Source organism: Candidatus Binataceae bacterium (genome assembly GCA_035308025.1).
GTDB lineage: Bacteria > Desulfobacterota > Binatia > Binatales > Binataceae > JAJPHI01.
In genome coordinates, this window is record DATGHL010000009.1 from 1 (window position 1) to 44,003 (window position 44,003).

37 protein-coding genes are annotated in these 44,003 nt (G+C 61.3%); 16 read left to right on the top strand and 21 right to left on the bottom strand.

Annotated features, from left to right (window positions below):
- The first annotated feature begins 272 nt into the window (after nucleotides 1-272).
- Complete coding sequence (locus VKS22_02350; protein HLW69441.1) at nucleotides 273-992, top strand: hypothetical protein; 720 nt, start codon at nucleotides 273-275, stop codon at nucleotides 990-992.
- Here the strand turns inward: VKS22_02350 and VKS22_02355 are convergent, their stop codons facing one another.
- Nucleotides 993-1,271, bottom strand: a complete 279-nt coding sequence (locus VKS22_02355; GenBank protein HLW69442.1) for a cytochrome P450 — start codon at nucleotides 1,269-1,271, stop codon at nucleotides 993-995.
- A 157-nt stretch (nucleotides 1,272-1,428) separates the two neighbouring features.
- On the opposite strand from VKS22_02355, the gene VKS22_02360 reads away from it, so the two are divergent.
- Entirely contained in the window at nucleotides 1,429-2,370 is a 942-nt protein-coding gene (locus VKS22_02360; protein ID HLW69443.1) for a UDP-glucuronic acid decarboxylase family protein, read from the top strand.
- 128 nt (nucleotides 2,371-2,498) lie between these two features.
- On the top strand, nucleotides 2,499-3,275 hold the full coding sequence (locus VKS22_02365; protein HLW69444.1) for an SDR family oxidoreductase: 777 nt from the start codon (nucleotides 2,499-2,501) through the stop codon (nucleotides 3,273-3,275).
- 41 nt (nucleotides 3,276-3,316) lie between these two features.
- On the opposite strand, the gene VKS22_02370 is transcribed toward VKS22_02365, so the two are convergent.
- Complete coding sequence (locus VKS22_02370; protein HLW69445.1) at nucleotides 3,317-4,456, bottom strand: acyl-CoA dehydrogenase family protein; 1,140 nt, start codon at nucleotides 4,454-4,456, stop codon at nucleotides 3,317-3,319.
- A 158-nt stretch (nucleotides 4,457-4,614) separates the two neighbouring features.
- On the opposite strand from VKS22_02370, the gene VKS22_02375 reads away from it, so the two are divergent.
- The 4 genes from VKS22_02375 to VKS22_02390 all read left to right on the top strand — a co-directional run bounded on the left by VKS22_02375 (nucleotide 4,615) and on the right by VKS22_02390 (nucleotide 6,900).
- Nucleotides 4,615-4,914: a putative quinol monooxygenase gene (locus VKS22_02375; GenBank protein ID HLW69446.1), complete on the top strand. Its 300-nt coding sequence runs from the start codon at nucleotides 4,615-4,617 to the stop codon at nucleotides 4,912-4,914.
- 83 nt (nucleotides 4,915-4,997) lie between these two features.
- Nucleotides 4,998-5,999: an arginine deiminase-related protein gene (locus VKS22_02380; protein HLW69447.1), complete on the top strand. Its 1,002-nt coding sequence runs from the start codon at nucleotides 4,998-5,000 to the stop codon at nucleotides 5,997-5,999.
- Between the two features lie 275 nt (nucleotides 6,000-6,274).
- Nucleotides 6,275-6,583, top strand: a complete 309-nt coding sequence (locus VKS22_02385) for a hypothetical protein (protein HLW69448.1) — start codon at nucleotides 6,275-6,277, stop codon at nucleotides 6,581-6,583.
- 59 nt (nucleotides 6,584-6,642) lie between these two features.
- Nucleotides 6,643-6,900, top strand: a complete 258-nt coding sequence (locus tag VKS22_02390) for a hypothetical protein (GenBank protein HLW69449.1) — start codon at nucleotides 6,643-6,645, stop codon at nucleotides 6,898-6,900.
- A 10-nt stretch (nucleotides 6,901-6,910) separates the two neighbouring features.
- On the opposite strand, the gene VKS22_02395 is transcribed toward VKS22_02390, so the two are convergent.
- A complete protein-coding gene (locus VKS22_02395; GenBank protein HLW69450.1) occupies nucleotides 6,911-7,417 on the bottom strand; it encodes a GNAT family N-acetyltransferase in 507 nt (168 codons plus the stop codon).
- A gap of 14 nt (nucleotides 7,418-7,431) precedes the next feature.
- Nucleotides 7,432-7,662 carry a ferredoxin gene (locus tag VKS22_02400; GenBank protein ID HLW69451.1) on the bottom strand — a complete coding sequence of 77 codons (231 nt, stop codon included), beginning with the start codon at nucleotides 7,660-7,662 and terminating at the stop codon, nucleotides 7,432-7,434.
- A gap of 150 nt (nucleotides 7,663-7,812) precedes the next feature.
- Between VKS22_02400 and VKS22_02405 the strand changes: the two genes are divergently transcribed.
- The 3 genes from VKS22_02405 (at nucleotide 7,813) to VKS22_02415 (ending at nucleotide 9,694) form a co-directional block, all read left to right on the top strand.
- Entirely contained in the window at nucleotides 7,813-8,376 is a 564-nt protein-coding gene (locus VKS22_02405) for a pyridoxamine 5'-phosphate oxidase family protein (GenBank protein ID HLW69452.1), read from the top strand.
- A gap of 144 nt (nucleotides 8,377-8,520) precedes the next feature.
- On the top strand, nucleotides 8,521-8,910 hold the full coding sequence (acpS, locus tag VKS22_02410) for a holo-ACP synthase (GenBank protein HLW69453.1): 390 nt from the start codon (nucleotides 8,521-8,523) through the stop codon (nucleotides 8,908-8,910).
- A gap of 16 nt (nucleotides 8,911-8,926) precedes the next feature.
- On the top strand, nucleotides 8,927-9,694 hold the full coding sequence (locus tag VKS22_02415; protein ID HLW69454.1) for an SDR family NAD(P)-dependent oxidoreductase: 768 nt from the start codon (nucleotides 8,927-8,929) through the stop codon (nucleotides 9,692-9,694).
- Nucleotides 9,695-9,734: 40 nt separating this feature from the next.
- Here VKS22_02415 and VKS22_02420 read toward each other — a convergent pair whose 3' ends face one another.
- The 4 genes from VKS22_02420 to polA form a co-directional block, all read right to left on the bottom strand.
- Complete coding sequence (locus VKS22_02420; protein HLW69455.1) at nucleotides 9,735-10,319, bottom strand: hypothetical protein; 585 nt, start codon at nucleotides 10,317-10,319, stop codon at nucleotides 9,735-9,737.
- Nucleotides 10,320-10,322: 3 nt separating this feature from the next.
- Entirely contained in the window at nucleotides 10,323-11,012 is a 690-nt protein-coding gene (locus VKS22_02425; GenBank protein ID HLW69456.1) for a zf-HC2 domain-containing protein, read from the bottom strand.
- A 4-nt stretch (nucleotides 11,013-11,016) separates the two neighbouring features.
- A complete protein-coding gene (locus VKS22_02430) occupies nucleotides 11,017-11,595 on the bottom strand; it encodes a sigma-70 family RNA polymerase sigma factor (GenBank protein HLW69457.1) in 579 nt (192 codons plus the stop codon).
- 112 nt (nucleotides 11,596-11,707) lie between these two features.
- Complete coding sequence (polA, locus tag VKS22_02435) at nucleotides 11,708-14,365, bottom strand: DNA polymerase I (GenBank protein HLW69458.1); 2,658 nt, start codon at nucleotides 14,363-14,365, stop codon at nucleotides 11,708-11,710.
- Nucleotides 14,366-14,660: 295 nt separating this feature from the next.
- Here polA and VKS22_02440 point away from each other — a divergent pair, with 295 nt between their 5' ends.
- The 4 genes from VKS22_02440 to VKS22_02455 are packed head-to-tail and all read left to right on the top strand — an operon-like array spanning nucleotide 14,661 to nucleotide 19,304.
- A complete protein-coding gene (locus tag VKS22_02440; protein ID HLW69459.1) occupies nucleotides 14,661-15,434 on the top strand; it encodes an ATP-binding cassette domain-containing protein in 774 nt (257 codons plus the stop codon).
- 13 nt (nucleotides 15,435-15,447) lie between these two features.
- Nucleotides 15,448-16,221, top strand: a complete 774-nt coding sequence (locus VKS22_02445) for an ABC transporter permease subunit (protein ID HLW69460.1) — start codon at nucleotides 15,448-15,450, stop codon at nucleotides 16,219-16,221.
- A gap of 42 nt (nucleotides 16,222-16,263) precedes the next feature.
- The gene (locus VKS22_02450) at nucleotides 16,264-17,835 is read left to right on the top strand and encodes a DUF4350 domain-containing protein (GenBank protein ID HLW69461.1); all 1,572 of its coding nucleotides are present in this window, start codon (nucleotides 16,264-16,266) and stop codon (nucleotides 17,833-17,835) included.
- Nucleotides 17,836-17,861: 26 nt separating this feature from the next.
- Nucleotides 17,862-19,304 (top strand): DUF4340 domain-containing protein, encoded by a 1,443-nt coding sequence (locus VKS22_02455; protein HLW69462.1) that lies wholly within the window; start codon nucleotides 17,862-17,864, stop codon nucleotides 19,302-19,304.
- Between the two features lie 230 nt (nucleotides 19,305-19,534).
- Here VKS22_02455 and VKS22_02460 read toward each other — a convergent pair whose 3' ends face one another.
- Together VKS22_02460 and VKS22_02465 are read right to left on the bottom strand one after the other, a co-directional pair.
- Entirely contained in the window at nucleotides 19,535-20,329 is a 795-nt protein-coding gene (locus tag VKS22_02460; GenBank protein ID HLW69463.1) for an alpha/beta fold hydrolase, read from the bottom strand.
- An 89-nt stretch (nucleotides 20,330-20,418) separates the two neighbouring features.
- Nucleotides 20,419-21,582: an LLM class flavin-dependent oxidoreductase gene (locus VKS22_02465; GenBank protein HLW69464.1), complete on the bottom strand. Its 1,164-nt coding sequence runs from the start codon at nucleotides 21,580-21,582 to the stop codon at nucleotides 20,419-20,421.
- Between the two features lie 162 nt (nucleotides 21,583-21,744).
- Here VKS22_02465 and mscL point away from each other — a divergent pair, with 162 nt between their 5' ends.
- A complete protein-coding gene (gene mscL / locus VKS22_02470) occupies nucleotides 21,745-22,173 on the top strand; it encodes a large conductance mechanosensitive channel protein MscL (protein ID HLW69465.1) in 429 nt (142 codons plus the stop codon).
- A gap of 176 nt (nucleotides 22,174-22,349) precedes the next feature.
- Here the strand turns inward: mscL and VKS22_02475 are convergent, their stop codons facing one another.
- The 11 genes from VKS22_02475 to rfbB all read right to left on the bottom strand — a co-directional run bounded on the left by VKS22_02475 (nucleotide 22,350) and on the right by rfbB (nucleotide 42,823).
- Nucleotides 22,350-22,565, bottom strand: coding sequence for a hypothetical protein (locus VKS22_02475; protein HLW69466.1), 216 nt, complete (start codon nucleotides 22,563-22,565; stop codon nucleotides 22,350-22,352).
- Nucleotides 22,566-23,043: 478 nt separating this feature from the next.
- The gene (locus tag VKS22_02480; protein ID HLW69467.1) at nucleotides 23,044-23,292 is read right to left on the bottom strand and encodes a hypothetical protein; all 249 of its coding nucleotides are present in this window, start codon (nucleotides 23,290-23,292) and stop codon (nucleotides 23,044-23,046) included.
- A gap of 70 nt (nucleotides 23,293-23,362) precedes the next feature.
- Nucleotides 23,363-26,290: a hypothetical protein gene (locus VKS22_02485; GenBank protein HLW69468.1), complete on the bottom strand. Its 2,928-nt coding sequence runs from the start codon at nucleotides 26,288-26,290 to the stop codon at nucleotides 23,363-23,365.
- Between the two features lie 356 nt (nucleotides 26,291-26,646).
- Nucleotides 26,647-27,393 carry a 4'-phosphopantetheinyl transferase superfamily protein gene (locus VKS22_02490; GenBank protein ID HLW69469.1) on the bottom strand — a complete coding sequence of 249 codons (747 nt, stop codon included), beginning with the start codon at nucleotides 27,391-27,393 and terminating at the stop codon, nucleotides 26,647-26,649.
- Nucleotides 27,383-35,407, bottom strand: coding sequence for an amino acid adenylation domain-containing protein (locus tag VKS22_02495; GenBank protein HLW69470.1), 8,025 nt, complete (start codon nucleotides 35,405-35,407; stop codon nucleotides 27,383-27,385). Before VKS22_02495 ends, VKS22_02490 begins: the two co-directional genes overlap by 11 nt.
- Nucleotides 35,408-35,431: 24 nt before the next feature.
- Nucleotides 35,432-37,285 (bottom strand): non-ribosomal peptide synthetase, encoded by a 1,854-nt coding sequence (locus tag VKS22_02500; protein ID HLW69471.1) that lies wholly within the window; start codon nucleotides 37,283-37,285, stop codon nucleotides 35,432-35,434.
- Nucleotides 37,286-37,425: 140 nt separating this feature from the next.
- Nucleotides 37,426-38,439 carry a sugar transferase gene (locus VKS22_02505; GenBank protein HLW69472.1) on the bottom strand — a complete coding sequence of 338 codons (1,014 nt, stop codon included), beginning with the start codon at nucleotides 38,437-38,439 and terminating at the stop codon, nucleotides 37,426-37,428.
- A 924-nt stretch (nucleotides 38,440-39,363) separates the two neighbouring features.
- Nucleotides 39,364-40,203, bottom strand: coding sequence for a dTDP-4-dehydrorhamnose reductase (gene rfbD, locus VKS22_02510; protein HLW69473.1), 840 nt, complete (start codon nucleotides 40,201-40,203; stop codon nucleotides 39,364-39,366).
- On the bottom strand, nucleotides 40,200-40,763 hold the full coding sequence (gene rfbC / locus VKS22_02515) for a dTDP-4-dehydrorhamnose 3,5-epimerase (protein ID HLW69474.1): 564 nt from the start codon (nucleotides 40,761-40,763) through the stop codon (nucleotides 40,200-40,202). Before rfbC ends, rfbD begins: the two co-directional genes overlap by 4 nt.
- Nucleotides 40,760-41,692: a glucose-1-phosphate thymidylyltransferase RfbA gene (gene rfbA / locus VKS22_02520; GenBank protein HLW69475.1), complete on the bottom strand. Its 933-nt coding sequence runs from the start codon at nucleotides 41,690-41,692 to the stop codon at nucleotides 40,760-40,762. The genes rfbC and rfbA overlap by 4 nt, the downstream gene beginning before the upstream one ends.
- 33 nt (nucleotides 41,693-41,725) lie before the next feature.
- Nucleotides 41,726-42,823, bottom strand: coding sequence for a dTDP-glucose 4,6-dehydratase (gene rfbB / locus VKS22_02525; protein ID HLW69476.1), 1,098 nt, complete (start codon nucleotides 42,821-42,823; stop codon nucleotides 41,726-41,728).
- Nucleotides 42,824-43,349: 526 nt separating this feature from the next.
- Here rfbB and VKS22_02530 point away from each other — a divergent pair.
- Nucleotides 43,350-44,003 (top strand): hypothetical protein (locus VKS22_02530; GenBank protein ID HLW69477.1); only part of this gene is annotated, 654 nt, incomplete at its 3' end.

Sequence of the window (44,003 nt, forward strand, 5' to 3'; positions counted from 1 at the left end):
GCTTTCCCTGCTCCTCCATCCCTGCTATCGCTTTCCATGGCGTCATCCTCCGGCACCCGCCGCCTAGCGGGTGTGAGTTGTGGCTCAACTCGCCGGATCTTGACGCCTTTTCACTTTTCCACCAACTTCCCGACACTACCGTAGTAGCACTGAGCGGAATGTTCAGCTTTTGTGTGAGTCATGCAATCGGTCAAAGGGAGCGACGATATGAGCGGGTTAGCCGAGGCGCTCGTCGAGACTCGCAAGCAGACGGGAGCCCGTAGAATCTACCGATGAAGCTCTCTAATCACATTGTTTTTCGGCGCTCTGAGGAAAACAAGTCCTCGCCCCTAATGGATGATTTCAAAAAGTGGACAGAGTGGCTCGCATCCATCGAACTCGCGGTAACAGAGTTATGCGTAGGTCGAGACGTCTACAAAGAGACACTAGAAATGTACCGACGAAATCCGGAGATTCAGAAGCCAAGCTTATTTTATTCATGGATGCGAGGACTTTTTATCACCTGGTCCGTCACTCTTATCGGCCGTCTAGTCGATAACAGCAAGAATACTCGCTCTTTTGTGAGGCTTCTAAGGAGCATCCGGAAAAGCTCGCATCGTCCCTCAAGGGAGCACCAGGTTGCTCTTTATATTTCCGCGATGGTGAATTTCCCTGATGGCGAACCAGCGCGAATCGCCAATCGTGAGTTCGACCACCTGGTGGGAAGCACGGAAGACTTTCTTCCCAACAAACAAATCGAAGCGGACATAACAACGCTTCTTGAGGCTACAAAGCCGATTATAAATTTTCGGCACGAACGCGTTGCACATCTCGATGCCAATCCTTCAGAGCAATTACCTACCTATGAACATCTTGACGCGGCAATTGATGCTTTAGTCACAGTGCTCAAAAAATACTCGCTGCTCATTAAAGGCTTGTCAGCGGACCCATTTCCGACCATTCAATATGACTGGTTGGCGATATTTCGTGTTCCCTGGATAAAACAAGGCTAGTCAGCAGTAGCCGTTGGCTTCACGCACATCGTGTTTGGCGACCGGCGCGCCGGCGACGGATTTGTCGAAGCGCTTCTCATCGCAGAGCTTGGCGACCAACTGATGGCCGGAAACCACGATCAAGCGCAAGCCGCGCAGGACGAGCTGGTAGATCGGCCCGTACTTCTGCGGCAACCTCGCGAAACCCTGCACCGGTCCTTCGCGATCGATGTCGAGCAGGTTGCCGAGGTGTGGTTTGGCAGGCGGCTGCGCAATCTCGCTCAAAGTCTCATGCGCCATGGTATCGTGCGCTACCCTCGCGTGGGATTTGGCCGCATCAGACTTTCATAATCGCGTCAGCGCAGGCAAAGCGGAAACCAGAGATGCGCAGCCGTTACCAAGAAAACTTCCGCGAGTTAGCGCAATCCAATAGAGTTGCCTGCGAGGTAGCGCGGAAGTGCGAACACTGGTGACCGGTGGCGCCGGGTTTCTCGGCTCCCATCTTTGCGAGCGTCTGTTGCGCGACGGGCACGAGGTGATCTGCCTCGACAATTTCTATAGCGGCAAGCGCGCCAATATCGCGCAGTTGTCGGCCAACCCGCGTTTCGAGCTGATTCGTCACGATATCGTCGAACCGATTCTGCTCGAAGTGGACCGCGTCTTTCACCTAGCCTGCCCGGCCTCGCCGGTGCATTACCAGTACAATCCGGTGAAGACGATTAAGACCAGCGTGATGGGTACGATCAACATGCTGGGGCTGGCCAAGCGGGTTAAGGCGCGCATCCTGTTGACCTCGACCAGCGAGGTTTACGGCGACCCGGAGCAGCATCCGCAAACCGAAAGTTACTGGGGCCACGTCAACCCGATCGGGATTCGCTCCTGTTACGACGAGGGCAAACGCGTCGCCGAATGCCTGATGATGGACTACCATCGCCAGAATCACGTCGATATCCGCATCGTGCGGATCTTCAACACCTACGGCCCGCGGATGGCGATCAGCGACGGCCGCGTGGTCTCGAACTTTTGCGTCGCCGCGCTCAAGGGCGAGGAGATTCCAATCTACGGCGACGGCCTCCAGACGCGCTCGTTCGCCTACGTTGACGACACGATTGACGGGCTCGTGCGCATGATGGAGGCGCGCGACTTTATCGGCCCGGTTAATATCGGCAACCCGGATGAATTCACGATTCGTGAACTCGCGTCGCTGACGCTGGAGCTCTCACATAGCGCCTCGCGGCTGGCGTTTCATCCCGCGCCGCCCGACGATCCAGTGCGTCGTCGGCCGGACATCAGCCTGGCCCGCGAGCGGCTCGGATGGGAGCCGAAAACCGCGTTGCGCCAGGGCCTCGCCACGACGATCGAGCATTTTCGCCATGAGCTTGGCCTCGCGGGTGGGTAGCCAGCCTATTTTCGTCCGAATCGAGACAAGGCTCGCGATCTTTGTTCTAGATGCAGCCTATCGACAACTTGGGCGGGATTGAATTAGCCTCGTCGGCGGATTCGCGATCCCCTTGCGGAGTAGCTGAAATGCCGACGGCGCTAATCACCGGAGCTTCCAGCGGATTGGGCGAGCAGTTCGCCTATGCCTTGGCGCGCCAGAAGCACGATCTGGTGCTGGTCGCGCGCCGCGCCGATCGGCTCGAGATGGTTTCTGCGCGCTCGAAGGAACTTGGCGCCGGTCGCGTCGAGATAATGGCGATGGACCTCGGGCAGCGCGCGACGCCTCAGACGATCTGCGATCGGCTCAAGCGGGACCAGATTGAGATTCATTATCTGGTCAACAACGCCGGCTTCGGCACCGCCGGACGTTTCAGCCAACTGGCGCTGGCGCGCGAACTCGAGCAGATCGATCTCAACATTACGGCGCTGGTCAGCCTCACACACCTGCTCCTGCCCGCGATGATCGAGCGTCACAGCGGCACCATCATCAATGTGGCTTCCACCGCGGCCTTTCAGTCCGTGCCCTACATGACGACGTATGCTGCGACCAAGGCCTTCGTTCTGAGCTTTACCGAGGGGCTCGCGGGCGAGCTCGCGGGCAGCGGGATCCGCGTGATGGCGCTCTGTCCGGGCCCGGTCAGGACCGAGTTTCAGGCGGTGGCGCAGAACGAACGGGCGGTGTTGCCGTCGTTCGTCTGGGTGCCGGCGGAGAAGGTGGTCGCCGACGGGATCGCGGCCGCCGCCAGCGGCCGTATGACCTATATTGCGGGCGCGCTCAACTTCTTCACGGTGCAGTCGACACGATTTGTGCCGCGCGCGATGATTAATTTTATCGCGCGCCGGGTCTATAAGCCGGTCGAGTAGTTTGCGCTTAGTTCGCGATCGGTCTGCGATTTCAGCCGGCCTTACTTAAGCAGATCGCGCGCTATCACGACGTGCTGAATCTGCGAAGTCCCCTCGTAGATCTGCAGCAGCTTCGCGTCGCGCATCAGCTTTTCGACCGGATACTCTTTCATATAACCGTAGCCGCCGAAGATCTGTACGGCGTCCGTCGTGATCTTCATGCAAGCGTCGGCGCTGAAAAGTTTGGCATAGCTCGAAATCGCGTTCGGGGTCTCGGCGCGATCGATCATCCAGGCGGCTTTGTAGGTCAGCAGGCGCATCGCCTCGACGTTGACCGCCATGTCGGCGAGCATGAACTGAATCGCCTGAAAGTTCGCGATCGGCTGGCCGAAGGCCTTACGCTCGCGCGCGTACTTGAGTGACTCGTCGAGCGCCCGCTGCGAGACTCCGATCGCGATCGCCGCGATGCCCGGGCGGCTGCGATCAAAGGTGCCCATCGCATACTTGAAGCCCTCGCCTTCGGCGCCGACCAGAGCGTCGAGCGGAATCCGCAGCTCGTCATATACGATCTCCCCGGTATCGGCAGCGCGCTGTCCGAGCTTCCCATGCATCCGCGTGCGCGTTATTCCGGACATATTCGAGGGAAAGACGAAGCACGAAATCCCGCGATGTTTGAGCCGCTTGTCAGAAGTGGCGAAGGTCACGATCCAATCTGCCATCGAGCCATTCGAGATGAAATGCTTGGCGCCGTTGAGGACGAACTCATCGCCCTCGCGCCGATAGGTGGTGCTGAGTCCGGCCACGTCCGAACCCGCGCCCGGCTCGGTCAGGGCGAAGGCGCTGAAGCTCAGTTGCGCGGTGAGCATCCCGAGGTATTTGCGTTGCTGCGTTTCACTGCCCGCGATCACTAAGGGCAGCGATGCGAGATCGTTGGCGGCAATCGAGTTGGAAATCCCGGAGCAGCCGTAGTTCAGCTCCTCACCGATCAGGCAGCCGTCGAGCGTCCCGAGGCCGGGACCGTCGAATTCCTTCGGCACGGCGAAATTGATCAGCCCGGCGGCGAACGCCTTCGCGCAGATGTCGCGCGGGAAGGTCTCCTTTTCGTCATACTCGCGCGCCCGCGGAATTATCTCCTGCGCGCTGAACTTCCGCGCCAGCGTCTTGAGTTCAAGCTGCTCGTCGGTGAGATCGAATCCGATCATTGGGCTCTCCGTCCGCTGTACGCTAGCAACCGGTCCGGGGCGGGGGAATCCTCCGCAGGCGCCGCTTGTAAAGATTCGCCGGGCCTACTATGACGACTATACACGCTGGCGAAGAAGCTCCGCTCAAACTCGCGGGCGTCCCAGGAGATCAGACGGCAATGTCAGTAAGTTTAATCGCGAAGATCAAAGCCAAGCCCGGTAGCGAGGGTCAACTCGAAGAAGCCTTCAAAGACATGATCAAGCAGGTGCGCGCAGCCGAGCCCGGATGCGAAGCCTACGTCTTGCACAAGTCCGCCAAAGATCCCACGCAGTTCATCTGGTTCGAGAAGTATGCGGATCAAGCCGCCTTCGAGAACCATCGAAAGACAGACCATATGAAGGCGATGGGCGGGCGGATCAAGGATCTGCTGGCCGGCGCGCCGGAACTCGAGATGATGACCGAGCTCGATCGCAAGTAGAAACGCTTTGCTGCGGGTGGCAAGTCCTCGCGGGCGCTTGCCACCCGCACGTCCTCCGCCGTTGCGCCAGCTATACTGACAGGATGCCGCGCACGATCCTGATGGGCGACCCGGCCTACTTTTCGGTGCTGGGCGGCGCCAATCCGCATACCCGCAACGCCCTCGGCCTGCGCAAAAAAGTCGACCCGACGCGCGCTCGCGTGCAGTGGCACGCGCTCGCGCGAGCGCTCGTCCACCACGGCGTCGAGGTCTGCGTCATCGAGGCCCATCCGCGACTCAGCGGGCTGGTCTATCCGGCCAACGCCGGGTTTCGATTTCCACTCGAAGCGCGTGGCGACGCGGCGGCAAACAAGTTTTTCCTCTCGAACCTGATCCCGACGCGACAGGGCGAGCGCGAGATCTACCGGCCGTTTCTCCGTGCGATGGGCTACGAAACTATCGACGTCGCCGCGCGCTTCGAGGGCGAGGCCGATTTCTTTCCTGCCGCCGATTCGATGATCTTCACCCACGGCCGCGTCGAGCGTCAGCGTTTCGTCCCGCGCCTCGGCTTGCCGCCGTGGAAACGGCGCTACGGCTTTCGATCTGAGATAGGTGCGCTCGGCGAGCTGCGGGCGATCGTGGCGCCGCAACGCGTTTTGAGTATCGAGCTCGCCCTCGAAGCGCACTATCACGGCGACACCGTGCTCTGCTCGTTCGGACCCCACCGCGAATATCTGCTCGTCTACATGGAGGGGCTGTCGCCGGCGTCGCGCGATTTGATCCGCGCCCAATTCGGTAACGATCTGATCGGGCTGACGCAAAGCGACGCAGAATTCTACGCCGCCAACTCCTTCCAGACCGATCACGACGGCCGGCTCTATCTGTTCATGCCGGAAGGCGTCAGCGCAGGGCTGCAGCGCGAGATTCAGGCCCGCGGCGTCGAACCGGTGCTGGTCAACGTCAGCGAATTTCTCGCCAAGGGGGGAGGCTCGATCAAGTGCATGATTCTTGACCTTGGGCCGTCGGCAGAACAGCCTGCCGATCCGGCGGCGGTTGCATTCCGCGCCGAGCGTTGCTACCTGCGGCTCTTTGGCAGCTCGGTTTAGCGATTTTAGAAATCGAAGAACGCGGGGGAACCGAGGACGATATTGTTCGGCGTCCCCTGCTATTATAATTGCGTCGATGCCGCCGATCGCGGCTGCTCAGGAGCATCCTGGTTGAAAAACGCTTCGCGCCTTCCTCATGTCACCACGCTTCTCTCGCTCCTGATTGCGATAAGCGCCGGGGGTTGCCTCTATGCGCAAAACGGCAAGACTCAAAACATCGCCTTCCAATCCGCTCCGCCCGGCGCACGGGTAATCTGAACGGGGTTCAATCCGGCGTGACACCCACCACTGTCACACTGTCACGATGCCCCGATTACAATGTTTCAATCCGAAAAGATGGTTACGAACCAGCCAGTGTATTGCTGTCGCGGACGCTCTCCGGAACTGACACTCTGATCTTCCTGGCTGACAGTCTGTTATTGGTTCCGGGAATTGTCGATGCTTACAACTGTTCACCAATCAGTCTGATGCCCAATCCGGTGGCCGTCCAACTGTTTGAAGAGAAAGCCGCAGCGCAGCCAGTGGCTCCGGCGCTGGGATCGGCTGCTCTGCAAGCAAGTCCTGCTTCCACCGCTGCGCAATGACAACGTCGCGGCAAAATCGAGCTGCCTCAGGTTGCCGTTAGAGTTACTCCGCGTTTGCGATGACCGAAACGCACACTCGCCTGCTCGCGGAGATTTTCGCCTGCATCTTCTTCGGCTACTCGATCGTGAACTCGTTGATTTTTTTTCAGCGCGGCCGGCGCCCGGAGAACTACTCGAGCAAAAAGATCGGAGATTTCGTGCGCTCGCCGCGCTATGGGCAAACCGTCTGGCTCAGCGGAGTTGTCGGCGTGATCGGTTTTGCGGTCGCGTCATGGATGCTCGTAGCGACGGTCTTGCAGATGCTTCACGGCGGCTGAGAATATTCCGCTAGCGCTCGATAATTCCGTCGCGCGAGAGGTCGAGCATCGCCGCGACATAACCTGGCCGCGACCTGGGCAGGTGGCCGCCCGCGAAGGCCGCGGCAATCACGGCCGATGCCTCCTCCATATTTGCCGGAAGGAAATCGCAACGCGCAAGATAGCGGCTCTCATCGAGCGGCATGAAGGCATATAAGGTGCGCGCGCCGCGGGTATGCGCCGCAGCCCGCGCCGCGGCGACCAGCGCCGCGCCGATTCCGCGACCACGCCGCGGTGCGGCGACCAGTAAACAACTCATCACCGCACAATCGATCGCGGTTTCAACGGCCGCGACGCCGATCGCATCGGCGCCATCGTAGGCGAGCAATGTGCAGACGCCCGCGCGGTCGAAGCCGTCGGCCGCACAACCCGCCGCCTCGAGCAACGCGGCGGCGCGACGGAAATCGCGGCTCTGCTCGACCACGATCGCACCGGCTTCGCGCCGGCGGCGGATTTTCTTTACGCGGGTGCGGATCAAACGAGGCGCGGCGACTATTTTTTCGGCGCGGGATAGAGCTGCGTCCCAGTCTCGTCGACCACCACGATCGCCTTCGCCGGACAGCTTCGCGCCGCAGCCAGAATCACGTTGTCGGCCGCGCCGGCCGGATTATAAACTTCGGATTTGCCCGCCGCGTCGAGCTGAAAAACGCCCGGCGCCGCTTCGATACAATCTTCACTGGCGATACACTTCGCCTGATTCACCGTGACCGTAAGTTTCGCCATCCTGACCTCCATACCGAGCCGAACTAACGCCTCCCTCCGACAATAGGATTGCCGCGCCGTAGTCGGCAAGACCGCCACGAATGATGCCGCCCTTCTGCGACTGCGCCGCGGCTGCTAGGCTTTGCGCACGCGCGCAGGAGGGCCACGTCGATGTCCAAGTGGTACAAAGAGATTACACCGGAAATCAAGAAATTCATCGCCGGACAGATGATGTTCTTCGTTGCGACCGCGCCGACCGCCGGGCGGATCAATCTCTCGCCCAAGGGGATGGACACGTTTCGCGTGCTGAGCGACAAGCGCGTGATCTATCTCGACATCACCGGCAGTGGGAACGAAACCGCTTCGCACCTTCTCGAAAACGGCCGCATCACGATCATGTTCTGTTCCTTCGGCGCGAGCCCGAACATCGTGCGGCTTTATGGACACGGCCGCGCCATTCATCCGCGCGACGCGCAATGGAGCGACTACCTCGCGATGTTTCCCGAGACTCCGGGATTGCGCCAGATAATGGAGATTGACATCGACTCTGCGATGACCTCGTGCGGGTACGCGGTGCCCAAGCTCGAGCACTTGGCCGAGCGCGACACGCTGCGACGGTACTGGGAAGCGCGCAGCGACGTCGATCTCGACAAGTACCATCGCGAGAAGAACGAACGCAGCATCGACGGTCTGCCGAGCGGGATGTTCGCCGACGGCGCGCCCGGCACAAAGTAAGTACACGCTCCAAAATCGAAGCATTCCAAAAAATCAATCCGTTCACGTGAAACAATTTGCTGAGCGATCGGGCAAACGCCGCGACAACGGAGCGGGATGCTGCCCGGACGGTGAAAAACGCTGCTTATCCTGACGCTGAAATAAATGCCGATCATCGGAACCGGAATCGATACTATTGAGGTCGCGCGGGTGGAACGCGCACTCATGCGGCCGCTGACCGGCGAACGGTTCCGCACACGCGTCTTCACCGCGCGGGAAGCTACCTACTGCGAGTCGCGCGGCCGCGGACGTTTCCAGAGTTACGCGGCGCGCTTTGCCGCGAAAGAAGCCACGATGAAAGCGCTGGGCACGGGATGGAATCGCAACGTCGGCTGGAGCGAAATCGAGATTGTGCGCGAACGCGGGCAGGCGCCGACGATCAAGTTGAGCGGTAAGGCCGCGGCCTTCGCGGCGCGGCGCAAGATCGCGCGCTTCCACCTGAGTCTGACGCACACCGCCTCCAGTGCGATCGCGCATGTAATCGCAGAACACTAAGGAACTCGAGGACAAGATGCAGCTTAAGAATATGGTGGCGCTGATCACGGGCGGAGGTTCGGGGCTGGGCGGCGCGACGGCGCAGGAATTCGCCGCCGCCGGCGCTAAAGTCGTGATCCTCGATCTGCCGGGCTCACCCGGCCCTAAACTTGCCGAAACGTTTGGCGGCAACGGACTGTTTGTCGCCGCCAACGTCGCGGACGCCGCCGCAACCGAGCAGGCGATCAACGCCGCGGTCGCGCGCTTCAACGCCCTGCACTGCGCCGTCAACTGCGCCGGGATCGGCCGCGCTCATCGCACGATCGGCAAAGAGGGTCCGCATCCGCTCGAACTGTTCAATCAAGTCGTGCAGGTCAACCTGGTCGGGACCTTCAACGTGATCCGGCTCGCCGCCGCGCAGATGGCCAAAAACGCGCCTGGCCCCGACGGCGAGCGCGGCGTAATCATCAACACCGCCTCGATCGCGGCCTACGACGGGCAGATCGGCCAAGCCGCCTACTCCGCGTCGAAAGGCGGTGTGGTCGGTATGACCCTGCCGATCGCGCGCGACCTCGCGTCGTCGGGTATCCGCGTCTGCACGATCGCGCCCGGCACCTTCGATACTCCCATGCTGGCCACCTTGCCTGAAGCCGCGCGCAAGGCGCTCGGCGCGCAGGTTCCGTTTCCCTCGCGCCTCGGCCAGCCCGAGGAATTCGCGGCGCTGGCCCGGCATATCGTCGAAAATGCGATGCTCAATGGCGAGACGATTCGGCTCGACGGCGCGTTGCGGATGGCGCCGCGCTGAGCACAGCTTTACTGCTTTGGGTTTCAGGACGCCGGAGCGTCTATTGCGAGGGGACGAGAGCGGGAAAGGGCGGCGCTGGAGCGTCCGGAGCGACGGCTGCGGCTGCACGATGCCGATGATGAAGCAGCGCGCTATCGACTGAGATCGCCGCGATATAAAGCTGGCCCTGAAAGCGCTGGTTGACAAGGAACAGCATGCCGCCCCTTTCCATGCGAAACGGCATCTCCATGATCAGATGCGGACCTTCAAACATCATTACGCTGATCGCCAGATCATCGCCCGCCGCCTCGAACGGCTGGACGTGCAGGATGTGACCGCCCGGCAGAGTGAAGGCAACCGGATCGCCGCAATGAGTGCTCTGCTGCTGATTCCTGATCAGGCGATAGTTGGTGAAATCGAAGATCGAGCGAAGGCGCTGCCCGACGCCTTCATCCGTCAGTCGCTTATCCATGTGAAACGCCGGTGTCCGTTGCCTCATCGCGGTGCCGGGCGGATAACTCGCGAGGATCGATTGGACACGAATCGCGACGAGTGGCGAGTTGCCCTGCGCCGCCGTATGAACGGATAACCCGGTCAGGCATAGCGCCGCAATCCAGATCGGTAGGCAGACCCGCTTTCGCAACATAGGTCAGGGTTGCTGATCCGGTACCCAAACCACTGTCGTGCCACTGCGCGGCTCGTCCCAAACCGCCACCGAAGGACCGTTGCCGGCGCCCAGCTCCGAGACCAATTCTTCTGAGTCGCGCGCCGCGATCGCCGAGGCCTGGTCCCATACGCCCGACGGGTCTGTGGTCGCCGCACTCGCGGTCATGAGTGGCGACGCCGGGCTCGGTCCAGACGTCTGCGCTATCGGGCCTTGCGGAGTCTGGTTCAGCGCGATCTGGTTGCGCTTCGGTTGAGTTTGCAGTGTCTGAGTTCGCTGCGCGATCGCCAGCGGCGCGGTCGCCACCGGATGAAAGCTCTCACTAAGGCGTGGCGCCAGCAGCACGAAGGTCACCACCGCTGAAGCGGTCGCAACCCCGGCTATCTGGATCACTGACCCGAAGCTTCCGAGCGATTCCCAGAACTCGCGGATACGCGAACCCAAGGGCGGACGCTCGCGCGCGATCCGCGCCATCACCGCCTGGGTGAAGCCGTCTAAGCGCGGGGCTGTCGAAACCTCACGCAAGGCAGCCCCCAGCGAGCGATAGCTCTCGAGCGCCGCGCGGCAGGCGTCGCAGCCGACCACGTGGAAGGCCACAGCTTCCATCTCGCGGGGGCGCAACTCGCCGTCCTCGAACGCTCCCAGCAAAAGTTCTATTTCACCGCAAGCAGCCATTCCTTCAGCTCTTATCGACATCTTTGAGGATTCCCCGCAGATGACCACGCGCGTAGTGCAAACGGCTCATGACAGTTCCCCGCGGGCAGTCCAGAACTTCGCTGATTTCGTCATAGGACAGCCCATCAACTTCCCGCAAAAGTATCACTGCGCGATGCTCAGGCGTCAACTCTTTCAGTGCGGCGCTCAGCCGTTGACCCAGTTCGCCGCGCGCTGCTTCGGTAAACGAGTCGCCAGTGCCGCTCGGAATCCGTCCGAGCTCGTTCTCCCCCTCCTCGCCCCGCAGCACAACCTGACGCCCTTCGCGGCGACGGAAGTCGATCGCGAGATTCGCCGTGATCCGGTACAGCCAAGTCGAGAAACTCGACCGTTCCTCGAATTTGCCGAGACTTTGATAGGCGCGGACAAAGGCTTCCTGCGCGATTTCAAGGGCGTCGTCTTGATTATGCACCACGGCCATCGCGACTCCCGCAACCCGCCGTTGATAGCGCTCGACCAGGGTGCTGAAGGCCCGTCCGTCGCCCTTGCGCGACCGCCGGATCAGCTCCCCTTCTTCGGCCTCTGGGCGCGTTGCGTTACTCAAGAGGTTAGACGCTTGTTTGCCCGAGAAATTCAGGTGAAGGAGGCCGGATCGAGTCCCGAACGAGGCTGTCACACACTCGCGATAGTCCCGTCCCCGGATAGCGGGCGCGGCCTCACAGACGTTCAAGCTCCGCCCAGTTCGGTCCACACTTCAACTCGACCTTGAGCGGCACGGCGAGCGATGCGGCCTGCTCCATCGCCTGCCTGACCGCCTCGACGCAGGCGCTGAGCGCCTCGCTGCGGACCTCGAGCAGCAATTCATCGTGAACCTGCAGGATCATCCGCGCCGCGAGCTTGCGCTCGCGCACCGCCGCGTCCATCCGCACCATCGCGAGCTTGATCAGATCGGCGGCGCTGCCCTGAATCGGCGTGTTGGTCGCGATTCGTTCCGCCTGCGCCCGCGCTCCGCCGTCCGGTCCGTTGAGTTCAGGCAGATAGCGCCGCCGTCCGTACATCGTTGCGACGTATCCGCGCTCGCGCGCAGCGCGTAAGGTTTCGTCAAGGTAGCGTTTGACGCCCGGCAAGCGTTCAAAGTACCGCTTGATATAGTCGGATGCCGCGGCAAACGGAATCCCCAGCTCGCCGGCGAGCCGCTGCGGCCCCATCCCATAGATGATGCCGAAATTGATCACCTTGGCCTGCCGCCGCGCCTCGCGATCATCCTTGTCCGCCCCGAGGACCTCGGCCGCGGTCCGTGCGTGGATGTCTTCGTCGCTCGAGAAGGCCTCGACCAGCGTCGCGTCGCCCGACAAATGGGCGAGAATGCGCAGCTCGATCTGCGAGTAGTCCGCCGACAGCAGCACGTGGCCCGCGGCCGGCACAAAGGCCCGCCGGATACGCCGTCCCTCCACGCTGCGCGTTGGAATATTCTGCAGATTCGGCTCGGTCGAGCTGAGCCGCCCGGTCGCCGTAAGCGCCTGATGGAACGAGGTATGGATGCGCCCGCTCGTCCCGTCGATCAGCTCCGGCAGCGCATCGCTGTAGGTGGATTTGAGTTTGGCGAGCGCCCGATACTCGAGCAGCCTGCGTGGCAGCGGGTGCGCGGAGGCCAGCTTCTCGAGCGTATCTGCGTCAGTCGAAAAGCCGCTCTTGGTTTTCTTCAGCCCCTTGGTCGGCAGCTTCAATTCGTTGAACAGAAGCTCACGCAGTTGAATCGGCGAGTTGAGATTGAACTCGCGCCCGAGCAGCGCGTAACACTCGCGTTCGAGCCCGTCGAGCTGTGCGCCGAACTCCGCCGAAATTCCGCGCATTGCTGCTGCGTCGATCCCGATCCCGGCCTCTTCCATCGCGGCGAGCACCTTAGCGACCGGCAGCTCGATTTCGTTGTACAAGGGCATCAGGCCGGCTTCTTCGAGCCGCGCGCGCAAAGGTTCGCGCAGGGCCTCGAGTGCCGCGGGTTCCGAGGGCTCGCTCGCGCCGCTGCCGAGCGAGGTCAGATATTCGCGATAAAGTTCCGCCAGCGGCGGCTCCGGCTTGCCCGGATTGATCAGGAAGCCGGCGATCATCGTGTCGAGTTCGACCCCGCCGAGTTCCACACCGTAACGGCGCAGCAGCCCGAGATGCCGCTTCAAATCGTGACAGACCTTGCCCTGCGCCGGATCACTCAGGAGCGCGCCGAGCGCGGAAATCTGATCGCGCCCGAACACGTAGACCATCGGCTGTTCGGCTGCTTTGATCTTCAGTATTACGGCGCCGCTAGCGTCGCCGCCCAGATGGAACGCCAGCCGCGACGCCTTGCGCAACTCGGCTGCGATCGCCGAAAAATTCGCCGCACTGACGTGGTTTTCCGTGCTGTCGGCGGCGGGCGCCGGCCGCGCTTCGCCAGGTGTCAGCTCGTTGAGTAGCGATCCGAATTCGAGCTCCCGCAGCAGCCCTGCCACGGTTTCGTGATCGATCCCTGGCCACCCCAGCTCCTGCGGCGCGAATTCCAGCGGGGTCGTCGTATTGATTCGCACCAGCTTGCGTGAGAGCTCCGCGTCCGCGCGATGCTCCATCAGCACCGACGCCATTTTCTTCGGAATCCGCGCCTTGACCTCGCCGATCCGATCGAGCCCGGCGTACAGCCCCTCGAGTGAGCCGAAATGCTGAATCAGCGCGCTGGCGGTCTTCTCGCCCACTCCCGGCACGCCCTTGACGTTGTCGATCGCGTCGCCCATCAGCGCCATGATCTCGATCAGCGCGCGCGGCTCGACCCCAAAGCGCTCCCGCACCTCCTGCGGCCCGGTCCGTTTGCCGAACATCGTGTCCCACAACGTGATCTTCGGACCGACGAGCTGCATGAAATCCTTATCGCCGGTAACGATCACCACCTCGAACTTGTCACCGACGGCTTGCGTCGCCAGCGTCCCGATCACGTCGTCGGCCTCGTAACCGTCAACCACCAGCCGCCGGATTCGGAACGCATCGACGGCGCGATAGATATATGGAATCTGCTTGATTAGATCGCTCGGCGTCTCCGCGCGATTCGCCTTGTATTCCTGGAACAGATCGTCGCGGAAAGTCTTCTTGCTCGAATCGAAGACCACCGCGATATGACTCGGCCGCGCCTCCTTGAGCAGCTTCACCAGCATGCGGATGAAGCCGTAGGTCGCGTTGGTCGGTAGTCCGCGCGAGTTGTTGAGTTGCGGCAACCCGAAAAACGCCCGGAAGATGTAACCCGAACCGTCAACCAGATAGAGATTACGCTGATGCTCCGCCACAGGTCCGTTAACAGTAACGTAACCGGATTCCCTCGCAAAACCACGCCGCAGTGTAAACTCTGATATTGACACTGCGCTGAACCGCCGGTTAACTATCTGCGCTGGGCGCGCCTGCTGAATAATCACAGCGTTGAAGCGTCTTACAAAATGGCAACACCAGGGAAGCTTTGCTCAACCGGGCTCCAGACGGATACAGAGATTCTTGTATCCGCGCTCGCGGACTCCCTTAGAACGAAATTGCTACTTTTAGTAAAGCCAAGCAACTTTTGTCATTCTGAGCGAAGCGAAGAATCCCGGATTTCCCCCTCAGCTGATAGGAGTGATTAACCAAGGTGATCAGGGATAATCGCCATCGGGCGGCGCGGCGATGATCGACGTCAAGGACCTGAGCAAGGCCTACGGCAATTTCCTCGCCGTCAAAGGGGTCTCCTTTCGCGCCGAAAGCGGCCAGATTCTGGGCTTTCTCGGACCCAACGGCGCCGGCAAAACCACCACGATGCGCATCATCACCGGCTTTATGCCGGCGACTTCCGGCACCGTGCTCATCGACGGCCTCGACATCTTCACCAATTCGCTCGAAGCCCGCCGCCTGATCGGCTACCTGCCGGAAAACCCGCCGCTCTATACCGATATGCGCGTCGAGGGCTATCTGAAATTCGTCGCCAAGCTGCGCGGCGTCCGCCGCGCCGAGGTCGAGGACGCCACCGCTCACGTGATCGACGTCTGCGGCCTCACCGAGATGGCTCATCGCATCTGCGGGCAGCTCTCCAAGGGCTATCGCCAGCGCGTCGGGCTCGCCCAGGCCCTGATTCATAATCCGCCCGTACTCGTGCTCGACGAGCCGACCATCGGCCTCGACCCGCGGCAGATTCACGAAATTCGCGAGCTCATCCGCGGCCTCTCGAGCAAGCGCACGATCGTCCTTTCGACCCACATTCTCCCCGAGGTTTCGCAAATCTGCGATCGCGTCGTGATCATTAACGACGGTCAGGTGGCGCTCGAAGAAGACCTCGCGCAATTGCCCGCCGGCACCTCGCTCGAAGAGGTCTTCCTCAACGCCATCTCGCGCGAAGGCCATCTCGCCGGCGCCAGCGCCGAAGAAACTCTCGAGGAGGTCGGCGCCGGCCACTCCGAGGCCTAATCACGATTCGCTTATGAAGAACACGCTCACCATCGCCGGCAAGGAACTCCAAAGCTTTTTCACCCAGCCCGTCGCCTATGTCGTCCTCACGGTTTTCCTGCTGCTCGGCGGATGGTTCTTCTTCTCGATGCTGCGGCAGTTCGACGAGATGATCCAGCTCGTCCAGATGATGGGGCAGACCGCGAACCTCGATCAGATGAATCTCAATTCGCGCGTGATCGATCCGCTGCTGCATGACCTTTCGATCGTTCTGGTAATCGTGATGCCCGCGTTGACCATGCGCGTCTTCGCCGAAGAAAAACGCACCGGCACTTACGAACTCTTGCTCACTGCGCCGATTCGCACTGGCGAAATAGTCGCCGGTAAATTCATCGCCGCCGCAGCTTTCACCCTGATCATGGTGGCGCTGGCCTGGATCTTCCCGGCCATCCTGATGGTTTTCGGCAATCCCGAAGTCGGCGTGATGTTCGCCGGCTATCTCGCCCTCGCGCTGCTGGCGCTGAGTTTCGTTGCCGTCGGGATCTTCACCAGCTCGCTGACGAGCAATCAGATCATCGCCGCGATCAGCTCCTTCGGCATCCTGATTCTGCTCTACGTCATTTCGTGGCCCGCCGAGGCCGGTGTCGGCGTGCTCTGGGCGGTCCTCAAGTACCTGTCGCTGCCCGATCATTTTTCGACGATGGTGCGCGGGGTCATCGATACCAGTGACCTCGTCTTCTTTCTCAGTACGATTCTGCTCGCGCTATTCCTGACCCAGCGTTCGGTCGAATCCGCCCGCTGGCGCTAAGCACAACTTCCAAACCATTTTCGAGAGGCAGGGAATCATCGGATGAGGCGGACATCGGCGCTGGCGGGCCTGCTCGGCATCGTCCTGCTTTCGTTTGGGATTATCGGCTACGCCTTGACCAGCGGCGGCTTCGCCCGCCTGTTCATTTTCGTCAATCTGGTCGCCGGCGCCTTTGCCCTGATCGGTTGGATCGTTTCGAGCCGCGGCGATCTCGGCACGATGGCCGGCCGCCGCACGACGCGCTATGGCGCGAATGCCGCCATCTACTCGATCGCTTTTATATTGCTGCTGGTCGCGGTCAACTATCTGGCTTCAACCCATCATCACCAGTTCGACCTGACCTCGCAAAAGGTCTTCAGTCTGGCCCCCCAGTCGGTCGCCGCGGTCAAGGATCTTAAGCAGCCGCTTAAGCTTTATGGTTTTGTCGCCGGCGGACGCAGCCCGCAGGCCGAATCGCTCTATCAGGAATACAGCTACGCCTCGCCGAAGGTCTCGTACGAACTGGTCGATCCGAACAAACATCCCGAGCTGGCTGAGCGTTTCAAGGTCGCCACCATGAACACCACTCGCGTGCAGCTCGGCGGCGACAACGGTGAGGGCGTCAACGTCACCGAGCTCGGCGAAAGCGGCATTACCAACGCCATTCTCAAGCTAAAGAATTCCACGACCAAAACCGCCTGCTTCATTACCGGCGAGGGCGAGGGCGATCTCGCCGAAGCGCAACAGCAATCCGGCCTGAACGATTTTCAGAAGGCGCTCGAAGGCGAGAACTACTCGGTCAAGACCATCAATCTCGTCACCGAGGCCGCCGTGCCAAAGGATTGCACAGTGCTCATCGTCGCCGGACCGACGCGACCGCTTCTGCCGCACGAGCTCGACATTATCAGCGGCTACCTCGACGACGGCGGCCGCGCGCTCGTGATGCTGCGTCCGATTCGCCCAGACCACTCCGTCGATGAAACCGCACTGGTCAAGTTGCTCGCCGATTGGGGCGTCACGGTCGGTAACAACGTCGTGGTCGATCAGGTTGTGCGCCTCTTCGCTGGCCCAGCCCTGGGCATCAGTCCAACCGTAAACACCTACGGGCCGCACGAAATCACCACCGGTTTCGACAAGCAGACGGTTTTCCCGATGGTGCGCACGGTCGATCCGGCCGGGACGCCAAAAGAGGGACTCGAGGTCGTGTCGCTGGCCAAGACCTCGGAGACTTCGTGGGCCGAAACTGATCTGGCCGCGCTCTTCCTCAAGCAAACCGCCTCCTTCGACAAGGGCGTCGACACCAAAGGCCCGGTCAGCGTGGCCGTCGCCGTTGACGCCAATCTAGATCTGCTCAAACGCGGCAAGGGCAACGCCCGCCTCGTCGTCTTCGGCGATACCGACTTCGCCGACAATCAGTACCTCGACAATTTCTTCAATCGCGACTTCCTGATGAACAGCGTCGATTGGCTCGTCGGCCAGGGCAACTCCATCACGATCCGGCCCCGCGAGCTCCGCGCCTCACGCTTCAACCTGACGATCGCGGAATTCGACGTTGTCTTCGTCCTCTCCGTACTGCTGATTCCCGAATTGCTGTTGCTCGTCGGGATCGCGGTCTGGTGGGAACGCCGTAACTAGGCGCCAACTGGGACAAGCGCTTCGCGATGCCTCTGCGCAACACGATCATCGTCATCGTCCTGCTGCTTCTCATCGGCGGCTACGCGCTCTACCAGCGTCATCAGCCGCCGCCCGAAAAGAATCCCAAGGTCTACGCTCTCGACGCCAAAGATATCCGGAAGATCGAACTGCGCTCGCCCGGACGCGACCTCGTCCTCGAACGCGGCGGTCCCGATCAGTGGAAAATTTTAAAACCCGTCCAGGCCGAGGCTGATCATTTCACCGTCGATGCGATCGCCAATCAGGTGGCCAGTCTCGAGATCACCGATACCGCCGACGCTGCGCCCTCGGACCTCGCGCCCTTCGGACTCAAAGTCCCGGCCGTAGTCCTCACCGTCACGACCAAAGACGGCAAAACGCTGCCCGCGATCCTCGTCGGCGAAAAAGCCCCCATCGGCAATGCCAGCTTCATCAAGGTCGCCGACAAACCCGCCGTCCTGCTGGTTAATCCGGCCTTCGCCGCGATGGTCAACAAACATCTCGACGACGTGCGCTCGCGCAGCTTCTTCACCTTCAAGCCCGACGACGCGCACAAGATTGTCATCGCGAAGGGGACGCAGACCCTCGAATTGAAGCGCGACCTCGGCGACCGCTGGACCATCGTCAAGCCGCGCGACTATCCCGCCGACGACACCGCCGTGACCTCATTCCTCAAGGCGCTCGGCGCCGCGCAAATCGCCCGCTTCATCGACGACCACCCGTCTGATCCATCCAAATACGGACTCGCTAACCCGTCGCTGGCGATCACCCTCGCGAGCGCCGCCAGAGGATCCGCCGAAACGATGCGCTTCGGCTTCAGCCAGCCCGAAGCCGGCGCCAATGCGATCTACGCCCGCACCGGCAACAGTTCGGACAGCCCGGTCTACACAGTTCCCATCAGCGTCTTCAATCTGGCCAACAAAAGTTTCGACGATCTGCGCGACAAGACCGTGATGAACTTCGATCCCAAGAGCGTCGCCAGCGTCCATTTCGTCGGCGGTCCAGTGGATGAAACGCTCGCGCATACCGCGGATAAGAAATGGACGATCTCCTCGCAGGACAAGACCGCGCCCGCCGAACTCCCCGTGGCCGAGAGCTTGCTCGATCAGCTTCATAACCTCAGAGCGACGAAAATCCCCCAGGACCCGATGACAGATCCCAAGCACTTCGGGATGGTCACCCCGACCCTGACAATCACGCTCACCGGCAAAGACGGCAAAGAGCTTGGCGTCTTGCACGCCTCTACGCTCGAAATCACTCAGACCGCCGAAAACTCCGACCAGAAACCCGTGCGCACAACCACCGCCTACGTCACAACCAGTCTCGATCCGGCGGTCTTCGAGGTCAACGCGCAGGCGGTTCGCGATCTCGAAGAGACCGGGAACCGCCTGCGCTCCGACGTCCTGCCGACGCCGACCCCATCGCCCTCCGCGAGCTCGACCCCGCACTAAGAACGTTCAGCACAGAACTGATTGTCATCCTGAGCCGGACGCTAGGCGGAGTGAGCTTGGCGAACGAAGCCGAGCAGGCGAGTCTGCGAGCTGCGTCAAGAATGAAACCAGCGCGAACCGTGTCGAAAGCCTGCCCTGAGCGTAGTCGAAAGGGGACCTGCGCGAAGGGCTCCTCCAACAGTGCAGTGTGCGAGGTTAGCTGGAAGTCCGCTTTCTATGCGCGACCTCGCCTACCCCAATCCCGTAACGAACTCCTTCAGCGTCGCATTGAACTCCAGCGGCTTCTCGAGCTGATGGAAATGCCCGACGTCCTTCACCGTGAGTAGCTTCGCCCCCGGAATGTTATCGGCGAGATACTTGTTGGCCTCAACCGGCGTCGCCTGATCCTCTTCGCCTGCGACCACCAGCGTCGGAGCCTTGATACTCGCGAGCCGGCTCTTGATATTCCAGTTGAATACGCCGTTGGGATCCGCCAGCGACGAGTCAAAAACATGCTTCGGAAAATTCGACTGCACCGCGAAATGCGCACGCATCACGTCGAGAATCTCGGGCCGCTCGCGCTTGCTCTTCGCTGAGACCGCTCCTTCCATCAGCGCTCCGAAAGTCCCCAGATAATCGCTCTGAAAAGCCGCCGCCGTCTCTTTCGGCATATTCTCGCCGAGCGCCGTCCCCGAGCTGAGAATCAGCAGCCCTTTCACCCGATCGGGATAACTCAACGCGAACTGCATCGCCATCATCCCGCCGATCGAGTTGCCGACGATGATCGCCTTCTGCGCCCCAGCCGCGTCCATCACTGCGCGGACGTCGCTGGCGTGTTCCTGGATCGAGTAGCCTCCCGCGGGCTTGTCCGAGCGCCCGTGCCCGCGATGGTCGATCACAATCACCTGGTTCGTGCGTGCAAAGGAAAAGACCTGGTAGTACCAGATGTACCCATTGGTCGACCATGGATGCAGAAACACGATCGGCGTGCCCTGCCCGTAAGTGTCGTAGAAAACCTTGACTGCACCGTTCTGTGCGATTGGCATCGCTATTCCTCCCGATAAAAGCTTTGTCTCAGGCTTGAGCCGATACCACGAACTGCGCGAATCGCGCAAACTATCGTTCGCCCAACCTCTTAGCCCGCATCGGCGACGCGCGGCAACACCTTGGTCCAGAACAGTTCGAGCGTCTTCAACACTCGGTCATGTGGCATCAGTCCATTGTAGATCCACGCGAAAATCCAGCGGATCGGCAGCCGCTTGACCAGCCGCTCCAGTTGCCGCGTCACCGTATCGACCGACCCGACCAGCGCCAGGCTGTTGTCCCATAAATCGGGCGTCTCGCCGGTCTTCGGATCTTCCATCCCTTTGGAAAAGCCGAACGGCTCGAACCATTCGCGTCCGCAAAAATAGCCGCTGTCGCGCCACAGCGCCTTGGCCTCCTCGTCGGTATCCGCAATCACGATATCGCGCAGGACGCCCATCCCAGCGCCCAGCGGGGTGCCGGAGGCCTCCGCGTAAATCTCGCACAACTGCCGCTCATATTCCGGAAACAGCGGCGGCAGTACCGCCGTTACATTCTCTGCCGCGCACCAGCGAATGCTGCGCTCCGACGACGCGAACGGCTGAAACACCGGCGGATGAGGTTTTTGCACCGGCTTCGGCACCACGCTTACGGCCTTGACGATCCCGTTCTCGACGCCGCGTCCCCATTTATCCGTCGCCGCGATCGCCCACGGCGTCTCGCCCGGCGGCACCCGCCAGTACTTGCCCTGATAGCTCAGGGTATCCTCGGTCCAAGCCCGCTTGATAATCCGGAAGCATTCTTCGAACGCCGCTCGATTCGCGTCATCGATCGCGTCGTGCTGATGCGGCTGGGCGCCGTGAATGCCGTGGGTCTGTTGCGCCATGATATCCACCCAGCGCCGCTGGTAGCCGCGCGCAAAGCCGGCGTTCGCCCGCCCACCGGTCATATGATCGAGCATCGCAATATCTTCGGCCACCCGGATCGGATTACTCGCGGGCAACACCACTCCAAGCTGCCCCACGCGGATGCGTTTGGTCTGCATCCCGATATAGAGGTCCAGCATCACCGGATTGTTCGACAACTCGAATCCCTCGGCGTGAAAGTGATGTTCCGTAAAGGAGATCGAATCGTAACCCAGCGCGTCGGCGAGCTGCGCTTGAGCGCTTACCTCGGCGAGCATCTGGTCGTACAGCTCGCCGCGCAGCCCTACCATGCCCTGCTCGATTTGCGCCCGATTCCCAACCGTCGGCAGATAAAACAGCGATACTTTCATCTCCACTCCATCCGAAAAATTCGGCTGAGTGGATCATATACGCCCGAAACCGGCGCGACTATCGCCGGGTTGCGGCCCCGCGCCACCAGCCGATACTCTGCCGATTCGAGAGTCGCAAAACCCCGAAGAGCCTACGCTCATCGAATTGGGAGGAGAGATCGAATGCTGAAGGAATTCAAGGAATTCGCCATGAAGGGCAACGTGCTGGATATGGCCGTTGGCATCATCCTCGGTGTTGCCTTTGGCAAAATCATTACTTCGCTGGTGGGTGATATTATTATGCCGCCGATCGGCTTGATGCTCGGCCGCGTCGATTTTAATTCGCTCTTCGTCAGTCTCGACGGCAAATCCTACGCCACCTTGGCGCTGGCCAAGGCAGCCGGCGCACCGACCATTAACTACGGCGCCTTCGTTAACACGATTCTCGACTTCCTGATCGTCGCCTTCGTGATGTTCCTGCTGGTCCGCCAAGCCAACCGGCTGATGCCCGCGCCCCCCGAGCCAACCACCAAAGATTGCCCGTTTTGCCTTTCGCCGATTTCGCTCAAAGCCACCCGCTGCCCGCATTGTACGTCGCCCATCGCGGCCTGACCCGTTGCGTCAACCGCGCTGCAATCAGAGACACTGGTGCAGTTTGCTTCTAAAGATCCTTGGAGAGGCAACAAGATGTTATGGGGAACGGCGCGCGTGCCTAGCACAAAAAAGAGGGACCGGCTTTTCTGCCGATCCCTTCTTCGGAAATATTCAATTAAAAGTTGGTCCAGCCTTTATCCTGTGTTACGCACGCCCTGTAGTCCTTGGCCAAATTCGAGGATTTGGTTCAGGCGGGCGGCCTCCTCTGAGGACACCAAATATGTTTGAGTTTTGCCTTCGAACGTCACGATCAATCTCCTACGATTTCCCCGTCGTTTCAAAATAAAAACAACAAGGGCGGAGATAACTGAGGTGACCGCTCCTGCGGCCACAAGTATGAGTGCTGCCATACTTTTAATCCTCCGCTAGAGCTACACATAACAGACTTGCGAAAAATGTCACTAAGAAAATGATCCCCGAACCTTCGACCACGCGAGCAACAATGTGGGCCGGATCGGTCTGTATTTGCTCATACCACCAAGCTGATCCAGTCGCCGCTACGATGCAACCCCCGCCAGCCAAGATCTTAAAAAACCTAATGACCCTTACGTCCGGCTGAACCAATCACTCCGCCCGCAGCATCCGCTCCGATAGCGGTCACTATCAGCAATAGTTCTCCTCGCGGCCATAGCAAGCTTCCATCCCGCCATATGCTGAGAGGATTAGCGATTTTACCATCGTCCCATAACTTGAGGCCAGTCACGATGAAGGGCATCAGGGACATAATAACGGTAAATATAAGCCATCGTAGCACTCTAATAGACATCGCGAGCCAATATTAGCGTGCTTATTTCCAAAATGTCAAGGAAAGGCGGATACTATCGCAGTTTAAGATTCGCGCTGCTTCTTCCATCGCGCCTGAACGGCCTTGCGAGCGATCTCTGAGCGCTGCGCCTGCGGCAGCTTGGTCTTGCGGGCGATTCCGCCCTTCAACCCGCCCTTGCGTCCCAGCGCGACCGCATGAGGTTCTTTTTCTCGCTCTACGGGTTCGGGTTCTACCGGCTGCCCGGTCGCGAGCTTGACGACTTGTGCTGCAAGCTGGTTCATGTCGCGCGGCATCCGCTTGCGTTGTATCATGGGTCAAGTATCGCGCGAGGCGCGCAATTCTTTCAAGCCCGATTTATTTTCAAACTGCACCAGTGCCCAATCAGAAGGCGCAGATCCACTGATTGTTGACGCCATCGGCAAACGCTCCGGTCTTGGCCCCGCTCGAGGTGCAGGCGCTGGGCGGATTGGTCGGCGGATCGCAGTTAGAACACCAGGTGCGGCCGCCATTGATCGCGGTCGCCGGCAGATTAGCGAAGGTACTGCCGTTCACAATCAGCGTCGACGCCACCGCGACGTTGCCGCCTGGCAGGACCGTCAGCGTCGGCGTGGTAAAGCTCGAACCGCCAGTTGTAGTGGATGGCGTAATTTCACATCCCCCGTTCACATTCACGTCGCAGCCGAAGATCCAGTTGTCGTGCGTGCCTTGCGGATCCATCATCTCTACCTGCGCGCCATAGATCGCGTTCTGCGTGGGCGACGGCGCGACGATCAGGCGGCCAAAACTGTCGGCGACATTGGCCGAGGAAATCTGATTTTGCAGGCTGTGCTCGATTGTGCCGCCGGCCGACGTCGTGGTCCACGCTACGCCGTCACCTTCGCTGTACACCACAGCGTTGATGCTATTGGTCTGCAGCGTCGGCGGCGTCGGCGAGCCGAACAGATTGTTCTTGGAAAACATGGTCAGTCCGGCGTCCAGCGTGATGTTGTCGCCGTGCCCGTCGCACCAATTGTCCGCAAAATGCAGCCCGGCCACTGCCGTGCTTCCCGCGACCGTCGCGGTCGGCTCCACCCGCAGGCAATCCACGCCCGCCGGACCTTCATACTCGGTATGCGTTATCGTGCCTTCGATCCCGACGTCGTATATGTGGAAGGCCGGGCTCGGGCCCTGACTCGCCGTTCCGCTCGCGCGATCGACGTATAGCCCGCCATCGCTGATTTGCGCGATACAGACGTTGGGGCCCCCAAGGCATGAGGGTTCGAATAACGCCGAAATCGGAAACCCAGCGTTGCTCGAGTTGATTACATAGCCTATCGAGCGCGCGTCGCTCTGCGGAAACGACGTATGCGTCTGATCCAGCACAAACTCCGACACGTCGGCGCTCGGATACTCGCCGTCGGTGATGATATTGCCGCCGATCTCAAAGCCATGATGCGCGCCGTTGACGCTCACCTCCTGCAGCCGCGCTTTGTCATTGCCTGACAGGGTCGTGAGTGACGCGTCCAGATGAACGCCGGTCATCGCGGCGGACGGACTCGCGCCGCCGTTGACATTGCGCGCGTCCAGATTCCCGCACATGATCCGCTCGCGCAGGCCGTCGTACATGTCGATCATGTCCATCTCGTCGGGGCCGCTCCATTGCAGTGTCGTGCCGAAAACAAAGCCGGGCGCCGCTGTACCCTGACCATAATCAGTGCCGCCGCAATCCAGGTTGAGCGTCGCTTCCGACGGGACAATCAACGGCTTCGGCAGCGAGTAGATGCCGCGCTGCAATCTGACGGCGCCGCCCGCCGGCGTGGTACTCGACCCGGCCAACGAGTTGAGGGCAGTCTGAATCGGCGTCCAGTCATCATGCACCATTTGCGTTGTCGTGCTGACGGCGCTGTTCGCGTTCAACGTCAAGGATAGAGTTCCGGCGCCATTCTGAATCGTCGTGAATATCCAGTCCCGCGTTGGGCTCGAAAGCTTCGGCGGATAGGCGCCGGTCGGCGTGTAGACCGCCCAGATGTTCGTCCCGATTGCCGGTGCGCCGGTGAACGAAACCGTCAGGGCGCCCGTGTTGTAATTGATCGAACCCGCGCCGCAGCCCGGCCCGTTCAAAATACCGCTGCCGTTGTCCGTGCAGACCACCGAACCTGCGCTCACCGTCAAACTCCCGCTATCCAATGGAGGCTGTTGCAGCGTCGCGCTGAACGAGGTTTTGATGCCGTCGCCAAGCGCGATGAACTCGGGCGGCGCATACGTCAGGCCGACGTCGGCGGCCCCAAGAAAGGACTGGCCGCCGGCGGCGATCGCCGGAACATATTTGAGAAATTTTGGTACGCAACCGCTGCCGCGGCAACTCTTCGCGATATAACCCTGTGCGTTGGCGACCGTCGCCCATTCGAGCTGCACCCAGGCTGACGGCCCGAGCATCGCCTGCGCATTAGTCACCGTCGCCGTCGGCCCGCACGCCGATATCCCATTGTTCTGATCGACGGTCTCGACGCAGTAGGAATAACTGGTCGAGCCGGTTCCGCCCAGCGTCTCGAAAAGCGGGTAATTGCTCCCGCTCGCGCTGCCGCAGGTGCTCCCCGTACACCACGCCGGCGCCGCGATCGTCGCGACCGGCCCAGCGTTTACCAGCGCCACCAGTTGCCCGTTCTGCCAATCGCCGGCATTGCCCAGCGTCACATTCGGCGACGACGCCGTCGTCGTGGCCGTTCCCACGACGTTCGACGAAACCGCGCCATACATCGGCGCCAGCGGATTTGCTTCGCCATCGAGATTGAAGCCCGTGATCGTATCGCCTGTCAGGCCGGGCGTCAGCGACGACAAATTAAGTAGCGAGAAGCCGTTCATGCTGTAGTTGCCCGCGGCATTCGCCAGCGCATTGATCCCGTTGTTCGTCGTCAGCGGGGTCTGCCCGTTCAGCACGCTGCTTACCGTCGGGTTGGGATAACTCCCGCTTAAGTCGTGGCCCGCCGCACCCGAGGGCGGACCGCCCGCGGCGCTGCCGCCGCTGCAGGTCCATTGCCCGCCGGAGCCCAGCGCCATCGCGCCGCTACCGCCACCGGCGCAAACCGCGGCTTGAATACAGTCCTGGCACCAGTAAAGCTGCCCGTCCTGTTCCGGGGTCGCCGCCAGTAGCGCATAGTTCAATGGCACCATGCGCGGACTGACCGGAGTCACTCCCGAGAGGTGATTATTGATATCGTCGCGAAATTGCTGGCCGGCGCCGATACCGGTGTAATTGGGAATCGGCTGATATTGTGCTTTCGCAGCCGGCGCCAGCATGATTACCGCCAACCCGGTTAAGAGTATCAGCACGAAATCCCGACAAACTTCGCCTAGCCGCATTTTCATCCCTCTCGAATTAGCCACTTCGTGCGAGCACGTAGACTCACCTTAGGTGAATGCATCCCCTGCCCCGTCCGTCCCGCGCCGGCCATACTATTGGCAGACAAACCGTCAGTGCAGCGCCGCTAGTGCAGCACCACCGTCCAGTAAGGTGATGGACCCTTCAGGCTTTTTTCGTAAGGGTGAAATTCTTCAGCCTGAAGCGCCCGAGATCTGGGACGCCGCAGCTATGATGGGTAAGAAGGGATTTCTATTCGTGGAGCCGCGTCAGGCCTGAGCAGTCCTGGACGGCCCCGCTCCAAAACCGATTGCGCGGGTCCGCGGCTTCAGCGGCATCGATAAAGCCGCGACTTCCAGTCCCAGCCATGCGCAGCCAATGCACCGACATGCCCGTGATCCAGATCGAGGTCGCACAGCCGCCACTGCCCCGCCTCGGCGCTTTCCGCCTCGCGCAGGATAGCCACCGGCTCATCGGACCCGATAGAGACGTCGAACGAATCCAACGGAATCGACAGGCCCTTGCCGCGCGCCTTGATATAGGCCTCTTTGCGCGTCCAGCACTGGAAAAAAGCCTGAGCCCACAGGCTCTGTGGCATCGCCTCGAGCCGCTGGACTTCGTCGGCGGAGAAAAAATTTCGAGCGACGTCTCGATCCGCGCGCGCAGGCACGAGTTCTTCGACATCGACGCCCACTTCACGACCGCGCGTAATTGCCAAAATCGCCAGCTCACCCGAGTGCGCAAGGTTGAAGCGCAACGCTTCGCCGGCTCCTGCCAGGGACGGCTTGCCGAACTCGTTATATGAAAATTCGAGAGCACTCGGCGCGTTTTGCACATAGCCGCCGATCAGCTCCCGCATGGTGCCGCGTCCCGCCATGAAGCGTCGACGATCGCGCGCGAAATGAAACCGGCGGGCGCGCTCCAATTCGTCGGCCGCGAGCGTCACCTCCAACTCGCCCAAGGTCTCCTCGTCAACGTCAAGACGCACCGTCCAGATGTGAATTTCGTCTTCACCGAGTTCAGGCGTCCGCCGGATTTGCCTGTGGGTGCCCGCCTGCCTCACCTCAAACTTCATGACCGATGCGGCCGTTGCGCCCGCGATCGACGGTAGGCGCCAATCCGGCCTCGACCGTTTCGGGCGCCTGGCCGTTGCTCGCCAGCCGCTTGAGCACCTCTGCGATCGTGCGAAACTCGAAGATCTGCAGCGGTTCAATCTGCAGGCCGGCTTGCCGCGCCCTCGCCGCGATCCGGAAGATATGCACCGAATCTCCGCCTAGCTCGAAGATGTCGTCGTGGATTCCCACCCGTGCGAGCGCGAGAACCTGCTGCCAGATCTCGCATAGCGCCTCTTCGTCCGGCGTCGCCGGCGCGGAGCTCTCACGCGGAGCAACTTCGCCGACAATCGCCGGCAACGGCAGCGCTTTCCGATCGAGCTTGCCGTTGTGCGTCAACGGCATCGCCTTCAGCGCAACGAACTGCGACGGCGTCATGTACTCCGGCAGGCGCTCTCGCACCAGCGCCCGCAATTCGCTGCTGTCCGCCTCAGCGCCCGGCCAATAGACCACGTAGGCCACAAGGCGCGCGGCCTCGGTACCGCCTCCGACCAATGCCACGGCGGCCTCTTTCACGCCCGGATGACCCGCCAGGAGCGCTTCGATCTCGCCCAACTCGATTCGATAGCCGCGCAGCTTGACTTGATTGTCGCCACGACCGACAAAGCTCACTTCGCCGTCACGCGTAAAGCGCACCGTATCGCCGGTCTTGAAGAGTCGTGCATTCGCCTCCGCGCGATAACCATCGGCGACGAATTTTCCCCGGGTTAATTCCTCGCGCTTGAGATAGCCGCGCGCGACTCCATCGCCACCGATATAGAGTTCGCCGGGAACTCCGATCGCCACCGGCTCGCCGTAACGGTCGATCACATAGAATTGCGTATTGGCGATCGGCCGCCCCAGGCTTATGCGATCAGCGTCGGCGATGCGTGCACAGGCCGACCAGATTGTGGTTTCGGTTGGACCATACATATTCCACAACTCGCCGCCAGTCGCGATCAGCCGTTCTGCCAGATCTTTCGGCATGGCCTCGCCGCCACACAGCATCTTCAGGCGCGGCTCACCACTCCAACCAGCCTCTAGCAACAGCCGCCACGTTGTCGGCGTGGCTTGCATGACGGTCGCGCCCGTCCGCTGCAACTCAGCCAACAACCGCGTCCCGTCGACGGTCATTTCGCGGCTCGCGATTACCACGCGGCCGCCCGCGATCAGCGGAGTCAGCAGCTCTAGCGCCGCGATATCGAACGACAGCGTCGTCACCGCCAGCATGCCGTCTGCCGCCTCGAAGCCCGGCCGCGCGCACATCGCCACGAGCAGGTTCACCAGCGCACGATTCGAGATCTCGACACCCTTGGGTCGTCCGGTGGAGCCCGAGGTGTAGATCACATACGCGAGGTCATCCGGACGCGCTCGCACGGACGCTGCCGGAGCTGCAGGTTCCGCTTCGATCCGCCCGCGATCACGGTCGAAACAGACGCGCTTGCCCGCATAGTTCCCCAGCGTGTTCTCGAGTTCGCTTTGCGTCAGTACAGCCGCTGCCGCAGTCTCTTCGAGCATGAAGCGGATGCGCTCTGCGGGGTAGATCGGATCCAGCGGCAGATAGGTGCAGCCGGCCTTCATCACGCCTAGCAACGCGACGATCATATCAAGCGATCGTTCAACATAGATCGCCACCACCGCACCCGCCGGCACGCCGAGCCAGCCCAGATAGTTCGCGACCTGATTCGCACGCGCGTCCAATTCGGCATAAGTAAGCGCCCGCTCGGCAAAGATTGCAGCGAGCGCCGCCGGCGTCCGCGCCGCCTGCTCCGCAAACAGCTGATGGGCCAGCCGATCCTGCGGATAATCGGTCGCGGTCCGATTCCATTCGACCAGCATCCGTTCGCGTTCCGCCGCCGCCAGCATCGGCAGCCGCCCGGTCGTCACACCCGCGTCCGCCGCAAAGCCTTCGAGCAGGGTCTCGTAGTGGCCAAGCCAGCGGTCGATCGTCTCTTCGTCGAAGAGGTCGCGACTGTAATCGCAATCCAGCACCAGTCCGTCCGCCCCCTCGACGACGTTTAAAAACAGATCGAAATTAACGAAGCTTTTCGGATTGGCCTCGACCCGGGTTTCAAGTTCGTGGAAGACCGCCCCGTTGCCCACACGCTCCAGATTGAATTGCACATCGAGCAGCGGCAGCCGCCCGGCCTCGCGATGAACATTCACGCTGCGCACCAGCGTCCCATAGGTGTAATTCTGATGGTCATACGCATCGAGTACGTTGCGCTTCGTCAGCGCGAGCAGCTCGGCAAAGCGTTTCTCAGGCGCGGCGTCAGCGCGGATCGGCAGAAGGTTCACGCAGTGCCCGACTAGATTCTCGCCTGCGGCCATCGATTGCCCGGCGGTCGGAATCCCAACCACGACGTCCTGCTGATCGCCGAGCCGCGCCAGCAGCGCATCGAAGCCCGCGAGCAGCGTTGCGAAGAGCGTGCAGCCCTCACGCGCGCCGGCCTGCCGAATCCGTTGTGTCGCCGCAGCGTCTATAGTTCTCCGGTACGACGCCCCCGCGTACCCTTTCGAGCTACGCCGTGGCCGATCACTCGGCAGCGCCAGCGGCGTCACCGGCTGCGCGAATTGCCCGATCCAGTACCGATGCGCCGACTCGCGCTCGTCGCTCGTCAGCGCCGCCTGCTCCGCCGCCACGTATTCCGCGAATTGCATCGCCACCGGCAGCGTCGGCGCGATCCCCGTGCGCAGACCGTTATAGATCTGCGCCAGCTCCTCCAGCATCACGTTGGTTGACCAGCCATCGCACACAATGTGATGAGTCGTAACGATCAAGCGATAGTCATTCGCGTCGAGCTTAATCAATTGCGCCCGGATCAATGGTCCCTTCACTAGATCGAATGGCGCCGCAGCATCCTCACGGATCAACTCATCTATGCGCGCGGTCTGCGCCGGCGCGCTCGTCGCCGATAGATCAAGCTGCGCGATATCCAGGTCGAGTACCGGCGCAAACTCCTGATACTCGCCGTCCGCGCTAAAGCGCGCGCGCAACGCGTCATGCCGCGCAATTACCCGGTTCAACGCTTGACTCAAGGCGTCGGCGTCAAGCGCACCGCGGATAAACAGGCTGAAGGATTCGTTAAAGCAACACGATGCCGCCTGGCTGAGATTCGCCGCAAGCCAGACCTCGCGCTGCGCCTCGCTCAAGGGATGACGTCCCGTCTCGGCGACGCGGTCGACTCCGCTCACCAGCGCTCCCGACTCATGCGGCAGAAAACCGGCCGCCTGCATCTCGACAATCGACTCGCGGAAGGCGCGCACGATTTGCGCGAGATCATCATCGCTGTGCGCCGTCGTGAGGAAAAGCGGAAAGCCTTCCTGAATATAGATTCCGCGTTCGCGCATGCAGTAGTAAAACAGGCTCGCGAACGTAAGCTCCGCCGGGAAACTGAAGTATGAAATCGCGCCAAAACTCTCGACCCGCGTCGGCACGCCGCGTTCCGCGAGAATCGCATTGAGTTCGCCGACGAGTCTCTCAGTTTTTTCCCCCAGCTCGATCTGCAACTCAGGACCGGCGGCCTTGAAATGCCGCAGCGCCGCGCGCACCGCGGCCAGCGTCAGCGGATGACGAAAAAAAGTGCCGGCGAAGAACGTGACTCCCGTCTCCGGAAACGAATCGTCACCGTTTTGCCACGGACCGCCATCCAGCGCATCCATGAAGCTCGCCTTGCCCGCCACCACTCCGATCGGCAGACCGCCGCCGATCACCTTGCCGTACGTCGCGATATCCGCGCGGATCCCGAACAGCGCCTGCGCCCCGCCCTGATGAACGCGAAAACCCGTCACGACTTCGTCGAAAATCAGCGCCGTTCCGGCCTTCTCGGTTAGCCGTCTGACCTCGCGTAAAAACTCGACCGGCTGCAACCCCGGATGGCGGCTCTGCACCGGCTCGACCATCACCGCAGCGAGTTCGCCCACATGCTCTTCGAGATACTTGAGCGCCTCCGCCGTGCCGTAATCGAGCACGACGACGTTCTCCACTTTTTCGCGCGGAATCCCCGGCGCCAGCGGCAACGACCTGAAGCCGCCCGCGCCCTTAACGCTCTTGACCAGCACCTCGTCGAACATCCCGTGATACGAACCATTGAAAAACGCGATCTTCATCCGCCCGGTGACCGTCCGCGCCAGCCGCACCGCCGCTACCACGGCTTCCGATCCCGTGGTACAGAAGCTCGCCCGCTCCATGCCGGTCAGTTCGCACAGCAGCTCGGCGACTTCGCCGGCCAGCGCCGTCTGCGGCCCGGTCTCCCAGCCCTGTTCGAGCTGCGCCGCTACGGCCTCCTTGATGAACTCCGGTGCGTGCCCGAACAGAATCGGCCCAAAGCCGTTGACGACGTCGATATATTCGTTGCCGTCGAGATCCCAGAATTTCGAGCCCTGCGAACGCGCCGCGACGATCGGATAGACGAGCTCCTTCCACTCACGGCGAAAGCCCGCCGCGTTGCGCGGATCCGCCAGCCAGCCGCGATTCGAGGCGACGTGCGCCTTTGACTTCGCCGTCCGCCGCGTATAGCGCGCGATCAGATCATCCAGCCGCGCCCGTTGCGCCGTCGTCAACTCGCCGGCGTGCGCGCCCTCGATTGGCCGGAAGCGGCCAATTTGCCTGACCTCATTGCTCGTCGCCGCCACACTCTGACCGGCGACCGGCGACGCGCTCCTGGATGGTCCCGGCGGCGTCGCTCCTGCTGGCGCCATCATGCTTTGCGCACGCGGCTTCACGACATCTTCTGCCGTTACCGGCTGAGCGCCGCGCAGCGCCTCGAGTTGCTTCGCCATGACGTCGGCAAGCGTCGCCAGTTGCTGCTTGAACAGATCTTCGAGTGCTCCACCCCCGCCAATACTTTCGGTGCGCTCGGCTATCGCGGCCGCGATCGGAGCCGCAGACTCCGCGACCTTTGCCGCCGGCGTCCGGCTCGTCACCGTTGGCGGCTGAAACGTCTCCGGCGCGAGCTTTTCATCCAGATGTGCCGCCAGCGACTCCAGCGTCGAGAGCTTATCCAGCAGTTGCCGGAAAGTTATTTTGAGGGCGAATTTGCTCAGAATCGCCTGCGATACTTGCGTCAAAAACAGCGAGTCGAACCCCAACTCCAGGAACGTCGCCGCGCCATCGATCGCCGCCGCTTCGATTCCTGACAGCTCCTCGAAAATTGCCGCGACCATCGCTTGCAGATACGCCTTGCGGCTCACCGGCTGCGCTTCATCAATCATCTGTAACTGAGCTTCCTCATCTTTCTCCTGCTGCCTGAAGGCTTCCGCCGCCCCGCCTCTGCCCGCGTAATCGCTCGCCGCATCCGCAACCATCGGGCGAACTTGCTCGCCCTCTTTGGGCGCAGCATTTGTGTTCGCCTCGATCCAGAAACGCTTGCGTTCAAATGGATAGAGCGGCAGCGCCACCCGCAGCCGCCGTTCACCCTCATACAGTTTTGACCATTCCGGCGCGCCGCCGTGCAACCAAAGCCGGCCCAACAGATTCAGGAACGCCACCTCACCGGATTGCGTCCCGCTGCCGTCGGGCATCGACGAAACCATGAGCTGTCTGGCATCGCTGCCCGCATGCTGCCGCGCCAGCGTCACCAGCGTATTGCCCGGTCCCACCTCCACCAACGCGTAATCGCCCGTGCGCAGCATTGTTATCCCATCGGAAAAGCGCACCGGCGCGCGCAGATGCCGCGTCCAGTATTGCGGATCCGTCGCTTCGCTATCGCTGATCCAGCGGCCGCTCACGCCCGAGACGAACGGAATCTGCGGCGGCCGCAGTTTGACGTTGGCGACCACTGCGGCGAAGCGCTCGAGCACCGGCTCCATCATGCTCGAGTGAAACGCGTGCGACGTGCGCAGCCGCCGGCACACCACCCCCGCACGGCCGAGCTTCGCCTCCGCCTCTACAATCGCGGCTAACGGCCCGGCGATCACGCTCAGCAACGGTGCATTGATCGCGGCGATACTCAGCTCGCCGCCGAGAAATTCTCGCGCCGTGCTTTCAGGCGCGCGAAGCGCCAGCATCGCCCCCGCCGGCATCTCCTGCATCAGGCGGCCGCGCTCAGCCACCACGCGTAACGCATCGCCGGCGCTGAACACGCCCGCGAGCGTCGCCGCGACAAACTCACCAACGCTATGCCCGATCATGGCCGCGGGTTGGATTCCGTATTTCTCGAGCAGTTGCGCTAATGCGTATTCAACGATAAACAACGCCGGCTGCGCATACTGAGTATTATTAATTGCCTCAGTCTCACCTGCCGGATTCTCACTGAGTACTAACTCACGCAGCCTCCTCTGCAACTCGGGCTCGAGACTCGCGAGGCATTCCTCGGCCGCTTCGCGAAACGCCGCTTCGCGCGTGCAGAGCTCGCGGCCCATCGCTACGTATTGCGCACCCTGGCCCGGAAACATGAACGCCGCGCGAAAGTTTTCCGGCCGCGCGCGATTAAGCGCGACGCGCTTTGGCTCGCGTTCAATCAACGACCGCGCCGCTTCTGCTGCATCCGCCGCCACCGTCATCTGCCGCCACTCGAACGGATGGCGTCCGACCATCAGCGTATAGGCGACATCCGCGAGCGAACTCTCCCGATACCCGGTGAGCTGTTGCGCCAGCGCGCCGCTCGTCGCCTCCAGCGCGGCCCCGCTGCGCGCCGACAAAATCACGAGATGAGCGCCACGCGCCGATGCTGGGCTTTTTTCCTCCGGCATCTCTTCGAGCACGGCATGTGCATTGGTGCCGCCGATACCGAAGGCGCTCACCCCCGCGCGCCGCGGCGTGGTGCCGGAATCCCATGGCCGCAGCGTCGCATTTACGTAGAACGGTGAGTCATCAAGATTAAGGGCTGCGTTCGGCCGCCGATAATGCAGCACCGGCGGAATCATCTTGCGATGTAACGACAGCGCCGTCTTGATCAGCCCGGTCACGCCCGCCGCTGCTTCCAGATGGCCGATGTTGGTCTTCGCCGTGCCGAGCGCGCAGAAGCCGCGCTCGCTCGTATGCCGCCGAAAGGCCTGCGTCAGCGCCGCGAGCTCGATCGGATCGCCAAGCGGCGTCGCCGTGCCATGCGCTTCGATATAGCTTATGGTGCGCGGATCGAACTCCGCCGCCGCCTGCGCCATCGCGATCGCCTGCGCCTGACCCTCAACGCCCGGCGCCGCATAACCGACCTTCTGCGCGCCGTCGTTATTCACGCCGAAACCGCGGATAACCGCATAGATCCGATCACCATCGGAGATCGCTTCCTCGAGGCGTTTCAGCAGCACCACGCCGGCGCCGTCGCCAAAGACCGTCCCGTCCGCCGCCTCGTCAAAGGTCCGGCAATGGCCGTCGCCCGAAACCATCCCGCCCGCTTCGTAGAGATAGCCGCGGCGCTGCGGCAGGTTGATCGACACTCCCCCGGCCAGCGCCAGATCGCACTGAAAATTCTGCAAAGCGAGGCCAGCCTGGCCCACCGCCACCAGCGAGGTCGAACACGCACAATTGATCGTAAACGCCGGTCCCCGCAGATTCAGCTTGTAGGCCACACGTGTCGCCAGGAAGTCCGCGTTGGCGCCCAGCATCGCGACGGCATTGCTCACCGGATAGCCCGCCGTATAGTCGTCGATAAAGCCGCGCGCGCCACCGAGATTGCGCATGAAGTAGCTATTCGGACTGCAACCCGCATACACCCCGGTCATGCCGGGATAACGCAGCGGGTCGTAGCCCGCATCCTCGAAGGCGTGCCAGCAGCACTCAAGAAAAATTCGTTGCTGCGGATCGATCAGCTCCGCTTCGCGCGGATAAATCCCGAAGAAGGCCGCGTCGAACTGATCGACATCGGCCATAATCGCGCGCGCCCGTACGTAGTTCGGCGCCCGCGTTTCGGCGTTCGCTATCTCCAGTTCATCCGCGCCGAAATGCCGAATCGATTCGATCCCGGCGCAGAGATTGTTCCAGAACTCGGCGATATCGCGCGCGCCCGGAAAGCGCCCGGCCATCCCGATGATCGCGATATCGGTGATGCGTGGTTCCATTGATGCAGCCGCAAAGTCCTGATACTACCTTCGCGGCAACTTCGACAGAAGTTCTTTCTGCCGGCGCGCCCGCTCTGCCGCGAGATCGTCAGGCGCCGCGGATCCTGCTTGATTAGTCAGTTTCCGCGCGATCGCCGCGATTGTCGCATATTGAAACAACTCCGTGACCCGCAACTGGCATCCGAGCTCCTTCTGCAGCCGCGCATGCACCTCCATCAGCCGCAACGAGTCGCCGCCGACATCGAAAAAGTTGTCATTGACGCCCACCTCCGAAATCCGCAATACCTCGCGCCAAATCGCTGCGACCCGACGCTCCATCTCGCCGGCCGGCCGCGCCGATTCCGTCACCTCCCCAGCCTCCACCTGCCCGGCCTCGGGACGCGGCAACGCCGCACGATCGATCTTACCGTTTGCGTTGAGCGGCAACGCCGCGAGCATCGTGAAGGCCGCCGGCATCATGTAGCGCGGCAGCCGGGTCGCCACGAAAGCGCGCAATTCACCCGCCTCGACCCGCTCTGCGCGCCGCGCAACCACATAGGCCAGAAGCCGCTTCGTTCCCGTCGAAGGCCCATCGACGATCACCGAGGCATCGCTCACACCCGGGTATTCACGCAGGATCGCCGCCACCTCGCCGGGTTCGATCCGGTAGCCGGAAATCTTCACCTGATCGTCGAAGCGGCCCAGAAACTCGAGTGCTCCATCCGCCCGCCGCCGCGCTCGATCGCCGCTGCGGTAGATCGCTCCGACGCCGTCGTCTAGCCAGGCCGGGCGCACGAACTTCTCCGCCGTGACCTCCGGCCGATTGAGATAACCGCGCGCCACCCCGTCGCCGCTAATACAGAGCTCGCCACTCTCTGCCGCGCCGACCGGCTTGCCTTTATCATCGAGCAGATAAATCTGCGTCCGATTGATCGGAAAGCCAATCGGCGGCGCGCCCTCGACAAGGTCCCCCGCGGTTATCCGCATCGTCGTGGCGAAGGTCGTCGTTTCAGTCGGGCCGTAGCAGTGGATGACCTCGCAGTCCGGCAGCTCCTGCACCGCCTTCCTGAAATGCTCCCGCGAAGCCGCCTCACCCCCGGTCAAAATCTGCCGCACTCCGCGCAAGTCCTCGATCTGATGCTCCACCATCAGGTTGAACAACGCTGTGGTCAGGAAGATCGTCGTCACGCCGTGGCGTTGGATAATCTCGCCCAGGTCCGCGACCGACAGCGTCCCGGCGGGCGCGACGACGACGGTCGCGCCATTCAGCAACGCTCCCCAGATCTCGAAGGTGGCCGCATCAAACGCCAATGGCGACAGCAGCAGGAAGCGCTGGGCCGCGTCGAACGCCGCATAGTCGGCGCCTTGGACCAGCCGCAATACTCCGCGATGCTCCACCAGCACGCCCTTAGGCCGCCCGGTCGAGCCCGAGGTGTACATCACATAGATAAGATCATCCGGCGCTGCCGCGATTGCCGGATTGCGATCGCTCTCGCGGCCGATCGCCTCGCGCTCGCCATCGATCAGGACAAGCTTAGCGGCGGCGGGCGGCAGGACCTCGGCGCACGCGCGGTCGGTTACGACTACCCCCGCCCCGGTGTCCTCGAGCATGAAGGCGATTCGTTCGCGCGGGTAATCAGGATCGAGCGGCACATAGGCGCCGCCCGCTTTGAGGATCGCAACCAGCGCAATGACCGCCTCGGGAGAGCGCCGCAGGCACACTCCTACCAGCGCCCCATGCGCCGCACCGCGCTCGCGCAGATAATGCGCGAGCCGATTCGCCCTTGCGTTTAGTTCCTGATAGCTGATCTCGCCGCCGTCAGCCCCGGCCAGCGCGATTGCCTGAGGCGTGCGCGCGGCCTGACGCTCGAAAATCGCCTGAACCGACCCCGCTTCCATTCCTGATTGCTTCGAAAAAGATTGATTGCTTCGGAAACTGATTGAAGCGATCGGTGGTGTAGTTCCGGCCCCTGATGCTGCCCTTTCCATGCAAAGCAGCTCCGGCGGCAGCTCGATAGGTGCTGGACGACTAGTGCGCTTTACCAGCCGCCGCCACGGAACAACTTGATAAAGGTCTTACCGATAATTTTGCAGTCCAGCCAGAGCGACCAATTATCGATATAGCGGCAATCGAGGCGCACGATCTCCTCGAAGTCGGTAACCTTGCCGTTCCCGGTCAATTGCCAAAACCCCGTCATGCCCGGCTTTACGCTGAGGCGCCGCTGATGATGCGGGCTGTATTTTGCTACTTCCGCGCGGGTTGGCGGCCGCGTACCAACCAGACTCATGTCGCCCTTCAGGACGTTCAGGAATTGCGGCAGCTCGTCCAGATAGCGCTTACGCATCGCTCGCCCCAGCGGCGTGATCCGCGGGTCGTTGCACAGCTTGAACACATGCCCGCGCATCTCATTCTGATTGATTAGCTCCTTTAGTCTCTCCTCCGCGGTGATGTGCATCGTCCGGAATTTGTAAAGCTTAAAGAGCCGGCCGTTGCGTCCGACTCGCGTCTGCCGGAAAATCACCGACCCTTCGGTCTCCTGCTTAATCCGCCGCGCCAGCAGTAGGTAGGCCACACCGCACCCGATAAGTCCGATCAATGCTCCAACAACGTCGAGCGCACGCTTCACCGCAAGGCGGATTCTCGCCTCCGGCACCGCCTCGAACGAGATAACGTACTGCCCATTGCCGACGCACTCAGTCGTGTAGCGCCCGGCGTTGCCCAGCGGCGAACGCACCAAGGTTCTCAACGTGATCCCGCGCTCCGCACAAATTGTCGGAAGCTGCGAGCCGTCCAGACCGGGGCATTGCCCAATTTGCAGCACTTCATCGATCGCGCAACCGTCCAGGATTGACTCGAAGCTCTCGCAGACCTGCTCACCCTCATCGTCCCCGAGCAGCAGGCGTCCATCGCCGTTCCCGGAGACAAATCCGACAATCTCGCTGGCCCCGCGCCGCCGACTCCGAAAAAACTCTGAACGCTGAGCCGCCTCGCGATTCGCTCCCAGCACCAGCGCCCGCCGTGAATTGCGCCTCGGCTTTAACTGGCTTGCCATCGATTGTACTGCCGCACTGCCCACCGCCAGCGCAAGGGTTCCGAGGGCCAAGGCAATACCTTGATGCGACCCATAGCCGTGGGCTGCCGAAAACCCATCTCGCGCTATCAAACCGAAGAAAGTTCCTAAACTCATCAAACTGATGTTAAACCCTGACTCTTCTCAAATTTCTCCGGTTTGGCTTCGGAGCAAATATTATCGCCTATGGCGCGCGCAATCCGTCTCGCTCGAATGAGCAACACTCATACCAAATAATCGGACAATCGAAGTTATTAACCTATTTGACGTATCTCTGAGTTATACCACCTCATTATCTTCCATTACGATTTTAATCTGCTATATCCCGAGGCACCTGCATCGATCTCGACAAATGTTGAGACAAATTCGATACAAGGGCGTTGACTGTATTGAGACTTCTCATCCGATTTCGGCATACCTACGGGGATATCTGGACCCCGCGCCCGATGGAGACTATGCCTACAGTTCTAGCACAATCTAAAAGGATGCGGAACGAAAAAAAGATGATCCATGATAAGCAAGATCGCTATCTACATAGCTAAAGCGATGCGCCTCAAAACAACCATAGTGGTTTCGTCGATATTTTTCGATCTGTTCTAAAGCTGCTTAACTAAGCGTAACGAAGCTTAAAGTCGAAACATGGCTTGGCCAGCATCTGGGAACGTTGTAAGGCCACCGATGGGTTAAACACTCCCACTGACTGATTAAGCAAGCCGTAATCCGGCGGGCTTACTTGGGCCTTGAGGCATCTACCCGACGCGGTAAGGAATTCACAGTATCGAAGTTTTCGCTTAGCGCCCGGCGATCCCGGGATCAGTCATTCCGCGCAGATCCTGATAGCCGACGCGCGAGGGCTTTATCAGGTACGCAAGGGGCTGACCGCACGACCCTAGCCGACATGAGAGGCTAAGGTGCGGCGTGGTCTGCCGCCAGTCGGCGGGCGAACTCCGCGACACCATCCTGCCATGGCGGGAGTTCGATTCGAGGATCCTGCATCGTCGTGAGTACGCTGAACGGCGGACGCGTCGCCGCTGTTACGAACGCCCTGCTCGACGCTCGAATCGGGGCCTCCAACTGCAGCAATCGGAAGAATTCCCCGACCAGCGCCCAGCGGCTTGTCCCGCCGCGTCCGGCCAGATGGTAGGTCCCGTAGGCTTCGCTCGGGATGAGCCGGCCGATACCTTCAGCTAAATGCGGGACGTAGGTGGGCGAGCCGAACTGATCATCCACTACCCGCACTGTGCCGCTTGCCGCCTTCGCGCGCATCTGATGCATGAAATTTTTGCCATGTTCCCAGAACAGCCACGCGGTCCGCACGACATAGTGCCGTGTGTTCAACGTGCGCACCGCTTCCTCACCGGCCAATTTGCTGGCGCCGTAAGCTGAGATCGGATCAGTCCGATCAAATTCATGATAGGGCCGCCCGGCCCGCCCGTTGAACACGTAATCGCTCGAAACGTGCAGCACAGCGATCGCCAACGCCGCCGTCGCCACCGCCAGATTGCGCGGCCCCAGCGCATTGATCGCGTAAGCCTCCTCCACCTGCGTCTCAGCGCCGTCCACCGCGTTGAAGGCCGCCGCATTGATCACGAGCTGCGGCCGATGGTAACCGAGCGCGTTACGCACGTCGCGCAGTTGCGTGATATCCAGCGATTGCCGATCCAGCGCGACCAGCTGATGCTGCGCGAGCGCATAGGTCAGGCAACGCCCGAGCTGCCCGCCCGCCCCTGTAATGAGAATCTTCACGGTTGGTGCTCCGCCAGCAGCGGCAGCCGCTCAAGCTGCTCTGCAATCGGCCGCGCCGCGGCGTCCGCGGCGGAGAGCCGTGGCTCGCGCAATGGCCATGCGATCCCGATCGCCGGGTCGTTCCAGGCGATCCGCAATTCATCCTGCGGGTAATAGAAGTCCGTACACTTGTATTCGATCTCCGCCACTTCACTGACTATGCAGATACCGTGCGCGTAGCCCGCCGGCACATACAATTGGCGGAAATTCTCCGCCGAGAGCTCGAACGACAGCCATTCGAGATAGCTGGGCGAGCCGCGCCGGATGTCTACGACGACGTCGAAAATCGCTCCCGACAGGCAGCGGACCAGTTTGCCCTGCGGATGAAGCCGCTGCGCATGAAGCCCTCTAATGGTGCCGTAGCCCGAGCGCGAATGATTGTCCTGCACGAACTTGACGTCGATCCCGCCTGCCGCATATTTCTCGGCGTGAAAGGTCTCGAGAAAAAATCCCCGCCCGTCGCGAAAGACTTCGGGTTCGATCACCTTAACCCCGGCGAAGCGGGTCGCGCTAAACTTCACGCTTTCAATCCTTCCTGTTCGATTATCCGCGTCAGGTACTGTCCGTAGCCGCTCTTGCCCATCGCGCGGGCGATCCGCGCCACGTCTGTCGCTCCGATATAACCCATCCGCCAGGCAATCTCTTCGAGACAGGCGATTTTCAGCCCCTGCCGCTCCTCGATCGCCTGGATAAAATTTGCCGCCTGCATCAGGGCCTCATGCGTACCGGTGTCAAGCCACGCCACGCCCCGCCCGAGTAGTTCGACGCGCAACTGCCCGGCGCGCAGGTAGGCCAAATTGAGGTCGGTGATTTCGAGCTCGCCGCGCGGCGAGGGCTTGAGCTGCTCCGCCATCGCCACCACCCGGCTGTCGTAGAAATATAGCCCGGTGACCGCGTACGAGCTGCGCGGACGGTCCGGCTTCTCCTCGATACTCACCGCCCGGCCTCGTTCATCCAACTCGACGACGCCGTACCGTTCGGGATCCTTCACCCAGTAGCCGAACACGGTCGCGCCACGGCGCGACCGCGTCGCTTTCTGCAAAATCTCCGGCAACCCGTGGCCGTAAAAGATATTGTCGCCCAGCGCCAACGCCACGTTGGCGCGGCCGATAAACTCGCGCCCGATCAGAAACGCCTGCGCTATCCCCTCGGGCCTGGGCTGCACCGCGTACGCGAAATGCACGCCCCAGTCCTCGCCGTTGCCGAGCAGGCGGCGAAAACTCTCCTGCTCGTGAGGTGTGTTGATTATCAGGAAATCGCGGATTCCCGCCATCATCAGTGTCGCCAGCGGATAATAGATCATCGGCTTGTCATAAACCGGCGCGAGCTGCTTCGAGATCGCCCGGGTCACCGGATAGAGCCGCGTGCCCGACCCGCCCGCCAGGATGATCCCCTTCCAGGACGCCCCGCGCGCCGCCGCGATACCGCGGCCGCTACGCGCGCGCGCCACGCCCGGCTCGCGTGAGGAAATTCATTACCGATCTCATGCGTCGCGCGACGCTGCGCCAAGTCCCAGCCGTTCCCCGCGATAGCGCCCGCTCTGAACCTGTTCGCTCCACTGGCGATTCGCGAGATACCAGCTCACGGTCCGCCGCAAACCCTCGGCGAGCGCAATGCGCGGACGCCAGCCGAGCTCGCTGGCAATCAGGCTGCAATCGAGCGCGTAGCGACGATCATGGCCGGGACGATCCGGCACAAAGCTCATCAGGCTCGCGTAACTCGCGACGCCGCGCGATTCGAGCGCCGGATTCTGCGCGGCCGGCCACAGTTCCTCGAGCACGCCGCAAATCGCCCCGATCAATTCTAGATTGGTGCGCTCGCAATCGCCCCCGATATTATATTTCGCGCCCACGCGCCCGCGCTCCAGCACCGCCAGCAACCCGGCGCAGTGGTCTTCGACGAAGACCCAGTCCCGCACATTGCCGCCGTCGCCATAGATCGGAATCGGCTCGCCCGCCACGGCTTTCGCCACCACCATCGGAATCAGCTTTTCGGGAAACTGGTAGGGACCGTAGTTGTTGGTGCAGTTCGTAATCAGTACCGGCAGGCGGTAGGTCTCGCGATAAGCCCGCACAAAGTGATCCGCTGCCGCTTTCGACGCCGCATAGGGTGAGTTCGGCGCGTACGCGTCCTCCTCGACCGAGCGTCCGTGCTCACCGAGGGAACCATAGACCTCGTCGGTCGAGACCTGAACGAAACGGAGGTGCGCGAGCGCGGCCGGGCTGAGCTGCGCCGCATACTCGCGCAGCGCTTCGAGCAGCTCGAAGGCCCCCATCACGTTGGTCTCAACGAAATCGCGCGGTCCGTCAATCGAACGATCGACGTGGGTTTCCGCAGCAAAATTCACGATCGCATCGGGCCGCACCTGCGCGATCGTCGCGCGCAGCATCTGCCGGTCAGTTATATCGCCCGGCGCGAAACTGTAATGCGGATTATTCGCGACCTCGCGCAGGTTCAGCAGATTGCCGGCGTACGTCAGCTTATCGAAGACCACCACCCGCCAATCTTTCTGCGCGAGTGTCAGGCGGACAAAATTCGCCCCGATAAAACCCGCGCCGCCCGAAACCATTATTGTCTTCATCGTCTATTCCGGACCCTTATTTATTCCGGACCCTTATTCTGCACCCTCTGTTCTGCACCATCGGCGATTTCTGCGGCACGCTCCGCAAATATCTTAGCCGATTTTGCGATCGAGATGGACCAGTAATTCCTGCGCGTCTTTGCTCACCTTGCCTGCGCAACATTCACCACCTCGACAGTGTTAGGAACGCAATAAGAAATATCTGTTTTCGGAACTAACTGTTTTGATCCGTTACACGTCCCATAAAAGACAAATATAACAATCAAAAGGATATTTAATAGTCACATGTTCAGGATGAAATTTCGCCAAACTGGCCTCACTTTATCTAAATCTATCACATCTTAATTATTGTTCATTTGTCTAATTAGGTGTTTTGAGCGGCACCACGATTGCTGTATCCGAATCGCGGTTCCTAACGTAAAGCTCAGAACAAGTCCACGTGACTTAACCAAAGGGGGATAATATGACTCAATCTCGAGCCAGCCGACGGGTCTTTTTAAAATCTGTAGCTATTACGAGTTTAATGATGTTTTTGAGTGTAATTACGGCTGTCCGCGATGCCCACGCGGCCTCAGCGCGCTCCAGCACCACTCTTGTGGTTGCTGCCTCTCCATCGATAAACAACATACCGCGGATCGGGGTCAATCTGTCGCCGTGGACCTACTACGGGGCTGAGCAGTACCAGTCAAATATCGTGATGAATCCAGGCTTCGAGCCGATTATTGACCGTTCGCTGGTGAGCGTCGCCACCTCCGGCAAGCACGGGTTCACCAATAGTTCAACATGGCCCGCCTATGCGAACAATTTTTGGAACGGTGCCACCTTCGAAGTGCTGACCGGCCAATCGGCTGGGGTCACCGGTAACATCGTCAGTTCACAGATGACCGGATGGAATGGCTTGCCGTGGTTCGGTACTGGTGCCAAGCCCCCGCCCGCCGTGGCGGCGGGCGACGTGATTTCGCTGACCACGACCGAAGCCTCGGGCGGTTTCCCGGCGGACTGGTGGTGGCCGGCGAGCTCGAACAACCAAATCTCGATTAACACCGCCGACGCCCGCCCGGGCAGTCCAGGGATTTCGTCGGGCCAGTTGAAGCTCCAGGCCTACCAGAACACCGAGATCGACGAATACTGGGACACGCTGCCCAACACCATCCCGGGCGGCAAGTTCCTGCCCATCAAT

What these genes read in the sequence shown, in the direction of transcription:
- VKS22_02350 (HLW69441.1), top strand. Translation starts at nt 273, where the DNA reads ATGAAGCTCTCTAATCACATTGTTTTTCGGCGCTCTGAGGAAAACAAG.
- VKS22_02355 (HLW69442.1), bottom strand. Translation starts at nt 1,271, where the DNA reads ATGGCGCATGAGACTTTGAGCGAGATTGCGCAGCCGCCTGCCAAACCA.
- VKS22_02365 (HLW69444.1), top strand. Translation starts at nt 2,499, where the DNA reads ATGCCGACGGCGCTAATCACCGGAGCTTCCAGCGGATTGGGCGAGCAG.
- VKS22_02370 (HLW69445.1), bottom strand. Translation starts at nt 4,456, where the DNA reads ATGATCGGATTCGATCTCACCGACGAGCAGCTTGAACTCAAGACGCTG.
- VKS22_02375 (HLW69446.1), top strand. Translation starts at nt 4,615, where the DNA reads ATGTCAGTAAGTTTAATCGCGAAGATCAAAGCCAAGCCCGGTAGCGAG.
- VKS22_02380 (HLW69447.1), top strand. Translation starts at nt 4,998, where the DNA reads ATGCCGCGCACGATCCTGATGGGCGACCCGGCCTACTTTTCGGTGCTG.
- VKS22_02390 (HLW69449.1), top strand. Translation starts at nt 6,643, where the DNA reads ATGACCGAAACGCACACTCGCCTGCTCGCGGAGATTTTCGCCTGCATC.
- VKS22_02400 (HLW69451.1), bottom strand. Translation starts at nt 7,662, where the DNA reads ATGGCGAAACTTACGGTCACGGTGAATCAGGCGAAGTGTATCGCCAGT.
- VKS22_02405 (HLW69452.1), top strand. Translation starts at nt 7,813, where the DNA reads ATGTCCAAGTGGTACAAAGAGATTACACCGGAAATCAAGAAATTCATC.
- acpS (HLW69453.1), top strand. Translation starts at nt 8,521, where the DNA reads ATGCCGATCATCGGAACCGGAATCGATACTATTGAGGTCGCGCGGGTG.
- VKS22_02415 (HLW69454.1), top strand. Translation starts at nt 8,927, where the DNA reads ATGCAGCTTAAGAATATGGTGGCGCTGATCACGGGCGGAGGTTCGGGG.
- VKS22_02420 (HLW69455.1), bottom strand. Translation starts at nt 10,319, where the DNA reads ATGTTGCGAAAGCGGGTCTGCCTACCGATCTGGATTGCGGCGCTATGC.
- VKS22_02425 (HLW69456.1), bottom strand. Translation starts at nt 11,012, where the DNA reads ATGGCTGCTTGCGGTGAAATAGAACTTTTGCTGGGAGCGTTCGAGGAC.
- VKS22_02440 (HLW69459.1), top strand. Translation starts at nt 14,661, where the DNA reads ATGATCGACGTCAAGGACCTGAGCAAGGCCTACGGCAATTTCCTCGCC.
- VKS22_02445 (HLW69460.1), top strand. Translation starts at nt 15,448, where the DNA reads ATGAAGAACACGCTCACCATCGCCGGCAAGGAACTCCAAAGCTTTTTC.
- VKS22_02450 (HLW69461.1), top strand. Translation starts at nt 16,264, where the DNA reads ATGAGGCGGACATCGGCGCTGGCGGGCCTGCTCGGCATCGTCCTGCTT.
- VKS22_02455 (HLW69462.1), top strand. Translation starts at nt 17,862, where the DNA reads ATGCCTCTGCGCAACACGATCATCGTCATCGTCCTGCTGCTTCTCATC.
- VKS22_02460 (HLW69463.1), bottom strand. Translation starts at nt 20,329, where the DNA reads ATGCCAATCGCACAGAACGGTGCAGTCAAGGTTTTCTACGACACTTAC.
- VKS22_02465 (HLW69464.1), bottom strand. Translation starts at nt 21,582, where the DNA reads ATGAAAGTATCGCTGTTTTATCTGCCGACGGTTGGGAATCGGGCGCAA.
- mscL (HLW69465.1), top strand. Translation starts at nt 21,745, where the DNA reads ATGCTGAAGGAATTCAAGGAATTCGCCATGAAGGGCAACGTGCTGGAT.
- VKS22_02475 (HLW69466.1), bottom strand. Translation starts at nt 22,565, where the DNA reads ATGGCAGCACTCATACTTGTGGCCGCAGGAGCGGTCACCTCAGTTATC.
- VKS22_02480 (HLW69467.1), bottom strand. Translation starts at nt 23,292, where the DNA reads ATGATACAACGCAAGCGGATGCCGCGCGACATGAACCAGCTTGCAGCA.
- VKS22_02490 (HLW69469.1), bottom strand. Translation starts at nt 27,393, where the DNA reads ATGAAGTTTGAGGTGAGGCAGGCGGGCACCCACAGGCAAATCCGGCGG.
- VKS22_02495 (HLW69470.1), bottom strand. Translation starts at nt 35,407, where the DNA reads ATGGAACCACGCATCACCGATATCGCGATCATCGGGATGGCCGGGCGC.
- VKS22_02500 (HLW69471.1), bottom strand. Translation starts at nt 37,285, where the DNA reads ATGGAAGCGGGGTCGGTTCAGGCGATTTTCGAGCGTCAGGCCGCGCGC.
- VKS22_02505 (HLW69472.1), bottom strand. Translation starts at nt 38,439, where the DNA reads ATGGCAAGCCAGTTAAAGCCGAGGCGCAATTCACGGCGGGCGCTGGTG.
- rfbB (HLW69476.1), bottom strand. Translation starts at nt 42,823, where the DNA reads ATGAAGACAATAATGGTTTCGGGCGGCGCGGGTTTTATCGGGGCGAAT.